This is a genomic window from Pseudomonas turukhanskensis, from assembly GCF_027922365.1.
Classification (GTDB): domain Bacteria; phylum Pseudomonadota; class Gammaproteobacteria; order Pseudomonadales; family Pseudomonadaceae; genus Aquipseudomonas; species Aquipseudomonas turukhanskensis.
In genome coordinates this window covers 473,532-530,199 of sequence record NZ_BSFN01000001.1, presented here as the reverse complement: position 1 = coordinate 530,199, position 56,668 = coordinate 473,532, and the positions used below count along the sequence as shown (strand labels likewise).

General features: G+C 59.9%; 50 protein-coding genes and 1 pseudogene (2 of these 51 only partly in view). 25 read left to right on the top strand and 26 right to left on the bottom strand.

The window, feature by feature from the left end; genetic code table 11:
* Positions 1–61: the end of a ribose-5-phosphate isomerase RpiA gene (gene rpiA, locus PKE98_RS02355; RefSeq protein WP_271193663.1), read on the top strand. Its footprint begins 614 nt before the window's first position; only the last 61 of its 675 coding nucleotides appear in the window; its start codon lies beyond the left edge, outside the window; it ends in the stop codon at positions 59–61.
* 116 nt (positions 62–177) lie between these two features.
* On the opposite strand, the gene PKE98_RS02350 is transcribed toward rpiA, so the two are convergent.
* Positions 178–1,095 (bottom strand): SdiA-regulated domain-containing protein, encoded by a 918-nt coding sequence (locus PKE98_RS02350; RefSeq protein WP_271193662.1) that lies wholly within the window; start codon positions 1,093–1,095, stop codon positions 178–180.
* 139 nt (positions 1,096–1,234) lie between these two features.
* On the opposite strand from PKE98_RS02350, the gene PKE98_RS02345 reads away from it, so the two are divergent.
* From PKE98_RS02345 to PKE98_RS02320, 6 genes are all read left to right on the top strand, one after another.
* Entirely contained in the window at positions 1,235–2,251 is a 1,017-nt protein-coding gene (locus PKE98_RS02345) for an AraC family transcriptional regulator (protein WP_271193661.1), read from the top strand.
* Between the two features lie 263 nt (positions 2,252–2,514).
* Positions 2,515–3,588 (top strand): ABC transporter ATP-binding protein, encoded by a 1,074-nt coding sequence (locus PKE98_RS02340; RefSeq protein WP_271193660.1) that lies wholly within the window; start codon positions 2,515–2,517, stop codon positions 3,586–3,588.
* Entirely contained in the window at positions 3,585–4,499 is a 915-nt protein-coding gene (locus PKE98_RS02335; protein WP_271193659.1) for an ABC transporter permease, read from the top strand. The genes PKE98_RS02340 and PKE98_RS02335 overlap by 4 nt, the downstream gene beginning before the upstream one ends.
* Entirely contained in the window at positions 4,496–5,284 is a 789-nt protein-coding gene (locus tag PKE98_RS02330; RefSeq protein WP_271193658.1) for an ABC transporter permease, read from the top strand. Before PKE98_RS02335 ends, PKE98_RS02330 begins: the two co-directional genes overlap by 4 nt.
* Positions 5,285–5,315: 31 nt before the next feature.
* Positions 5,316–6,362 (top strand): ABC transporter substrate-binding protein, encoded by a 1,047-nt coding sequence (locus PKE98_RS02325; RefSeq protein WP_271193657.1) that lies wholly within the window; start codon positions 5,316–5,318, stop codon positions 6,360–6,362.
* 139 nt (positions 6,363–6,501) lie between these two features.
* A complete protein-coding gene (locus PKE98_RS02320) occupies positions 6,502–7,533 on the top strand; it encodes a histone deacetylase family protein (RefSeq protein ID WP_271193656.1) in 1,032 nt (343 codons plus the stop codon).
* Between the two features lie 140 nt (positions 7,534–7,673).
* Here the strand turns inward: PKE98_RS02320 and PKE98_RS02315 are convergent, their stop codons facing one another.
* The 3 genes from PKE98_RS02315 to PKE98_RS02305 all read right to left on the bottom strand — a co-directional run bounded on the left by PKE98_RS02315 (position 7,674) and on the right by PKE98_RS02305 (position 10,902).
* Positions 7,674–8,600, bottom strand: a complete 927-nt coding sequence (locus PKE98_RS02315; protein WP_271193655.1) for an SdiA-regulated domain-containing protein — start codon at positions 8,598–8,600, stop codon at positions 7,674–7,676.
* Between the two features lie 175 nt (positions 8,601–8,775).
* Entirely contained in the window at positions 8,776–9,441 is a 666-nt protein-coding gene (locus PKE98_RS02310) for a fumarylacetoacetate hydrolase family protein (protein WP_271193654.1), read from the bottom strand.
* Positions 9,442–9,507: 66 nt separating this feature from the next.
* Positions 9,508–10,902: a D-2-hydroxyglutarate dehydrogenase gene (locus PKE98_RS02305; protein ID WP_271193653.1), complete on the bottom strand. Its 1,395-nt coding sequence runs from the start codon at positions 10,900–10,902 to the stop codon at positions 9,508–9,510.
* Between the two features lie 200 nt (positions 10,903–11,102).
* On the opposite strand from PKE98_RS02305, the gene serA reads away from it, so the two are divergent.
* The gene (serA, locus tag PKE98_RS02300) at positions 11,103–12,332 is read left to right on the top strand and encodes a phosphoglycerate dehydrogenase (RefSeq protein ID WP_271193652.1); all 1,230 of its coding nucleotides are present in this window, start codon (positions 11,103–11,105) and stop codon (positions 12,330–12,332) included.
* A 134-nt stretch (positions 12,333–12,466) separates the two neighbouring features.
* Here the strand turns inward: serA and PKE98_RS02295 are convergent, their stop codons facing one another.
* Positions 12,467–12,910 (bottom strand): DUF4399 domain-containing protein, encoded by a 444-nt coding sequence (locus PKE98_RS02295; RefSeq protein ID WP_271193651.1) that lies wholly within the window; start codon positions 12,908–12,910, stop codon positions 12,467–12,469.
* A 101-nt stretch (positions 12,911–13,011) separates the two neighbouring features.
* A complete protein-coding gene (locus tag PKE98_RS02290; protein ID WP_271193650.1) occupies positions 13,012–13,506 on the bottom strand; it encodes a 2-thiouracil desulfurase family protein in 495 nt (164 codons plus the stop codon).
* Between the two features lie 230 nt (positions 13,507–13,736).
* Between PKE98_RS02290 and PKE98_RS02285 the strand changes: the two genes are divergently transcribed.
* Positions 13,737–14,279 carry a DUF6160 family protein gene (locus PKE98_RS02285; RefSeq protein WP_271193649.1) on the top strand — a complete coding sequence of 181 codons (543 nt, stop codon included), beginning with the start codon at positions 13,737–13,739 and terminating at the stop codon, positions 14,277–14,279.
* 90 nt (positions 14,280–14,369) lie between these two features.
* Here the strand turns inward: PKE98_RS02285 and PKE98_RS02280 are convergent, their stop codons facing one another.
* Positions 14,370–14,996, bottom strand: coding sequence for a 2OG-Fe(II) oxygenase (locus PKE98_RS02280; protein WP_271193648.1), 627 nt, complete (start codon positions 14,994–14,996; stop codon positions 14,370–14,372).
* Between the two features lie 87 nt (positions 14,997–15,083).
* Here PKE98_RS02280 and PKE98_RS02275 point away from each other — a divergent pair, with 87 nt between their 5' ends.
* Complete coding sequence (locus tag PKE98_RS02275) at positions 15,084–15,851, top strand: hypothetical protein (RefSeq protein ID WP_271193647.1); 768 nt, start codon at positions 15,084–15,086, stop codon at positions 15,849–15,851.
* A 74-nt stretch (positions 15,852–15,925) separates the two neighbouring features.
* Here the strand turns inward: PKE98_RS02275 and bipL are convergent, their stop codons facing one another.
* On the bottom strand, positions 15,926–16,852 hold the full coding sequence (gene bipL / locus PKE98_RS02270) for a phospholipase BipL (RefSeq protein ID WP_271193646.1): 927 nt from the start codon (positions 16,850–16,852) through the stop codon (positions 15,926–15,928).
* Between the two features lie 120 nt (positions 16,853–16,972).
* Here bipL and PKE98_RS02265 point away from each other — a divergent pair, with 120 nt between their 5' ends.
* Together PKE98_RS02265 and PKE98_RS02260 are read left to right on the top strand one after the other, a co-directional pair.
* Positions 16,973–17,551, top strand: coding sequence for a DUF6436 domain-containing protein (locus PKE98_RS02265; protein ID WP_271193645.1), 579 nt, complete (start codon positions 16,973–16,975; stop codon positions 17,549–17,551).
* 102 nt (positions 17,552–17,653) lie between these two features.
* Positions 17,654–19,153, top strand: a complete 1,500-nt coding sequence (locus tag PKE98_RS02260) for a methyl-accepting chemotaxis protein (protein WP_271193644.1) — start codon at positions 17,654–17,656, stop codon at positions 19,151–19,153.
* On the opposite strand, the gene PKE98_RS02255 is transcribed toward PKE98_RS02260, so the two are convergent.
* Entirely contained in the window at positions 19,138–20,184 is a 1,047-nt protein-coding gene (locus tag PKE98_RS02255; protein WP_271193643.1) for an AraC family transcriptional regulator, read from the bottom strand. The two genes, PKE98_RS02260 and PKE98_RS02255, sit on opposite strands and share 16 nt — an antisense overlap.
* Positions 20,185–20,366: 182 nt before the next feature.
* On the opposite strand from PKE98_RS02255, the gene PKE98_RS02250 reads away from it, so the two are divergent.
* The gene (locus PKE98_RS02250; RefSeq protein WP_271193642.1) at positions 20,367–22,751 is read left to right on the top strand and encodes a penicillin acylase family protein; all 2,385 of its coding nucleotides are present in this window, start codon (positions 20,367–20,369) and stop codon (positions 22,749–22,751) included.
* A gap of 135 nt (positions 22,752–22,886) precedes the next feature.
* On the opposite strand, the gene PKE98_RS02245 is transcribed toward PKE98_RS02250, so the two are convergent.
* A complete protein-coding gene (locus PKE98_RS02245) occupies positions 22,887–23,987 on the bottom strand; it encodes a peptidase C39 family protein (protein ID WP_271193641.1) in 1,101 nt (366 codons plus the stop codon).
* Between the two features lie 92 nt (positions 23,988–24,079).
* Between PKE98_RS02245 and PKE98_RS02240 the strand changes: the two genes are divergently transcribed.
* Together PKE98_RS02240 and PKE98_RS02235 are read left to right on the top strand one after the other, a co-directional pair.
* Positions 24,080–25,666, top strand: a complete 1,587-nt coding sequence (locus tag PKE98_RS02240; protein ID WP_271193640.1) for a RimK family ATP-grasp domain-containing protein — start codon at positions 24,080–24,082, stop codon at positions 25,664–25,666.
* A 24-nt stretch (positions 25,667–25,690) separates the two neighbouring features.
* Positions 25,691–26,632: a magnesium transporter CorA family protein gene (locus PKE98_RS02235; protein ID WP_271193639.1), complete on the top strand. Its 942-nt coding sequence runs from the start codon at positions 25,691–25,693 to the stop codon at positions 26,630–26,632.
* A 253-nt stretch (positions 26,633–26,885) separates the two neighbouring features.
* Here the strand turns inward: PKE98_RS02235 and PKE98_RS02230 are convergent, their stop codons facing one another.
* From PKE98_RS02230 to PKE98_RS02195, 8 genes are all read right to left on the bottom strand, one after another.
* On the bottom strand, positions 26,886–27,785 hold the full coding sequence (locus tag PKE98_RS02230; protein WP_271193638.1) for an ABC transporter permease subunit: 900 nt from the start codon (positions 27,783–27,785) through the stop codon (positions 26,886–26,888).
* Positions 27,782–28,663 (bottom strand): ABC transporter permease subunit, encoded by an 882-nt coding sequence (locus tag PKE98_RS02225; RefSeq protein ID WP_271193637.1) that lies wholly within the window; start codon positions 28,661–28,663, stop codon positions 27,782–27,784. Before PKE98_RS02225 ends, PKE98_RS02230 begins: the two co-directional genes overlap by 4 nt.
* 23 nt (positions 28,664–28,686) lie before the next feature.
* A complete protein-coding gene (gene potA / locus PKE98_RS02220; RefSeq protein WP_271193636.1) occupies positions 28,687–29,829 on the bottom strand; it encodes a polyamine ABC transporter ATP-binding protein in 1,143 nt (380 codons plus the stop codon).
* Between the two features lie 127 nt (positions 29,830–29,956).
* On the bottom strand, positions 29,957–31,006 hold the full coding sequence (locus PKE98_RS02215) for a polyamine ABC transporter substrate-binding protein (RefSeq protein WP_271193939.1): 1,050 nt from the start codon (positions 31,004–31,006) through the stop codon (positions 29,957–29,959).
* A gap of 290 nt (positions 31,007–31,296) precedes the next feature.
* Positions 31,297–32,394: an extracellular solute-binding protein gene (locus tag PKE98_RS02210; RefSeq protein ID WP_271193635.1), complete on the bottom strand. Its 1,098-nt coding sequence runs from the start codon at positions 32,392–32,394 to the stop codon at positions 31,297–31,299.
* Positions 32,395–32,593: 199 nt separating this feature from the next.
* Positions 32,594–33,961, bottom strand: a complete 1,368-nt coding sequence (locus PKE98_RS02205) for an aspartate aminotransferase family protein (protein WP_271193634.1) — start codon at positions 33,959–33,961, stop codon at positions 32,594–32,596.
* Positions 33,962–34,015: 54 nt separating this feature from the next.
* Entirely contained in the window at positions 34,016–35,374 is a 1,359-nt protein-coding gene (locus PKE98_RS02200; RefSeq protein ID WP_271193633.1) for a glutamine synthetase family protein, read from the bottom strand.
* Between the two features lie 43 nt (positions 35,375–35,417).
* Positions 35,418–36,170 (bottom strand): gamma-glutamyl-gamma-aminobutyrate hydrolase family protein, encoded by a 753-nt coding sequence (locus PKE98_RS02195; protein WP_271193632.1) that lies wholly within the window; start codon positions 36,168–36,170, stop codon positions 35,418–35,420.
* Positions 36,171–36,447: 277 nt separating this feature from the next.
* Here PKE98_RS02195 and PKE98_RS02190 point away from each other — a divergent pair, with 277 nt between their 5' ends.
* Both PKE98_RS02190 and PKE98_RS02185 read left to right on the top strand, forming a co-directional pair.
* Positions 36,448–37,824 (top strand): glutamine synthetase family protein, encoded by a 1,377-nt coding sequence (locus PKE98_RS02190; protein WP_271193631.1) that lies wholly within the window; start codon positions 36,448–36,450, stop codon positions 37,822–37,824.
* Positions 37,825–38,073: 249 nt separating this feature from the next.
* A complete protein-coding gene (locus PKE98_RS02185) occupies positions 38,074–39,144 on the top strand; it encodes a polyamine ABC transporter substrate-binding protein (protein ID WP_271193630.1) in 1,071 nt (356 codons plus the stop codon).
* A 135-nt stretch (positions 39,145–39,279) separates the two neighbouring features.
* Here PKE98_RS02185 and PKE98_RS02180 read toward each other — a convergent pair whose 3' ends face one another.
* Together PKE98_RS02180 and PKE98_RS02175 are read right to left on the bottom strand one after the other, a co-directional pair.
* Positions 39,280–40,308 carry a DUF2955 domain-containing protein gene (locus PKE98_RS02180; RefSeq protein WP_271193629.1) on the bottom strand — a complete coding sequence of 343 codons (1,029 nt, stop codon included), beginning with the start codon at positions 40,306–40,308 and terminating at the stop codon, positions 39,280–39,282.
* 9 nt (positions 40,309–40,317) lie between these two features.
* A complete protein-coding gene (locus PKE98_RS02175) occupies positions 40,318–41,379 on the bottom strand; it encodes an HlyD family secretion protein (RefSeq protein WP_271193628.1) in 1,062 nt (353 codons plus the stop codon).
* Positions 41,380–41,539: 160 nt separating this feature from the next.
* On the opposite strand from PKE98_RS02175, the gene PKE98_RS02170 reads away from it, so the two are divergent.
* From PKE98_RS02170 to PKE98_RS02155, 4 genes are all read left to right on the top strand, one after another.
* Positions 41,540–42,478 carry a LysR family transcriptional regulator gene (locus PKE98_RS02170; protein ID WP_271193627.1) on the top strand — a complete coding sequence of 313 codons (939 nt, stop codon included), beginning with the start codon at positions 41,540–41,542 and terminating at the stop codon, positions 42,476–42,478.
* 117 nt (positions 42,479–42,595) lie between these two features.
* A complete protein-coding gene (locus PKE98_RS02165) occupies positions 42,596–42,784 on the top strand; it encodes a hypothetical protein (RefSeq protein WP_271193626.1) in 189 nt (62 codons plus the stop codon).
* A 250-nt stretch (positions 42,785–43,034) separates the two neighbouring features.
* Complete coding sequence (locus tag PKE98_RS02160) at positions 43,035–43,967, top strand: polysaccharide deacetylase family protein (protein ID WP_271193625.1); 933 nt, start codon at positions 43,035–43,037, stop codon at positions 43,965–43,967.
* Positions 43,968–44,309: 342 nt separating this feature from the next.
* Positions 44,310–45,053 carry a hypothetical protein gene (locus PKE98_RS02155; protein ID WP_271193624.1) on the top strand — a complete coding sequence of 248 codons (744 nt, stop codon included), beginning with the start codon at positions 44,310–44,312 and terminating at the stop codon, positions 45,051–45,053.
* Between the two features lie 52 nt (positions 45,054–45,105).
* Here PKE98_RS02155 and PKE98_RS26985 read toward each other — a convergent pair.
* Positions 45,106–45,273 (bottom strand): annotated as a pseudogene (locus PKE98_RS26985) (DUF2165 family protein); the annotation flags it as partial.
* 13 nt (positions 45,274–45,286) lie between these two features.
* Complete coding sequence (locus PKE98_RS02150; protein WP_271193623.1) at positions 45,287–45,469, bottom strand: DUF2165 family protein; 183 nt, start codon at positions 45,467–45,469, stop codon at positions 45,287–45,289.
* Positions 45,470–45,979: 510 nt separating this feature from the next.
* Here PKE98_RS02150 and PKE98_RS02145 point away from each other — a divergent pair.
* Complete coding sequence (locus PKE98_RS02145; RefSeq protein WP_271193622.1) at positions 45,980–49,096, top strand: hypothetical protein; 3,117 nt, start codon at positions 45,980–45,982, stop codon at positions 49,094–49,096.
* 120 nt (positions 49,097–49,216) lie between these two features.
* On the opposite strand, the gene PKE98_RS02140 is transcribed toward PKE98_RS02145, so the two are convergent.
* Positions 49,217–49,741, bottom strand: a complete 525-nt coding sequence (locus PKE98_RS02140; RefSeq protein WP_271193621.1) for an Mpo1 family 2-hydroxy fatty acid dioxygenase — start codon at positions 49,739–49,741, stop codon at positions 49,217–49,219.
* Positions 49,742–49,850: 109 nt separating this feature from the next.
* Here PKE98_RS02140 and PKE98_RS02135 point away from each other — a divergent pair, with 109 nt between their 5' ends.
* On the top strand, positions 49,851–50,537 hold the full coding sequence (locus PKE98_RS02135; RefSeq protein ID WP_271193620.1) for a Crp/Fnr family transcriptional regulator: 687 nt from the start codon (positions 49,851–49,853) through the stop codon (positions 50,535–50,537).
* A gap of 142 nt (positions 50,538–50,679) precedes the next feature.
* On the opposite strand, the gene PKE98_RS02130 is transcribed toward PKE98_RS02135, so the two are convergent.
* Positions 50,680–51,897, bottom strand: coding sequence for a methyl-accepting chemotaxis protein (locus PKE98_RS02130; protein ID WP_373877803.1), 1,218 nt, complete (start codon positions 51,895–51,897; stop codon positions 50,680–50,682).
* Positions 51,898–52,437: 540 nt separating this feature from the next.
* A complete protein-coding gene (locus PKE98_RS02125) occupies positions 52,438–53,454 on the bottom strand; it encodes an AraC family transcriptional regulator (protein WP_271193618.1) in 1,017 nt (338 codons plus the stop codon).
* A gap of 98 nt (positions 53,455–53,552) precedes the next feature.
* Between PKE98_RS02125 and PKE98_RS02120 the strand changes: the two genes are divergently transcribed.
* A complete protein-coding gene (locus PKE98_RS02120; RefSeq protein ID WP_271193617.1) occupies positions 53,553–54,626 on the top strand; it encodes a fatty acid desaturase in 1,074 nt (357 codons plus the stop codon).
* Between the two features lie 67 nt (positions 54,627–54,693).
* On the top strand, positions 54,694–55,431 hold the full coding sequence (locus tag PKE98_RS02115) for an NAD(P)H-dependent oxidoreductase (RefSeq protein WP_271193616.1): 738 nt from the start codon (positions 54,694–54,696) through the stop codon (positions 55,429–55,431).
* 46 nt (positions 55,432–55,477) lie between these two features.
* Here the strand turns inward: PKE98_RS02115 and PKE98_RS02110 are convergent, their stop codons facing one another.
* Positions 55,478–56,668, bottom strand: the 3' portion of a protein-coding gene (locus PKE98_RS02110; protein WP_271193615.1) for an HDOD domain-containing protein. The gene runs 60 nt beyond the window's last position; the window shows 1,191 of its 1,251 coding nt (coding positions 61–1,251); the start codon falls outside the window, past its right edge — the gene reads right to left on this strand; its stop codon occupies positions 55,478–55,480.

The following is a 56,668-nucleotide window of genomic DNA, read 5'->3' as shown; positions in this document are numbered from 1 at the left end:
CGGGGCGGACTTGCTGCTGCTGGGGACCAGTGAAGGGGTCAAGACCCTCAAGCGCAGCTAACACCTCGCCCTATCCGAAATTCTGGGTCCCCGCCTACACGGGGACGACGGGGGGTTAGCCCTATCTCCGTCATCCCCGCGCAGGCGGGGATCCAGGTTGTTGAAATCAGGCCTGACTCACCCTTCCTTCTTGAAGACGTAGAACAGATTCGGCTCACTCACGATATACAGATTGCCTTGGTTATCACTGGCAATCCCCTCCGCTTGCGGCACGGTTTTCTTCAGCCCATGGTTGCCACGCAGCAGTGATAGGGTGCTGATCGGCTTGCCATTCACATCCAGCTCGATCACCAGTCGCGACTCATCCGACAGCGCCAGCAAGTGCCCGGTGGGCACATCGAAATCCAGGCTCGACAGGTCGCGCACAAACAACCCGGCATCGCGCTTGGGGTCGTCCACCACATGCACGGCGAAGGGGCGGTCGAGGTTGGTATGGGGGAAACCGTGCACCTCATAGATGCGCACCGGGTCGCGCTCCTTGGCCACGAACAGGCGCTTGCCTTCGGGGTCGTAGGCCAACCCTTCAAAGCCCTTGTTGCCATTCAAACCAATGCCCAGCGACAGCTGATCGGCCTCCTCGGCGCGCACCGGGGTTGAGCTTTCATCCAGGTGCACCTTGATCAGCCGCTGCTGACGCTCATCGGTAATCACGTACAACCCGGGGCTGATGTACTCGATGGCCTCCGGGTCGCCAAAGCCCAACAGCGGGACACGCCGTAGCACCTTGCCCTCCAGCGACAATTCGATGATATGCGGCCGGTTGTTGGTGACGGTAAACAGGGTGTTGCGGTCGGGGTCGTAGGTCAGCGCCGACACATCGTCATCCAGGCCCTCTATCGGCATGGCCTCCACGCTCACCCGGTAGGCCGGCAGCCACAGCGAGCGCGCCTGCCAGTCCTCACCATGGCGCCATTCTTGCACTTGAAACCAGGCCCGCTCGAACAAGCGGAATTCCTGGCCGGCCACGGCCAGCAGGATCATTGCACCGAGCGCCACGGCTCCTAGCAGGTACTTCAAGGTCAGCAGACGACGCATCGGGGGCGTTCTCGCACAGGTGGCAGGGTAGAAAAGCGGCGCTAGAAATAGCACAGCCAAGCTGAATTGAAACTTAACCGTCCACGCCGGTTGCAGCCAAACGCTGCGGCGTTACAAGAAGAAGCACTTAGGAAGAGATATGAGTCTGTCATTACTTCCCGAAGATCGCGCCAGAACCACCCTTCACACCATCGCGCTAGCCGTCAGCCAACTCAGCATCAGCGGCGTTCCGGAACAACGCTTGCTGATGGACAGCGGCCTCAGCAGCGCGGACCTGCAGACGCCAGAGAAACTGATCAGCCCGGCACAAGAGCTGCGGGTATTTGCCAATGCCATCCACTGCACCCGCGACCCAGCCCTGGGTCTTTCACTGGGTCTACGCATGCATGTATCGGCCTACGGCATTCTCGGATACAGCATGCTGGCCAGCCGGACGTTGCGCGATGCGCTCAACCTGGCCCTGGCACAACAAACGCTGCTGGGTACCTATTTCAAATTGCACCTGGAAGAGGACGGCGACGAAGCCCGTCTGGTGGCACGCGGTTATCGCTACGCGCCGGAGCTGATGGTGTTCAACACCGAGCTGTGCCTGACCTCGCTGCTCACGGTAATTCGCGACCTGTTGGGCGAGGCCGTGCGCCCGCGCCGGGTGCAGCTGTCGTACCGGCCGCCCCTGCATGCCCACGCCTACAACCGCCTGTTTGGTTGCCCGGTGGAGTTTGGCGAATCGATCAGCACCCTGTGTTTCAGCGCCGCACTGCTGGACCGTGAACTGCCGCTGGCCGACCCGGTGAGCTGCCATTACGGCGTGCAGCAATGCCTGAAACTGGCGGCGCAACTGGACAGCGGCCAGGACGTGCTGGAACAGATCCGCCACCACCTGAGCAACAACATGCCGCAAGCCACCAGCCTGGAACGCGTGGCCAGCCACCTGCACCGCAGCGCCCGCACCTTGCGCCGGCACCTCACGCGCATGAACACCAGCTACCAGCGCCTGCTCGATGAAGTGCGCTACGACAAGGCGCGGCAACTGCTGATGCAGACCGACATGCCGATCTACCTGATCGCCGAACAACTGGGCTACAGCGAAACCGCCAGCTTTCGCCATGCGTTTTTGCGCTGGAGCGGGCAGACGCCGAGCGTCTACCGGCGCTAGCGATTGGCCCCACAGGCGATCCCCGCAGCTTCACTCTCCTGCCTGCGAAACGGTGGATATCGCTCGCGCGATATTCGCCCTACGGCGTTTTCTCGGCTATGCCTTACAACGCACGCGCCCCCACCAAGTTGGCCGCATTTATCCCCTTTTGACCGTTTCTATCGTTCTGCCGCCGGGGGCTGGGATGCAGAATCGGGGCATAAGGTTGGCAAACGCTTATCAGCTACTAAAAAGCCAACAATAACAATCGGTTAGAGATATCTATGGGCACTTCCAGCAGCGAAGGTACTTGCAGCGCGATCAGCATCGAACAGCTCAGCATGGAATTCGGCGACCCTGGCCAGGGCGTCAAAGCCCTCGACACGGTCTCGCTGGAAATCCAGTCCAATGAATTCTTCACCCTGCTCGGCCCCTCCGGCTGCGGCAAGACCACTCTGCTGCGGCTGATTGCCGGCTTCGAGCAACCCAGCGCCGGCACTATTCGCCTGTACGGCGAACCGATGCAGGACTTGCCGCCCTTCCGCCGCCCAGTGAACACCGTGTTCCAGAGCTACGCGCTGTTCCCGCATATGACCGTGGCGCAGAACATTGCCTTCGGCCTGGAAATGCGCGGCTTGAGCAAAAGCGAAATCGGCGAAACCGTCACGCGCATGCTCGAGCTGGTCAAGCTGCCGGATGTGGGCGGGCGTCGCGCCGATCAACTGTCCGGCGGCCAGCAACAACGCATCGCCCTGGCCCGCGCGTTGGCCAACCGGCCCAAGGTGTTGCTACTCGACGAGTCGCTGTCGGCGCTGGACCAGAAGCTGCGCAAAGACATGCAGATCGAGCTCAAGCGTTTGCAGAGCGACACCGGCATCACCTTTATTTTCGTCACCCACGATCAGGAAGAAGCCCTGACCATGTCCGACCGCATTGCGGTCATGAGCAAGGGCCGGGTGTTGCAGGTGGGCACGCCGACGGAAATCTATGAGGCGCCGGTCAACCGCACGGTGGCCGACTTTATCGGCGAAACCAACTTTCTTGCCGCTGAGGCGGTGGCAGACGGCGTGCTGCTGAGCGATGGTCAACGCTTGAGCGTGGCAGGCGACCGGCGCGGCGCGGTGACCGTGGCCATTCGCCCGGAACGGGTGAGCCTGGCTGCCGACGGCCAACTGCTCGGCAAGGTGGAGAACGTGGTGTATGTCGGCACCGACACCGTGTACCACCTTAACGTCGCAGGCGAAGGCGGCTTTCGGGTGCGCCAGCAAAACCGCGATGGCGCCTTGAGTGGCTATCGGGTGGGTGATTCGGTGCGGGTGCACGTGCCCAGCGCCGCCATCAAGGTGTTGGTGGAATGACTACGCCACGGCTGATTGCCGAACGCCGCCAACTGGGGCGCCGCCTGCTGCTCAGCGCGCCGGCCATGCTTACCTTGCTGGTATTCATGCTGCTGCCGCTGGGCATCATGTTCGTGGTGTCGATTCTGCAATCGGGCGACTACGGCGGCGTGAAGTGGGGGGAATACTCGTTCGAGGCCTACCGCAATTTTTTCTACGAGCGCGACCTGGACGACACCCTGGTGTTCAACACCGACTACCTGGAAATTTTCCAGCGCTCGTTCTGGCTGTCCATTCTGACCACCGCCGGCTGCCTGCTGATCGGCTTCCCCACGGCGCTGTACCTGGCGCTGCAAACCGAGCGCAAACGCAATCTCCTGCTGTTTCTGGTGACGGTGCCGTTCTGGACCAACCTGCTGGTGCGCGCCTACGCCTGGATGTTGCTGCTGCGCAACGGCGGCCTGGTGGATGAAGGGCTGCAAGGCCTGGGCATTACCGACACGGGCCTGGGCCTGCTGTACACCAACAACGCGGTGATCATCGGCCTGCTCTACACCTACCTGCCGTTTATGGTGCTGCCGATTTACACCAGCCTGGAAAAAATGGACTGGCGCCTGGTGGAGGCCGCGTTCGACCTGGGCGCCAATCGCTTCCACGCACTCAAACGCATCATCGTGCCGCTGGCCATGCCGGGCATCGTCGCCGGCAGCATTCTGGTGTTTATCCCGTCGCTGGGTAACTACATCATTCCCGAGCTTCTGGGCGGCGGTAAGACCCTGATGATCGGCAACCTGATTCAGCTGCAGTTCGGCAGTTCGCACAACTGGCCGCTGGGCGCGGCGCTGTCGTTTGCCCTGCTGAGTTTTGTGCTGCTGGCCATGCTGGTCTACAGCGTGCGCTTCAAACCAGGCAATGCCGGGGGCCACCCATGAATACGCACAATCCCTTGTGGCGCTTCGCCGGCATGCGTCCGGCCGCCTGGTTCTTCTTTATCTTTCTGTACCTGCCCATCGTGGTGCTGGTGGTGCTGAGCTTCAATGGCGGGCAGTCGGCCACGCTGTGGGGCGGCTTCAGCCTCAAGTGGTACAGCGTGGTGGCCAATGATGCCGAGGTGGTGCGAGCGGCGAAGAATTCGTTGATCGTGGCCACGCTGGCCACGCTGATTTCGACGTCGCTGGCGACCTTGGCGGCGCTGGGCATGCGCGGGCGCGCCTTTCGCGGGCAAACCTTGATGAGCGGCGTGCTGGGGCTGCCGCTGCTGGTTCCAGAGATTGTCACGGCGGTGTCGACGCTGATGTTCTTCTCCTTTATCAACCTCAAACTCTCGCTGTTCACCATCCTGATTGCCCACGTGGTGTTCTGCATTCCCTTTGCCTACCTGCCGATTCGCGCGCGCCTGGAAGGCATGAACCCGTACCTGCTGGAAGCGGCGGCCGACCTGTATGCCTCGCCGTGGAAGGCGTTCTGGAAGGTGACCTTTCCGCTGCTCAGCCCCGGAATCATTTCCGGCGCCATGCTGGCGTTCATCATTTCCATGGACGACTTCGTCATCACCTATTTTGTTGCCGGCGCCGGGGCCACCACTTTGCCGGTGTACATCTTCAGTTCGATCCGCATGGGTATCTCGCCGAAGATCAACGCGATCTCGTCGATCATCCTGGTGATCTCCATCGCTTTTGTTGCGCTGTCGTACTACGTCGGTCAGCGCAAGCGCTGACTTCCTAAAAGATCCAGCTAGGAGCTTTGCCATGCACGTTCGCACCACCTCGCTCGCGCTGTCCCTGCTATGCGCCCTGGGCGTTGCCACCTCGGCCCAGGCCGCCGGCACCCTGCACTTTGCCAACTGGTCGGACTACTACCCGCCGGAGCTGCTGAAAAAATTCGAAGCCGACACCGGCATCAAGGCCACCCTGGACGCCTACGACTCCAACGAAACCCTGCTGGCCAAACTCAAAGCCGGCGGCGGCGCGTATGACGTGGTGGTGCCCTCGGACAGCTTTATCGAAATCATGGTCAAGGAAGACCTGCTGCAAAAATTCGACAAGAGCAAGCTGACCAACCTGGCGCACCTCAAAGACACCTTCAAAACCCTGAGCTACGACCCGGGCCACGACTACAGCGTGCCGTACCTGTGGGGCACCACCGGTTTCAGCTACGACAGTGCGCAGGTGCCAGGCGGCAAGCTGGAAGAAAGCTGGAAGCCGTTCTTTGAACCGGCGCCGGAGCTCAAGGGCAAGGTGGTGGCGCTCAATTCGATTGAGGAGTTGTTTGTACCCGCCGCCTACTACCTGGGCGTGGACGAGTGCACTGAAGACCCCAAACAGGCGCAGAAAATTCAGGACCTGCTGCTCAAGCAGAAACCTTCGCTGGCCATGTACAACAGTGACGGCACCATCGAACGCATGGCCGCCGGCGAAGTGGCCATGCACGAACAGTGGAACGGCGCCTTCCACCGCGCGCATGCCCAGCGTGCCAGCCTGACTTACGTGTACCCGAAAGAAGGCATCCGGGTGTTTATCGATAACTTCGTGATTCCCAAGGACGCCACCAACGTCGCCGAGGCCCATGCCTTTATCAACTGGATGATGCAGCCGGAAAACATCGCCGCCGCCTCCAACTTCGCCAAGTACAACAACGCCATCGAAGGCTCCGACAAGTTCATGGACAAGGAGCTGTTCGAAGACCCGGCCATCAACACGCCGGCCGACAAGCTCAGCCTGCTCAAGCCCTTCCAGCTCTGCTCGCCCAAAGCCCTGGCCCTGCGCGCCAAGGTGTGGACCAAGCTGAAGAAATAAATCGTGCGCGGTCCCGTAGGAGCGAGCTTGCTCGCGAAGCGCTTCAATCAAACGCTTCGCCAGCAAGCTGGCTCCCACAAAAAGCCGACCGCTCTACAACAAAAACACTCTTCACAGGCCTGTTCCTGAGGGCACTCCCATGCTGACGATCTATAGCGACGACCATCACCTGCACCACGGCAAGTACGAGCTGATTGGCGGGCAATTCACGCCCTGTTTTGAAATGCCCAGCCGCGCCGACATGGTGCTCGACCGCGCCAAGGCCGTGGGCCTGGGCGATATTCATACGCCGCTGGATTTCGGCCTGGCGCCGATCCGGCGGGTGCACACCGAAGGCTTTCTGCGTTTTCTGCAAAACGCCTGGAGCGACTGGCAGGCCATTGGTCGTAACCACGACATGCTGCCCATCGCCTGGCCCACCCGGCGTTTGCGCCAGGTTGAGCCGACCGCCATCGACGGCCGTCTGGGCTACTACTCCTTCGACGCTGGCGCGCCGATCACCGCGGGCACCTGGCAGGCCATTTGCAGTTCGGCCAACGTTGCCCTTACCGGCCAGGCAGAGCTGGCCAAAGGGGCGCGCGGGGTGTTTTCCCTGTGCCGCCCGCCTGGCCACCATGCCGCCGCCGATTACATGGGCGGCTACTGCTACCTGAACAACGCGGCGATTGCCGTGCAGGCCCTCCTCGACCTGGGCGCCAAGCGCGTGGCGGTGCTGGACGTGGATTACCACCACGGTAACGGCACCCAGGACATCTTCTACGAACGCGCCGATGTACTGTTCACCTCGATCCACGGCGACCCACGTTTCGAATACCCCTACTTTCTCGGTTTTGCCGACGAAAAAGGCGCAGGCGTGGGCGCCGGGTTCAACTTCAACTACCCGCTGGCCGAAGGCAGCGACTGGTCGGTGTGGAGCCTGGCACTGGCCGATGCCTGCCGACAGATCGAGGAATACGCGCCGGATGCACTGGTGGTCTCACTCGGCGTGGACACCTACAAATCCGACCCGATTTCGCAATTCAAACTCGATAGCCCTGACTACCTGCGCATGGGCGAAGCCATCGGCAAGCTGGGACTGCAGACCTTGTTTGTGATGGAGGGTGGTTACGCGGTGGAGGAGATCGGCATCAATGCCGTGAACGTGTTGCAGGGGTTCGATAGCGTGGCGTAGAGCGAGGCTTGCGGACGTTCAAGTCGGTGCGCCGAAATGCCATCCCCGCCTACGCGGGGATGGCGGAGGTTCCTGCGCCAACATCCGTCATTCCCGCGAAGGCGGGAATCCAGAATTTTGTAGGGTTACGCAGATCGCAATCACAACGGATCTGCGTTTTTATCCTTGCGAAACACATAAAACAGATTCGGCTCACTCACCATATAAATGGTGCCGTCCTCGTCGATGGCCACCCCTTCGGCACGCGGAATGCTGTCGTGCAGGCCGTTCATGCCGCCCCACAGACTGATAAAGCTCACCGGTTGCCCGTGCTCGTCCAACTCCAGCAGCAGCTTGGATTGCGCCGACAGCACCAGCGAATGGCCGGTGCGCGGGTCGACGCTCAAAGCCGAGATATTGCGCATATACAGCTCGTTACTGGGCAAGGGTTCCATCTTGCCTTCCAACCCTGAGGTGCCGTCGCTGCTCCAGCTGAACATTGCCGTCGGCGCGCGCTCTTTGCCCAGCAGCAGACGTTGCTGCGCCGGGTCCCAGGCGATGCCTTCAAAGCCTTTGTTGCCGGAGTCGGCGTAGCCCAGGTCGAATTCACGGGTGTCGATGGCGCGCAGCTCCAGTGCGACCGGGCCGAGTTTGAAAATGGACAAGGTGCGGCGACGCTCATCGGTGATCGCCATATTGCCGTTGCTCAGCATCGCCACCCCTTCGGGGTTGGAGAAGCCGATCAGGGCAATGCGCCGCAGCACGTCACCTTCCAGGCTCAGCTCCACCAGCAGCGGTTCCTTGCCGGTAACGGTGAACAGGGTTTTGGTGTCGGGGTTATAGGTGAGGTCCGAGGTTTCATCGTCCTCGAGGTCTTTCAGGGGTTTGGCTTGAATGACCGGGCGATAGCCGGGCAACCAGATACTGGCATCGCGCTCGGTCTGGTCGAAATTGTCTTCATCGGCCCAGTACTTGGCCTGGCCCAACCACTGCTGGGTGTAGGTCAGCACGGCGGCGACAACCAGCACAAAGGCGAACGCAAGCCAGGGCCAGCTGCGGCGCAATGAAAAGAAACGGACGGTACGCATAGGGTTATCTCTGTTACTGCGGCAGCACGCTAGCCGCCAAGCATGAGAATCCGGCTGGATCGTCCTTGAAAAACCGTGAACCCGCGCACTCTGGCGCGGGGGTGCCGAACTGTACAACAGCCGTCCGCGGTTACAACACCTGCATTTGGTTACAGCATTCTGACGAAAAAGTACCTTACAAAACGCGGGTGACAACGCTCGAATGGCCGACCAGTTCGAGCAGCAATTCATCGCCGGGGTTCAATGGGCCAACGCCGGCAGGCGTGCCGGTGAGAATTACGTCACCGGGTTGCAGGCTGAAGTGCCCGGCAATGTGGGCAATGATCGGCAGAATCGGGTTGAGCATGGAGGCGCTGCTGCCGTCCTGGCGCACTTCACCGTTGATGCTCAGACGGATACCGATATCAGTCAGATCGCTTACCGCGTCGCTGCTGACAAAGGGGGCCAGCACGCAGGCGCCGTCGAACGACTTGGCCACTTCCCACGGATAACCCTTTTCCTTGAGCTTGGCTTGCACGTCGCGCAGGGTCAGGTCCAAAGCCGGGGCAAAACCGGAAATGGCGTCGAGCACTTCTTCTTCATTTGGCTTGCGCGACAGTGGCTTACCGATCAACACGGCGATCTCGGCCTCGTAATGCACACCACCGCGGTCGGTAGGAATGCTGAAGCCGCCCTCGGCCTCCACCACACAGCTACCCGGCTTGATAAACAGCAGCGGCTCGGTCGGCACCGGGTTGTTCAGCTCTTTGGCGTGCTCGGCGTAGTTACGGCCGACGCACACCACTTTGCCGATCGGGAAATGGATGGTGGTGCCATCCAGATAACGGTGTTGATAGCTCATGCACGACTCCTGAATTGAGTAGAGGCGGCAGCCGCTTGTGGCGGCTGCGCAACAGCGGGACAGGCGTTACAGGGCGAAAATCTTGCCCGGGTTCATGATGCCGTTCGGGTCGAAGGCCGCCTTGATGGCTTTCATATAGGCGATTTCGGCTTCCGAGCGGCTGTAGGTCAGGTAATCGCGCTTGGTCATGCCCACGCCGTGTTCGGCGGAGATGGAGCCGTTGTACTTCTGCACGATCTCGAACACCCACTTGTTCACCGTGGCGCACTTGGCGAAGAACTCGTCTTTGCTGAGGTTTTCCGGCTTGAGGATGTTCAGGTGCAGGTTGCCGTCGCCGATATGGCCGAACCAGACGATTTCAAAATCCGGGTAGTGCTCGCCCACGATAGCGTCGATATCGTGCAAAAACGCCGGCACATTGGCCACGGTGACCGAGATATCGTTCTTGTACGGCGTCCAGTGCGAGATGGTTTCGGAGATGTATTCGCGCAGCTTCCACAGGTTTTGCAGCTGCTGCTCGCTCTGGCTCATCACGCCATCGAGCACCCAGCCCTGCTCCACGCATTGCTCGAAGGTGGCCAGGGCTGCCTCGGCGACTTCTTCGGTGGTGGCTTCGAATTCCAGCAGGGCATAAAACGGGCATTCAGTTTCGAACGGTGCCGGTACATCGCCACGGCCCATGATTTTCGCCAGGGCTTTGTCGGAGAAAAATTCGAACGCGGTGAGGTCGAGCTTGTTCTGGAAGGCGTGCAGCACCGGCATGATCGAATCGAAGTCGGCCGCGCCGAGCACCATGGCGGTCAGGTTTTGCGGCGCACGGTCCAGGCGCATGGTGGCTTCGACCACAAAGCCCAGGGTGCCCTCGGCGCCGATAAACAGTTGGCGCAGGTCGTAGCCAGTGGCGTTCTTGATCAGGTCTTTGTTCAGCTCCAGTAGGTCGCCCTTGCCGGTGACGACTTTCAGGCCAGCTACCCAGTTGCGGGTCATGCCGTAGCGAATCACCTTGATACCGCCGGCATTGGTGCCGATATTGCCGCCAATCTGGCTGGAGCCGGCCGAGGCGAAGTCCACCGGGTAGTACAAGCCTTTTTCTTCGGCGAACAATTGCAATTGCTTGGTGACCACGCCCGGCTGGCAAACGGCGGTGCGGTCGAATTCGTTAAAGCTCAGCACCTGGTTCATATAGTCGAAGGCCACGACCACTTCGCCATTGGCGGCGACAGCGGCAGCAGAAAGACCGGTACGCCCACCCGACGGCACCAGCGCCACCTTCTGTTCATTGGCCCAGCGAACGATGGCCTGAACCTGCTCGATAGTCTTGGGAAACACGATGGCCAGCGGTGCCGGAGCGAAGTGTTTGGTCCAGTCTTTACCGTAGGCATTGAGCGAATCGGCATCAGTCAGGACTTTGCCAGGCTCGACCAGGGCTTTGAGTTGTTCAATCAGGGCAACGTCGGTCATCTACGGAACTCTCGCAATATTCATGGTCGCCCTGAGAACGTTTCAGGTCGTAACCGAGCAAGGAAAAAGGAAGACATGCTAGCATACGCCCCCCGCGAATCGTGCTCTGTGCTCGGTTTGCGGCAGCGGCGCGAAGCCGATACGGGCGCCCGCCACGCTGGCTTTCCCTGACTTTTCTACCGGGACAAACAGGTACTCAGATGAGCAAGACCTCTCTCGACAAGAGCAAGATCAAGTTCCTTCTTCTCGAAGGTGTGCACCAGAACGCTGTCGACACGCTGAAAGCGGCCGGCTACAGCAACATCGAGTACCTCAAAGGCGCCCTGTCGGACTCGGAGCTCAAAGAAAAGATTGCCGATGTGCATTTTCTCGGCATTCGTTCGCGTACCCAGGTTACCGACGAAGTCTTCGACCGTGCCAAGAAGCTGATCGCCGTCGGTTGCTTCTGCATCGGCACCAACCAGGTTGACCTCAACGCTGCCCGTGAACGCGGTATCGCCGTATTCAACGCGCCGTACTCCAATACCCGTTCGGTAGCCGAACTGGTACTGGCCCAGGCCATCCTGCTGCTGCGCGGCATTCCTGAGAAAAACGCCTCCTGCCACCGTGGTGGCTGGATCAAGTCGGCTGCCAACTCGTTCGAAATTCGCGGCAAGAAGCTGGGCATCGTCGGCTACGGTTCCATCGGCACCCAGCTCTCCGTGCTGGCCGAGGCCTTGGGCATGCAGGTGTTCTTCTACGACACCGTGACCAAGCTGCCGCTGGGCAACGCCACTCAAGTGGCCAAGTTGCACGACCTGCTGGGCATGGCCGACATCGTTTCCCTGCACGTGCCAGAGCTGCCGTCCACCCAGTGGATGATCGGCGAGAAAGAAATTCGCGCGATGAAAAAGGGCGGCATCCTGATCAACGCCGCACGCGGCACCGTGGTTGAGCTGGACCACCTGGCCAACGCCATCAAGGACGAGCACCTGATTGGTGCCGCCATCGACGTGTTCCCGGTAGAGCCCAAGTCCAACGACGAAGAGTTCGAAAGCCCGCTGCGTGGCCTGGACCGTGTGATTCTCACCCCGCACATCGGTGGTTCCACGGCCGAAGCCCAGGCCAACATTGGTCTGGAAGTGGCCGAGAAGCTGGTCAAGTACAGCGACAACGGCACCTCCGTGTCGTCGGTCAACTTCCCCGAAGTGGCCCTGCCGGCGCACCCGGGCAAGCACCGCTTGCTGCACATCCACGAGAACGTCCCGGGCGTGATGAGCGAAATCAACAAGGTGTTCGCCGACAACGGCATCAACATCTCCGGTCAATTCCTGCAAACCAACGACAAGGTTGGCTATGTGGTGATCGACGTTGATGCGGAGTACTCGGACCTCGCGCTCGAGAAGCTGCAACACGTCACCGGCACCATCCGCAGCCGCGTATTGTTCTAAGCGACTGCAGATGTGAAAAGGGAGGCCTCGGCCTCCCTTTTTTATTGCCCTTGATCTTGTAGGGTGTGCTACGCGCACCAAGCGCTCTCCCTGCAAGCGCTAATGGTGCGCAGAGCACACCCTACGAAACCGCGTCACTTCACGGTGATATTGATCACCGGCGAAACGACTGGCAGTGGCGCCAGCACGCCGTTCTTGTCGGTTTGCACCAGCTGCAAGCGGTGCGGCCCGCTGGGCAGGACAAATTTCTCTTTCTGGTCGGATGTCAGCAACCGCACCTGATCACTGCGCAGCACTGGCATATTGGCCGACACCGGCGGGGCATCGATCAGCAGGTGAATCTGGTTATCGGGCGCGGCGGTCACCGGCGGCGACATGCCCGGTGTAACGGTTACGGTGCGCACGCCGAATTTGATGGCGAACGGCCGGTCCACGGTGGCGCCGTCCATAGGCTCCATAAAATACAGCTGCGCCGTCTGCGTGACTTCAATCGGCACGGCAGGCTCGGGGGTAGCGGCGTGGGCAGTGGCGCCAACGCCAAGTGCCATGGCGATCAGCACTGCAAACTGGGTTTTCATGCGTGAGCCCTCCAGGGTCCTTATAAGAAACCGCCCGTTGTCCGAGCTGCTCATTTAGTGACCATCAGAGTGTAGGAGGGTTCAGGCTTCTCGCCCGCGCGTTAACTCGGTAAATCCAGAGCCTGTAAGGCTTCAAGCGCAGCGGCCAGTTGGTTTTCGTTGAAAACCTGCACGCCGGCTCGGTGCAGCAACGCGGCGGTCACGCCTTCGCCATTCACTTTCTGACCGGAAAAACTGCCGTCGTAGGTTTCCCGATTGCCGCACGAGGGGCTGCGGGCTTTAAGCACCGCAACACGGATGCCGTGGCGCTGCACCAGCGCCAACGCCTGCCGGGCGCCCTCGAGAAATTGCGTGCTGACATCTTCACCCGCCTCGGTCAGCACCCGCGCCTGGCCATCGAGAACCTGCACGCCCTGGCCGCCGGGAATTTCCGCTGCCGGGCGCGGCGTAGGCAGGCCGCCTGCCACTTCCGGACACACCGCCACCACCCGGCCTTCTGACTGCCAGAGCGTCAATTGATCGAAGGGGCCATGAGCGCCGCCGTCATAGCGCACCCGATGCCCCAGCAGGCAACGACTCACCAGAATCTTTTCCATCTTTACCCTCCTCACCCAGCACCAGCAGCCTACCCCAGGTCACTGCCGGTAACACCGCACACTTGCGCGCCTATCGAAGGTAAGGCTTGGCCAGCATTAACCCGTAAAACCGCTTTGTCTTGCGCTCTGTGGGCCGATCCTTCGACGGGAAGCGCTTCGCTTGACTGGCTCCAGCCCAGCGGCCCGGCCAGACTGCCGGCACCCGCAAAGCCCGCAACGGAAGCGCCGCCATGATAAGAACAATAACCTCTGCCGCTCTTGCCCTATTGGTCAGCACGCCGTGCCTGGCCGACCTGCAAGCCCTGGACAACCCGGCGCTCAGCGAAGTGGCCGGTCAGGCCGGCATCAGTATTCGCCTGGACCTGCAAGCACGCATCAACCAGATTCGTTTCACCGACACCGGCGGGAGTGTTTCGCTGCGCAACCTGAAAATCGACAACGGCTGCGTCAACCCTGGCGATTGCCCAAACGGCGCCGGCGGCAGCTTTGCCTTGGGGCCGGCGCAACTGGGCCTGGTGCTGCCGATTTTCGGCGTTAACCAGCCAACGCTCATGGTGGATGTGGTGACCGGCACCGACGGCCAGCAGCGCCTGCAATTCACCCTGCCGGACCTCACCACCATCAACGAACAGCTGATCGCCAGCGGCCTGCCTGCGCAGCGTATCCGCTTGCGCGTGGCCAGTGACATGTACGTCGGCGAAAGCCGCATGGGCAGCCTGGAGCTGCGCGATATCACCGACCTGCATGGCACAGTGAAGGTGTGGGGGCATTAAGCCGGAACGGCTTGCTGTTGTAGGAGCGAGCTTGCTCGCGAAGCTGTTGACCTGAAAAGCTTCGCCAGCAAGCTGGCTCCTACAATCTGCTCAGGCCTGCCTGCGTCGGAACCAGCCGGTCAGCGACAACCGCTCCCGCGTCGCCGGCAATACCTCGTGGGGCAGCTCGCCCGACATGAAGATCACCAACCGCCCGCCCACAGGTGCGACGTCATGCGCCTTATCCTCGGGGTAAATCCGCAGCGCCCCACCCTGCTCGGGCAACCAGCCTTCATTGAGGTACAACACCGCTGACACCGTGCGGCGGTCGTCATCGCGGAAACGGTCGACATGGCGCTGGTAGAAGGCACCCGGTGGGTACAGCGCAAAGTGGCTTTCGTAGTCGTCCAGGCCCAGATAGAGCGCCTGATTAAGCCCCTGGCGCAGTTGGTCCATCATCGCCAGATAGGCATCGGTGGCGGCGCTTTCACCGGCTTCCAACCACTGAATGCTGTCGCCGCGTACACCTTCGCGCACCTGCGCGGAGGCACCCCGGCCGACCGCCGCCGGCGCCAGGCGGCCGTCGGCTGCACGTTGTTGGCACTCTGCGGCCAGATCGCGGGTCAGACCCTGTGCAATAAACAGATCGTGCTGCGACCAGCCCCTGGTGGCGAGGTCGTCGACGATCGTCGTCAGCACCGTGTGGTCGAGCAGTAGCGTTGCGGATGTATTGGGCATGCCGGCGATTCTACCAGCGCCGCTCACGCGCCTCGACAAGCCCAGGCGATGCCGCTGAAAATAGCGGCCTGCCCGACAGGAGTCTTTATGCGCGCCCTTCTCGCCCTTGTGTTGTTGTTCTGCTCGTTGCCCAGCCAGGCCGACGAGCACAGCCAGCTGTACGAAACGGCCGGCTGGCCGCAGCAACGCGCGCATTTCAATGCTGCCCTGCAAGCCGCCCAGCAGCGCTACCGCAGCAGCCTGCCGGATGCCGTGTACCAGGCGCTGGTGACCAACAGCAACCAGCGTTTTGCTCCACAAGGCATGGACCAGCGCGGCGCCACCACCCTGCGGGAAAAACTGCCTGATCCGGCACCGGCCCTGGCCTTCTTTCAGTCACCGCTAGGGCGCAAGATCGTCCAGGCCGAAGTCAACGCCACGCGCCCTGAAGAACTGGCCAAGCATGCCAATGGCATTCCGCGCATACAGGCTGAAAGCACCCGTGCCCTGCTGATTCGCCACCTGGCACAAGCGCTGCCCGCCAAGGAGGCCGGCGCAGAGGTCAGCCTGGCCCTGGCGGGCGTTGCGGCGGACAGCCTGAGCCAGATGATTCCCGGCCTGCTCGGCGGCGGCCAGGCCCAGGGCATGCTCGATAGCCAGCGGCAACGGTTGATGCAGCAGATTGGCGCGGATGTGGATAACACCCTGCTGTATGTCTACAGCGGGCTCTCTGATCCGGAGCTGGATGAGTTTGTGATGTTCGCCGAGTCGGCCGATGGCAAGGCGTATTACCAGGCCGCGCTGGCGGCCATGCGCGCGGCGTTGGCGGTGGGGCAGCCGGCGCCGGCGAATCCCACCAGTAATCCCGGCATCTAGCCTTCACGAAGGTCACAAGCTCGAGCCTTCAGCCTCGATTCCTGGAAACGCAGCTGTCCTTGAAGAGCGTTGCGTTATTCGAACTGCTCGGTCAAAAACGCAAAGTACCGCTCACGAATCTCGCTGCTCTCATTGGCAAGATGATGCCGCCCGCCTTCCAGCATCAACACTTTCACGCCGCCGAACTTGGCGCGCAGCACCTCAAGGTTGTGCCGCCAGTCTACGGTCATATCCGCATCCCCCTGCACAATCACCACGCTGCGCGCATTACGCGCTGCCCGCTCAATCCGCGGCACCCAACGCGATAACGCACCGACCCAAGCGGTAGGCAAACTCAGCGGTTGCAGGGGTTCTGTCTGAATAAAGGCCAGAAACTCGGCGTCGTTGGAGTTGGGGCTAAAGCGTCGGGGGATCTGGGTGACGAAGTGTTTGAGCACCCGATAGCTGAGCTTGGACCAGCCCCAGGCGCGCGGCCGCACCAACGGCGCCAGCAAGAGCACTTTGCCAATCTCGGGCCGCGGCGGGTTGCTCAGCAGAAAATCGATGATGATGGCCCCACCGGTGCTCTGCCCGCAGAGGTGCCACGGTTGCGGCAAATCGAGGCTCGCTGCTTCGCTCAGCAAGCGCTGAAACACCGCCTGATACTCACTGAATTCGCCAATGCTGGCACGCGTACCGCTGGACAGCCCGTGCCCCGGCAGGTCGCACGCCAGCACCGCAAAGCCCATGCTCAACGCCCAGGCGATCACATTGCCGTACAGGCCCATATGGTCGTAATAGCCGTGTTGCAGCACCAGCGTGGCCTTGGGGCTGGGGGGCAACCACAACTGGGTCACCACCTCGTAGCCGCCGACTTCCATGCGCCCGAGCTGGCTGGTGGCACCGGGGAAATTCAGCCGATACAGCTGCCGGTAGGCCTGCGCCTCTGGCGGCTCAGCCTGCGCTGCGGCCAAGGGTCGCAACTGGGAACGCAGGGAATCGGGCTGAAAGGGTTCTGACATAGGGAATTCGCTACTGCTCAAGGGTAAGACGCGAGCTGCATAGTCACGCCACAAATGCTGCCGATATTCTAGTGCGGGGTCGTCCGTGGCAAGCTATGCGCCCGCCATCGATTAATAGCCATGCGCCTGCCTCCTCGCAAAACCATTCTCGCCACCCTGCTTGCCGTTGTCTGGCTGGGCGCCATGGTGAGCGCCTTCTGGTGGTACGAAGCGCGTTTTATCCGGCCGTTCGCGGAAACCACCACGCTGTTTTCCGGCGACCCGCTGCAACTTCCCGCCAGCCTTGCCGGCCCAGGGCCGATTCGTGTGGTGCATTTCTGGGACCCGGCTTGCCCGTGCAATGTCGGCAACCAGCAACACCTGGCCGAACTGCTGACCCGCTTCGGTCCCCAAGGCGTTGCCTTCTACGCCGTGCAAAAGCCCGGCAGCAAGGGCCAGTTGCCGGACACCCTCCGTGCTCTGCAACCGCTTAGCGCCTTCCCCGGCGCCGAGCATTTGCCCGCCAGCCCGGCGGTGGGCATCTGGGATAAAAACGGCAACCTCGCCTACTTCGGCCCTTACAGCGAAGGCGCCACCTGCACCTCGAGCAACAGCTTTATCGAGCCGATTCTCGAAGCGCTGGCCCAGGGCCGCGCCGTAAGCGCCACCCATACGCTGGCGGTCGGGTGCTTTTGTCAGTGGGCAGCGCCTGCGCCCTGACAGGTTCGCAAAGCTGTACGACACTCAGTAGACAAAATGCTTCCTGCCTGCCGCCTGCGTTCATACGCCTTGATGGCGCTGGGCCTTGCCTGAGGTCTGCCTGTGACTACCCCGCTGTTTACGCTCGATGCTCATTACCGCAAAGCCGACCGCATCATGCTCGCCGTGTTGTGGCTGATGTTTTTCTGGGCCCTGGGCCTTGCCGGCTGGCATGGCTCCTGGGGCCAGGCGCTGGTGGTGGGCGGCCTCACGGTGGCGGTGATGACGACCATGCACCTGCTGATACCGGGCCGCCGCCTGCTGCGCTGCTGCATGGGCGCGGCGTTTATGGTGATGTCGGCGCTGCATGTGAACGTGAGCAACGGCCTGCTGGAAATGCACTTCGGCATCTTCGTGCTGCTCGCCTTTCTGGTGTACTACCGCGACTGGCTGCCGATTGTAGTAGCCGCCGCCGTGATTGCCGTGCACCACCTGGCCTTCTTTGCCATGCAAAGCCAGGGCATCGATGTGGCGGTGATCCCGCAGGGCACCTGGCCACGGATTTTCCTCCACGCGTTTTACGTGGTGCTGGAAAGCGCCATCCTTATCTACCTGGCCCAGCAAACCTATGTGGACGCCCAGGAAAACCTCGCCCTGATGACCACCGCCGCGCACCTGACTCAACGCGACGATGGCATTGATCTGCGCTACCGCAGCCCGGCTTCCGGCGACACCGCCGTGCGCTTCAATCACTTTCTCGAATTGCTCGACGAACTGGTCAGCGCCGTGATCGTCGACACCCAGGGCCTCACCGAGATGGGCCAGCAACTGGGCCAGGCCACCGGCAAGCTGCGCGACGGGGCGCAGCGTCAGGAGGCAGAGGTCAACTACATGAGCCAGGCCATGCAGCAGATGAGCAGGGCCATCGATGAAGTGGCCGCACATGCCGACCAGGCCGCCCATTCCGCCGAGACGGCCAACCAGCAGGCCAGCGCCGGCAACCGCTCGGTTATCCAGGTGCGCGAAGAAATCGAAAAATTGGCCGAACATATCGTCGGCACCGACCGCGAGGTGCAATCACTGGCCAGCCAGTCCGAGCAGATCGGCCGGGTGCTGGAGGTGATCCGCAGCATTGCCGAGCAAACCAACCTGCTGGCACTCAATGCCGCCATTGAAGCGGCGCGGGCCGGTGATCAGGGGCGGGGCTTTGCCGTGGTGGCCGATGAAGTGCGCAACCTGGCGCAGAAAACCGCGCTGTCCACCGCCGAAATCCAGGACATCATCGCCCGCCTGCAACACAGCAGTCGCCAGGCCGCTACCGCCATGCACGAAAGCCAGACCAGCGTGCAGCGCTGCGTCACGGACAGCCAGAGCGCCGCCGACCTGCTCAGCGCGGTCGCACAGGACATCGGCGCCATCACGCGCCTTAATCAGTCCATCGCCAGCGCCACCCACCTGCAGGTGGAAGTCAGCAACGAGGTGAGCGAGCACCTGAGCAGCGTGCAGCAGGTGGCCCAGCAGAATGTCGGCGATGCCGCCGCGCTGGACAGTAACGGTCAGCGCCTGCGGCAACTGGCCGAGCGGCTCAATCGCCTAAGCCAGCGCTTTCAGGTCAGCGCCTGAACCCGCTGCGCCAATGCCTGCGCCTTGAGCTGATAAGCCTGCGGCGTCATGCCCTGCCAACGGCGAAAAGCGCGGTAAAACGGCGACAACTCGGCAAACCCGCACGCCCGCGCCACCTCGCGAATCGGCTGGCCGGCCTCCAGTAACTGGCTGGCGTGCAGGCGTCGCACCTCCTCATGCAATACGCGAAAACTGCTGCTCTGTGCCGCCAGAGCACGTTGCAGAGCGCCGGCGTTCATATGCAGCGCGTCAGCGCAGCCCACCAGCGTGCAGGTGGCCTGGCCCAGGTGGCCTTGCAGCCAATAGCGCACGCGGTTAAGCAGCTGATCTTCGCCCAGCTCCTGCAACTCCAGCTCGGCTTGCTGGCTAAGCAAGGTAAACAGCCTTGGGTGGGCGCTGCGCGAAGGGCGGTTGAGCAGGCTGCTGGAAAACACCAACGCGTCATGGGCCTGGGCGAAGCGTGGCGTCAGGCCGAACAGGCGTTTGTGCTCACTCAGGCGGCGTGGCGCGGGGTGACGAAAATCCACCCCCTGCACCTGAAACTCCTGGTCGGTGACGCTACCGAGCATGTTGATCAGCAGCAGCGCCAGGCACTCGATCTGCTGGCGCAGCGAACCAAAACCCCGGTAGTTGAGGTCCAGCACCAGCCGCACGCTGTCGCCTTGCTCGTCCAGGTAAGCGGCAAAGCCACCGGAAAGAATGTGCTGATAGCGCACAAAGCACTGCAGCGCTTCGCGAAGGTCGCGGCTGGCCAGCAGCAGGTAACTCACCACATCCAGCGGCCGGGGCTTCATCACTTCGGCCAGGTGCAGGCCGATATCGCAATCGCCCGTCAGGTCTTGCAGCGCTTCCCAGAATAGCGGCGCGTTGTCGTGTTCTTCGCGGCCAGAAATCGTCGGCGGCAACAGCGGTACGCCCTGGTAGGCGCGACGGTAGGTGTCCGTGGGGTCCCAACCCAGGCTCAGCAAGCCTTCATAGAGCAGGCGGCGCATGGTGGGCGAATGGGTGAGCACGGCACTGGCGGTAGACATGGGGGCGGCTTGGCAGAAAAGGGGATTGACCGGAGACTTTCACCATTGCGACCGCTGGTCAATGCCGGCGACTGACGCCGATGCGCAAAATGCGGTTCGCGCGCCCCAGCCGTAGCGCTGCGGCATAGCAATACTGCTGCGCCATAACAACAGTGCCGCGCCATAACAATAAGGACACATCGATGAAACGCACCTTGACCGCCCTTGCCGTGGTGGTAGCCGCCGTTGCCGCAGGCGCCACCTGGTATATCCACAGCAAACAGCCGATGCGCGATGGCCAGGTACAACTGGCCCACCTGGACGGCGCCGTCAGTGTGCGTTACGACGAACGCGGCGTGCCGCATATCAAGGCGCAGAACGAGGCAGACATGTACCGCGCACTGGGGTATGTGCAGGCCCAGGACCGCCTGTTCCAGATGGAAATGCTGCGCCGTCTGGCCCGCGGCGAACTGGCCGAAGTGCTGGGCGCCAAACTGGTGGACACCGACCGCCTGTTCCGCACCCTGCGCATCCGCGAACACGCCGATGAGTACGTGCCCAAACTCGATCATCAGTCGCCGGCCTACAAGGCGCTGGAGGCCTATCTGGATGGCGTCAACCAGTTCCAGGACAGCCATCCAAAACCCGTCGAATTCGACCTCCTGGGCATCAAGCCGCGCCCCTTTACCGCCGAAGACACCCTGAGCGTCGCCGGCTATATGGCCTACAGCTTCGCCGCCGCGTTCCGCACCGAGCCGGTGATGACCTATGTGCGTGACGAGCTGGGCGCCGACTACCTGAAGATTTTTGACCTGAACTGGAAGCCGCAAGGCGCCATCGGCCAGGCCGCCCTGGCCAGCAACGACTGGAAAGACCTCAGCGCCATCGCCCGCATCAGCCACGACGCGCTGGTGGAGGCCGGCCTGCCGCAGTTCGAAGGCAGCAACGCCTGGACCATTTCCGGCAGCCGCACCGAGGGCGGCAAACCGCTGCTGGCCGGCGACCCGCATATCCGCTTCGCCGTGCCGGCGGTGTGGTACGAGGCGCAATTGTCGGCGCCGGGCTTCGAGTTGTATGGCCATCATCAGGCGCTCAACCCATTCGCCTCCCTCGGCCACAACATGGACTTTGGCTGGAGCCTGACCATGTTCCAGAACGACGACATCGATCTGGTCGCCGAAAAGGTCAACCCGGATAACCCTGAGCAGGTCTGGTCCAATGGCCAGTGGGTGACGCTGCAAACCCGCGAAGAAGAGATCAAGGTCAAAGACGCGGCATCAGTGAAACTGACTCTGCGCCAGTCGCCCCACGGCCCGATCATCAACGACGCCCTGGGCGCTGCGGCCGGCAAAACCCCGATTGCCATGTGGTGGGCCTTTCTGGAAACCGAGAACCCGATTCTGCAAGGGTTCTACGAGCTGAACCGCGCCAACACTATCGAAAAAATGCGCAGCGCCGGGGCCAAGATCCAAAGCCCAGGGCTAAACTTGGTGTGGGCCAATGCCAAAGGCGATATCGGCTGGTGGGCCGCGGCGCAGCTGCCGATTCGCCCTGAAGGTGTGAACCCGACCTTTATCCTCGACGGCAGCACCCACGACGCCGACAAGAACGGCTTCTACCCCTTTAGCGCCAACCCGCAGGAAGAAAACCCGGCACGCGGCTATATCGTGTCGGCCAACTTCCAGCCGGTATCGCCTACCGGCATGGAAGTGCCGGGCTATTACAACCTGGCCGACCGGGGGGCGCGCATCAACTCGCACCTGGCCGACAACAGCGTGAAGTGGAACCTGGAAAACAGCCAGGCGTTGCAACTCGACACCGCCACCGACTACAGCAAGCGCGTGCTCAAGCCGCTGATTCCCGTGCTGCGCACCGTGGTAACCGACCCACAGGAGCTGGCCCTGCTGGAACAGTTGAGCACCTGGAAAGGCGACTATTCGCTGGACTCGGTAAGCGCCTCGATCTTCAACCAGCTCATCTACCAACTGGCCGACAGCGCCATGCGCGACGAGCTGGGTGACGCCTTTTTCAACAACCTGATCGCCACCCGCTCCTTCGACGTCGCGCTGCCGCTGCTGGCCGCCGACGGCGACTCGCCGTGGTGGGACAACCGCAATACGCCAGCCAAGGAAACCCGCGCCGATACGGTCAAAGCCGCCTGGCAGGCCAGTATCGCGCACTTGAAAGCCACGGCCGGCGACGACCCGAAAACCTGGAAATGGGGCACGCTGCACACCCTGACCCACGGCCACCCGCTCGGTTCGCAGAAGCCGTTGGACAAGATTTTCAACGTCGGCCCATTCGCCGCGCCAGGTAGCCATGAAGTGCCGAACAACCTCAGTGCACCTGTTGGCCCGGCACCCTGGGGCGTGATCTACGGCCCGTCCACTCGCCGCCTGATCGACTTCGCCGACCCGGCCCACAGCCTGGGTATCAACCCGGTTGGCCAGAGTGGTGTGCCGTTTGACGCGCACTACTCCGACCAGGCGCAAACCTATGTAACGGGCGGGTATGTGCCCCAGCATTTTGAGGAGTCGGAAGTGGCAGCCAATACCAAAGGCACGCTGAAGTTGGTACCGGTTAAGTAAGGTTGCCTGAGTAAAAAAGCCCCGCCGATGCGGGGCTTTTTTACGGGCACCAAAAGGCTCAAGCGCATCGCAACCGACAAGGCGCCCGCTAGCCACAAACCCACCCCAGGTTAGCGCCGCGCAGCGAGGCCGCGCCTACGCCGCACGCCGATAAATAATTACCGAGGCTCGCAGCTTGCTCGCGCCAAAACAGCACATGCGCTGAAAGTCGGCGTGGCTCACGGGCATATGTTGGCAGTCCAGGGCCGAGCGGTGCTGGCTGTGATCGATATCGGGGTCGTGCAGGTACACAAAATCCTCGTCGCAGTCGGTGACAATCACCCAGTGCGGCGCTTTGGAATGGGTCAGGCGATAGCTGCTGATCAGCACCACAGGCTGACCGCCATCGCTCAATACCTTGGCCAGGTTGAACGGGTGGGCGCGCACCTGCTCGATATCGCTGTGGCGCAGTTGCTCGCAGAACTCATCGTGCACCAGGCGCATCAACGCCTTCTTGTGCTCACTGCGAACGCCGTTAAGGAAAAGCGGGCCCTCCACGCTTACCTGCAAGCACACGTGAAACCCCCGCCGCCACGCCGCCAGCGCCAATCCCTGCGGGCTGCACCCACCATGCCCGGCGGTCATGAATACGGTAGTCGCTTCGCGCCACAGCTGGATTTCCTCACGGCGTTCGACTTTACGCTGCGGTTGCAGGGCGGCCATCGCCATTAACAGGCAGGCCGGGCCACAGGTAAAGTCAGTGGTTTGCTGGTAATACGGCACCTGACGGGCGCCGGTGGCGCGATGCTGGGCAATACGTTTTTCCAGGCGCAGCGCATTGCCATGGTCTTGGTAATAATCATTGAGCACCGCAAACTGCCTATAGCCGCTGCGCTCGTACAGGGCGATGGCAGCGCGGTTGTCGGTGCGTACCTCCAGGCGCACATAGGCGCAGTCGTGCGCCAGCGCTTGCTTTTCGGCGCTTGCCAGCAACAAGGCGCCGACCCCGTGGCCGCGCGCGGACGGCGCGATGGCCAAGGAGTAAAGCCGCGCCAGTGAGGTGCCGCGGTGAAACAACAACAAGGCATAGCCGCGCAGAGTGCCGCCGGCTTCGGCCACCAGCAGGCACGCGTGGGCGCGGCTGAGCATCCACTGAAAACTGCGGGCTGACAGTCGATCGTGGCTAAAGCATTGGCTCTCCAACTCGATCAATCCAGCCAGGTCGCCCGGATTGGCAAAGCGAAATACGTATTCCATATAACCGCCGTAAAAGTTGCGTAACGAAAGGAGACTTTTCTAAAACATCGTGCTTAATAGAAAAGGACTTGTTCTCCAACGGACCCACTCTCATGTCAGCGGTACAAGGTAACTTGCCAACCACGGCCACTCCTTCAACAGCCACGTCTTACTCTAAGCCCAGTTATTTAACGGATACAACTCGAAGTTCCAGTCAGTTCATTATTATTGTTGAACGCAAGGAAGACTGGGCCTCCTATTTGCCCTATGAAGATGTAATGACCGCGCAGGAATACCTGGAACACTCTTGCGAAGTGGAAGGTGGTAAACGGGTGCAAGTTATTAACCTGTGCCGCAGTTATAAATACCTGGGCCATGGTTACTACTGTTCGCTGTTGGCCGAAGCCCGTGGCCATCGCGTGCTGCCTTCGGTGCGCACCATCAGCGAACTTACCCGCAAAGCCCTGTATGGGCTGGCCTTGGATGATCTGGACAAGACCCTGGAAAAGGCGCTCGCCAACCACCCCTATGGCCATACCGAAGGCTTCACCCTGAGCCTGTACTTCGGCAAGACCGAGCTGGAGCCGTTACAGGATCTGGCGCGGCAGATATTCGATGTATTCCCCTGCCCGATTCTGCTGGTGGAGTTTCGCAACGCCAACGGCTGGCATATCGACGGCATCAAGGCAGGCGCCTTGCCCAAGCTGCGCGACGACCAGGAGCACCAGTTCGCCAACTCCCTGGACGCGTTCAGCCGCAAGGTGTGGCGGATGCCCCGTTCGCGGCGCCTGGCGCGCTATGACATGGCCATTCTGCATGACCCGGCCGAAAGCCTGCCGCCGTCCAATGCCAAGGCACTGGAAAGCTTTATCCGCGTGGGCAAGGGGCTGGGTATCGATGTGGAGCTGATCGAAAAGAAAGACTACTCGCGCCTGGCCGAGTACGACGCCCTGCTGATTCGTGAAACCACCAGCCTGGACAACCATACCTACCGCTTTGCCAAAAAGGCCGAAAGCGAGGGCCTGGTGGTGATGGATGATCCCGCGTCGATCCTGCGCTGCACCAACAAGGTCTATCTCACCGACCTGCTCAAAAGCCACCACTTGGGAATGCCGGCCACCGAGATTCTATACAAGGACCGCCCCCAGGAGCTTGAGCAGGTGGCCGAGCGCCTGGGCTTTCCACTGGTGCTGAAGATTCCCGACGGCTGTTTTTCCAGGGGCGTGATCAAGGTTCAAGACCAGCAGGCATTGCTGGAGGCCACCGCTCAGTTGTTCGAACACTCGGTGCTGCTGCTGGCCCAGGAGTTTTTCTACACCGAGTACGACTGGCGCATTGGCGTTCTCAACCGCAAGCCGATTTATGCCTGTCAGTACTTTATGTCCAAGGGCCACTGGCAGATCTACAACCACAAGGCCAAGGGCCAGGATATCAATGGCGAATGCCGGACCCTGGCGGTGCACGAAGCGCCAAGGGCCGTGGTGGACCTGGCCGTACGCACCGCCAACCTGATCGGCGACGGCCTGTACGGCGTGGACCTCAAGCAGGCCGGTGACAAGGTGGTGGTCATCGAGGTGAACGACAACCCCAACCTCGACGCCGGCATCGAAGACGCTTACCTGCAGGACGACCTGTATGGCCTGGTGCTCGAAGAATTTATTCGCCGCCTGGAACTCAAGCGCCGTGGCCAAGCCTGGTAACCCGGTGATCAGGGAGGGTTGTACGTGATCAAGAGTTTTCGCCTTGCCCACAGGGCGCTGGTACCGGTGACCCACCTTAACGCCGAGGTATTGCTGTTCAGCAACCCGGATATCGCCGAGCGCGATCTGCTGCTGTGCGATTACAAGCTCGACGAACACGCACTGGCCTCGGCCCTGGACCCGGATGAGGTGTCACGGATCGAGTTCCACCCCGATTATTTGTTTCTGGTGTGGAAGAGCCCGGAAAACTACTGCGGCGGCGAGCGATTTTCCTTCGAAGTGGCCTCATTCGGCCTGCTGTTCTGCACCCAGCGCTTGTTGGTGATTGCCGCCGACGAACAGCCGTTGCTGGGGGTGGGTACACGCCAACCCCTGGACACACCGCTGGATGTATTGCTGGACGTGCTGTTCAACAATATTCACCACTATCTTGGCCACCTGAAAGTTATCAAGCTGGTTGCCCGCGAATTACAAAGCAAGTTCAACGCGTCGATGGAAAACAAGCATTTGGCGCAAATGTTCAATCTCAGCGAAAGCCTGATTTATTACATCAATGCCATTCACAGTAACGGCGCGGTATTAACCCGCCTGCGCAATCATGCCGAACAACAACACTTTGGCAGTGCGGCCCTTGCGCGTATTGATGACCTGATTATTGAAAACAACCAATGTTTAAAACAGGCAGAAATTTATTCAACGGTGTTTTCCGGTTTGATAGATGCGCGCGGCAACTTGATGAACAACAGCATGAACACGTTGTTGCGCAAGTTAACCCTGATCAATGTGGTGTTTCTGCCATTGAACCTGATTGCCAGCATTGGCGGCATGTCGGAGTTCAGCATGATGACCAGCAGCCTGCCCTGGTGGTGCTCCTATCCCCTGTTCCTGTTGGCCATGGCCGGCATCGGCACGCTGGTGGTTCTGGCCCTTAAACGCATGACGCCGCAGACGCTCACGGCGCACTGAATTTCCGTACACAGAGGGGTAGTGGCATGAGTTCCAGCGACATAGGCCTGCTAATGGTGGGCGTTATTGTGGTGTTCGGCTTGGTGAATTTTTATCTGGATTACCGGAAAAAACCATGAAGGCCGCGGCGATCGCATTAGCGCAACTTTGCAGCCCGTGGGAGGGCGCTTCGCGAGCAAGCTCGCTCCTACAAGAGGAGGTGGTTGATGGGCAAAAAAAACGCCCCGAAGGGCGTTTTCCATTTACCGCGTCATTACGCCGGAGCGTGCTGTTGCGATGGATCACGACGACTATCAGGACCTGCCAGGTTGGCCGCCCCGGTGGTCTCGTCCATGGCCTGCTGAATCGCCTTGAGGCGACGCTTCTCGGCCTTGCGGCTGAAGAACCAGACCAGGAAGGTGAAGATCGACACCACCAGCAGAATCAGGCTGGCCACGGCGTTGATCTCGGGTTTCACGCCCAGGCGCACGGCGGAGAACACTTCCATCGGCAAGGTGGTGGAACCCGGGCCCGACACGAAGCTGGCCAGCACCAGGTCGTCCAGCGACAGGGCGAAGGACATCATGCCGCCGGCTGCCAGCGATGGCGCGATCATCGGGATGGTGATCAGCATGAACACTTTCCAAGGCTTGGCGCCCAGGTCCATGGCCGCTTCTTCGATGGACATGTCCAGCTCACGCAAGCGCGCCGACACCACCACCGCCACGTATGAGGCGCAGAACGTGGTGTGGGCGATCCAGATGGTCAAGATGCCACGCTCTTGCGGCCAGCCGATCATCTGCGCCATGGCCACGAACAGCAGCAACAGCGACAGACCGGTGATCACTTCCGGCATTACCAGCGGCGCAGTCACCAGACCACCAAACAAGGTGCGACCCTTGAAGCGGGTGATACGGGTGAGTACGAACGCTGCCAGGGTGCCGAGAATCACCGCAGAAATCGCGGTGTAGAAGGCGATTTCCAGCGAGCGGCCGACCGAGTTCATCAGTTGGGTGTTGTCCAGCAAGCCCACATACCACTTCACCGACCAACCACCCCAGACCGTTACCAGCTTGGAGGCGTTGAACGAGTAGATGACCAGAATCACCATCGGCATGTAGATAAACAGCAGACCCAGCACCAGCATTACGTTTGAGAAACTGAAGCGCTTCATGCTTTGCCCTCCAGTTCTTTGGCTTGGCTACGGTTGAACAGAATGATGGGCACAATCAGGATCGCCAACATCACTACCGCCAGGGCAGATGCCACCGGCCAATCGCGGTTGTTGAAGAACTCTTGCCACAACACCTTGCCGATCATCAGGGTTTCCGGGCCGCCCAACAGTTCCGGAATCACGAACTCGCCCACTACCGGAATGAACACCAGCATGCAGCCGGCGATGATGCCGTTCTTGGCCAGCGGTACGGTGATTTTCCAGAAGTTGTTGAAGTTGGTCGAACCCAGGTCCGAGCCCGCTTCCAGCAACGACAGGTCGTGCTTCACCAGGTTGGCGAACAGCGGCAGCACCATAAACGGCAGGTACGAGTAAACAACGCCGATGTACACCGCCAGGTTGGTGTTGAGGATCTGCAGCGGCTCGCTGATGACCCCGATGTGCAGCAGGAACGCGTTAAGCAAGCCGTTGTTGCTGAGGATGCCCATCCACGCATACACGCGAATCAGGATGGCGGTCCAGGTCGGCATCATGATCAGCAGCAGCAGAACGGTCTGGGTGTCCTTGTTGGCGCGGGCGATGCCGTAGGCCATGGGGAAACCGATAACCAGGCACAGCACGGTGCTGATAAAGGCCATCTTCAGCGAGCCGAGGTAGGCCGAGATATACAGCTCGTCCTCGCTGAGCATCACGTAGTTGCCCAGGTTGAGGATCACCTGCAGCTTCTGCTCCACAAAGGAGTAGATCTCGGTGTACGGCGGAATGGCCACGTCGGCTTCGGCGAAGCTGATCTTCAACACGATGAAGAACGGCAGCATGAAGAACAGGAAGAGCCACAGGAACGGCACGCCGATCACGGCGTGTCTGCCTGTTGGCATCAGCGCTTTTAGTTTTCGACTTTTCATGAGCGCAACGCGACCCCGCTATCGTCTTCCCACCACACGTACACTTCGTCGCCCCAGGTTGGGCGCGCGCCGCGACGTTCAGCGTTGGCAACGAACGACTGCACGATCTTGCCGCTTGGCAGTTGCACGTAGAACACCGAGTGACCACCCAGGTAGGCGATGTCATGCACCTTGCCGCGCGACCAGTTGTATTCGCAGGTCGGCATTTCGGTGGTAACCAGCAGTTTTTCCGGGCGAATGGCGTAGGTGATCTGCTTGTCCTGCACCGAGGTGGTCACGCCGTGGCCTACGTAGATGGCACGTTCCAGATCCGGGCTGGCGATCAGGGCGTGGCCTTCCATGTCTTCAACCACACGGCCGTCGAACAGGTTCACGTTACCGATGAACTCGCAGACCATGCGGCTGGTAGGGGTTTCGTAGATGTCGATCGGGCTGCCGATCTGCGCGATCCACCCCAGGTGCATGATGGCGATGCGCTCGGCCATGGTCATGGCCTCTTCCTGGTCGTGGGTCACCATGACGCAGGTCACGCCAACGCGTTCGATGATTTCCACCAGCTCGAGCTGCATTTGCGAACGCAGCTTTTTGTCCAGGGCGCCCATGGGCTCATCGAGCAGCAGCAGTTTCGGGCTCTTGGCCAGCGAACGGGCCAGGGCCACACGCTGACGCTGACCACCGGAAAGCTGGTGCGGCTTGCGCTTGGCGTACTGGCTCATCTGTACCAGCTTGAGCATTTCGGCCACGCGCTCGTCGATTTCAGTCTTGGACATGCGGTCCTGCTTCAGGCCGAAGGCGATGTTCTGCGCCACGGTCATGTGCGGGAACAGCGCATAGGACTGGAACATCATGTTGATCGGCCGCTCGTAGGGCGGCATATCGGTGATGTCTTGGCCGTCGAGGAAAATCCGTCCCTCGGTTGGGCGTTCGAAGCCTGCCAGCATCCGCAGCAAGGTGGATTTACCCGACCCGGAGCCGCCGAGCAGGGCGAAAATTTCGCCTTTGTTGATTGTCAGGGACACATCGTCCACTGCAATCGTCTCGTCGAACTTCTTGGTCACCCGATCGATTTTGACCAAAACCTCTTTAGGTTTCTGGTCGCCCTCGAGGGCTTTCTTGTAGGCGCCGGAGGCAACTGCCATTACAAAACTCCCAACTTTATTTTGAGGGCCGGGCCACTGCGGTCCGGCCTTTTTTCATCGTCACCTGACAAGATCAGGTGATTACTGGGTTTACTCGCGCAAGGCGCGCTGTTCTTTCAATCAATCGTTACTTGCCGGACTTGATCTTGGTCCAGGAACGGGTCTCGACGCGTTGCAGCTTGGGTGGCAACGGCACGGACACGTAGAGGCGGTCGATGACCTCTTGCGGTGGGTAAACCGCAGGGTCGTTACGCAGCTCCTGATCCATCACCGCATCAGCTTTGCTGTTGGGGTTGGCGTAACCGACGTACTCGCTGATCGGCGAGATCACCTTGGGGTCCAGCAGGTAATTGATAAAGGCGTGGGCTTCTTTGGCGTTCGGTGCGTCGGCCGGAATGGCGAGCATGTCGAACCACAGGTTGCCGCCCTCTTTGGGAATGGAGTAGGCAATCTCGATGCCCTTGCCCGCTTCCTTGGCACGCGCCGCGGCCTGGAACACGTCGCCGGAGAAACCTGCCGCGACGCAAATATCGCCGTTGGCCAGGTCCGAGATGTATTTCGAAGAGTGGAAATAGGTGACGTAAGGGCGAACGGCCAGGAGTTTGGCTTCGGCCTTTTTGTAGTCTTCAGGGTTGGTGCTGTTTGGGTCCAGGCCCATGTAGTTCAGCACGGCCGGGAACATTTCATCCGGCGAGTCGAGGAAAGCGACGCCGCACTGGGTCAGCTTCTTGATGTTCTCGGGTTCGAACAGCATGGCCCAGGAATCGATATGGTCGACGCCCAATACCTTTTTGATTTTCGCCACGTTGTAGCCGATGCCATTGGTACCCCACAGGTACGGCACCGCGTACAAATTGCCCGGATCGCTCTTTTCCAGTTGCTTGAGCAACTTGGGATCCAGGTTACTGAAATTGGGCAGTTGGCTGCGGTCGAGTTTCTGGAACACGCCGGCCTTGATCTGCTTGGACAAGAAGTTGTTCGAGGGCACTACAACGTCGTAGCCGGTGCGGCCAGCGAGCATCTTGCCTTCGAGGGTTTCGTTGGAGTCGAAGACGTCGTAGACCGGTTTGATCCCGGTGGCTTTCTGGAAGTCCGCCAGGGTGGTTTCGCCGATGTAGTCGGTCCAGTTGTAGACATGCACTGTCTGTTCGGCCTGAGCCAGGGCGCTGAAGCCCATCAAGGCAACGGCACTTATCAGGGTTTTGCGGAAGGGAATTCGCACATGTCCATCCTCATTTTTGTTAGATCACTATGGCCAACAACCGTGGCCAGTTGGTTACCGCTTGGGTGCTCTGCGCTGTTTCAAACAGAGGCCAAATATCAATTGCAGGGCGCAAAAAACTGCAAACGCCAACTGCTTAGAGCCCGGCACTTCAACTACTGAGCAATACATCTACTTGAAACCGCGAGCCCATCAGGCCCCGGACGGGCCTCCGGCAGATTGCTCCACCGGAGGTGTCTTGCTGATTACTTGCCGGACTTGATCTTGGTCCAGGAGCGAGTCATCAAACGCTGAACCTTGGCCGGAAGGTCAGGGAACGCGTACAGCTTTTTCATTACATCGTCGCTTGGGTAAATGCCCGGGTCTTTACGGATGGCTTCGCTCACCAGCGGAGTGGCAGCGGAGTTGCCGTTCGGGTAGGAAACCTCGTCACTGATTTCAGCAATGATTTCCGGCTTGAGCAGGAAGTCGACGAACTTCAGAGCGCCTTCCGGGTTCTCGGCGTCTTTCGGAATGGCCACGGTGTCGAAGAAAGCGCCAGCGCCTTCTTTCGGAATGTTGTAGCCAACATTCACCTTGTTCTTGGCTTCTTCAGCGCGCGATTTAGCCTGGTAGATATCACCCGAGTAACCGACGGCTACGCAGATGTTGCCGTTGGCCAGGTCCGAGATGTACTTGGACGAGTGGAAGTAGGTGGTCGAAGGGCGCACTTTGAGGAACAGCGCTTCGGCGGCAGCCAGCTCTTTGGGGTCTTGGCTATCTGGCTTGTAACCCAGGTAGTGCAGAGCAGCCGGGAGCATTTCGGTTGGCGAATCGAGGAAGCTCACGCCGCACTCTTTGAGCTTGGCCATGTTCTCTGGCTTGAACACCAGGTCCCACGAATCAACCGGCGCGTTGTCGCCCAGGATGGCTTTGACCTTGTCGACGTTGTAGCCGATACCGATGGTGCCCCACAGGTAAGGAATGGCGAACTTGTTGCCCGGGTCGCTGATTTCCAGGGTCTTCATCAGCTCGGGGTTGAGGTTCTTGTAGTTCGGCAGCTTGGCGCGATCGAGCGGCTGGTAAACGCCGGCTTTGATCTGCTTGGCCAAGAAGGAGTTGGACGGAACCACGATGTCGTAACCCGATTTGCCGGCCAGCAATTTGGCTTCGAGCACTTCGTTGCTGTCGTACACGTCGTAGACGACTTTAATGCCGGTCTCTTTTGTGAACTTTTCAACGGTGTCCGGGGCGATGTAATCGGACCAGTTGTACACGTGCAGCACTTTGTCATCGGCCTGGACCGCGCCGACCATCACTCCCAACAAGGACAACGCGAGAAAGGACTTGCCGAATGTTTTCATGCGTACAGCTCCTGTTTTATTTAGTTATCCGAACAGTGGCGTTTGCTTTCGGGTCATTGCATCCAACCCCTTGGCGGCCACCCTTCGGTGAGCCTGGCCAACGCACCGTGCAGTCTGGCAAGGACCAGCGCGGGTTTACAACTTTTCAGCGCGCTCTGACTCAAGTTTTTCCCGTGTCAGAGCGCTTGCCCACTACGACTTAACCGAGTACTGCACTGGCGGTAAGGTCCAGACACTTGCGTGCCTTTTCCACCAGCTCATCGATTTCTTCTTTGCTGATAACCAGCGGTGGCGCAATGATCATGGTGTCGCCGACGGCGCGCATGATCAGACCGTTGTTGAAGCAGTGGCCGCGGCAGATCATGCCCACGCCCTTACCCTCGAACCGCTCGCGGGTCTTTTTGTTCTTCACCAACTCGATCGCGCCCAGCATGCCAAGACCGCGCACTTCACCCACCAGAGGGTGATCTGCCAGCTCACGCAAACGCTTTTGCAAATACGGTGCCGTTTCTGCACGGACCTTCTCGAGAATTTTTTCCTCGCGAATAATCCGCAGGTTTTCCAGCGCCACAGCCGCCGCCACCGGATGCCCGGAATAGGTGAAGCCGTGGTTGAAATCGCCGCCTTCATTGATGACGTCTGCCACCTTGTCACTGACGATCAGGCCGCCCATGGGGATGTACCCAGAGGTCAGGCCCTTGGCGATAGTCATCAGGTCCGGGGTATTGCCGTAGTAGTCGCTACCGAACCACTCACCGGTGCGGCCAAAGCCACAGATCACTTCGTCAGCAGCGAACAGAATGTCGTACTTGGCCAGAATTTCACGCACGCGCGGCCAGTAGGTTTCTGGCGGAACGATCACGCCCCCGGCACCCTGAATCGGCTCGGCAATAAAGGCCGCAACCTTGTCTTCACCGACTTCGAGAATTTTCTTTTCCAACTGATCGGCCGCCCAGATGCCGAATTCGGCCGGGCTCATGTCACCGCCCTCACCGAACCAGTACGGCTGCGGAATATGCACGATGTCCGGCAAGGTACCGGCTTGCTCGTGCATGCCTTGCATCCCACCCAGCGCCGCGCCGGCCACGGTAGAACCGTGATAGCCGTTGATACGGCCGATGATTACTTTCTTCTCAGGCTTACCTTTCACCTGCCAGTAATGACGGACCATACGCAGCATGGTGTCGTTACCTTCGGAACCCGAACCGGTAAAGAACACGTGGTTCATGTGCGGTGGCGCCAGCTCGGCGATGGTTTTCGCCAGCTCCAGCACCGGCGGATGCGCGGTCATAAAGAAGGTGTTGTAGAACGGCAACTCTTTCATCTGCTTGGCGGCGGCGTCAGCCAGCTCGTCTCGGCCGTAGCCGATGGCCACGCACCAGAGACCGGCCATGGCGTCGAGAATCTTGTTGCCTTCGCTATCCCACAGGTACACGCCATCGGCACGGGTAATGATGCGCGGGCCGACTTCTTTCAGCTGTTTATAGTCACTGAAGGGTGCCAGGTGATGGTTGTTGCTCAGCGCTTGCCACTGGCGAGTCTGTGGATTTTTCATCGGGCTGGTCATTGCAAACCTCAATTCAAACAAGCCCGGCGTGTGCCGGGCCTGGTGAGTCTCTGATTAAACCGAGAGCAGCAGGAACTCACGTTCCCACGAGCTGATTACCCGCTTGAAGTTCTCGTGCTCGGCACGCTTCACGGCGATGTAACCGCTGACGAACTTGTTGCCCAGGTACTTCTCCACAGTCTTGGAGTTTTCCATGCGCTCCAGAGCGTCTTCGATGGTCAGCGGCAGACGCAGGTTGCGGCGCTCGTAACCGCGGCCTTTTACCTGTGCGCTCGGGTTCACCTGCTCAACCATGCCGATGTACCCGCACAGCAGGCTGGCGGCGATGGCGATGTAGGGGTTGGCGTCGGCGCCCGGCAGGCGGTTTTCCACCCGGCGGTTTTGCGGCGAAGCGTCTGGAACACGCAGGCCTACGGTGCGGTTTTCTTCGCCCCACTCCACGTTTACCGGCGCCGAGGTGTCGGGCAGGAAGCGGCGGAACGAGTTGACGTTCGGTGCGAACAGCGGCAACAGCTCAGGGATGTATTTCTGCAGACCGCCGATGTGGTGCAGGAACAGCTGGCTCATGGTGCCGTCTTCGTTGGAGAAGATGCTCTTGCCGGTGGCGGTGTCGATAATGCTCTGGTGCAGGTGCATCGCGCTGCCAGGCTCACCGGTCATGGGCTTGGCCATAAAGGTGGCGGCCACATTATGTTTGAGCGCGGCTTCACGCATGGTGCGCTTGAAGATGATGATCTGGTCGGCCAGGTGCAGCGCGTCGCCGTGACGGAAGTTGATTTCCATCTGCGCGGTGCCGTCTTCGTGGATCAGGGTGTCCAGATCCAGTTCTTGCAGTTCGCACCAGTCGTACACGTCTTCAAACAGCGGATCGAATTCGTTGGCGGCGTCGATGGAGAACGACTGGCGGCCAGTCTCGGCGCGACCGGAGCGACCGATCGGGGCTTGCAACGGGTAATCCGGGTCGTCGCTGCGCTTGGTCAGGTAGAACTCCATCTCCGGCGCGACGATAGGCTGCCAGCCCTTCTCGGCGTAGAGCTTGAGCACCTTTTTAAGGATGTTGCGCGGCGACAGCTCGATCGGATTGCCTTGCTTGTCGTAGGTGTCGTGGATCACCTGGGCTGTAGGCTCGATCGCCCACGGTACGAGGAACACGGCATTTTCGTCCGGGCGGCAGATCATATCGATGTCAGCCGGGTCGAGCAGGTCGTAATAAATGTCGTCTTCCACGTAGTCACCGGTGACGGTCTGCAGCAGCACGCTCTCAGGGAGGCGCATGCCCTTCTCATCGATGAACTTGTTGGTTGGTGCAATCTTGCCGCGGGAAATACCGCTCAGATCACTAATAAAGCACTCAACTTCGGTGATCTTGCGCTCTTTCAGCCAACTAGTGAGTTGGTCGAGTTTGGGACTCATAAAGACCTCAGGGGGGATTGAAAACCTAGCTCTATAGCTAAGCTCAGCGTTGGCTCGCCCGCTTGCGACAGGCATCTCCAAATGCCTGGAAGATGGCGAGGTATTCGGGGTTGGAGCGTACTTGCCATTCCGGGTGCCATTGCACCCCGAGGGCAAAACTCGAAGCACCCTCGACCGAGATCGACTCGATCAGTCCGTCAGGTGCCAGAGCCTCTACACGCAGGCCCGGCGCCAGACGTTCAACGCCCTGGCCATGAATGGAATTGACGCGAATCTCGCTCGGCAAGCCGAGGCCGGCGAGAACGCCACCCGGCTGCACGTGCAGCGGATGACTGGGTGCATATTGGACTTCCACGGGCTCGTTTTCCGGCTCGCGGTGGTCCATGAAGGTGCCGGTTTCGTGAACCTTTTGGTGCAGGCTGCCGCCAAACGCCACGTTCAGCTCCTGAAACCCGCGGCAGATGCCAAATACGGGCACGCCACGCTCTACTGCCGCACGAATCAGGGGCAGGGTGGTGGCATCGCGGTCAGGGTCATGCAACGTGCCGGGCGCACTGGCCGGGCCGTTATATAAGTGGGGTTCGACGTTGGAGGGCGAGCCGGTTAACAGCAGGCCGTCTAGACTGTCGAGCAGGACATCGAAGTCGAGCACATCGCCCAGCGAAGGAATGATCAATGGCAGGCCACCTGCGCCGACGGCCACTGCCCGAACGTACTTGTCACCCGCTATATGGTAGGGATGGAGGCCGACCTGCTTGGTGCAGGCGGTAACGCCGATTAACGGCAGGCGCGACATGGGACACCCGTTTTATTGCTGTTATGGGTTTGAACCGGAGCTTAGCCTTGTTCATTTTTTTACACAATAGCGATGTAAAAAATCTAACACGGTCCGCTGAGCGCCGCGCCAGACAAGGGCGCCAAGGGGGTTAAGATGCCCTGAAACGCCCTAAAAATGGCCACTGCGCCCCGTTTCAGGGCAAAATGTGGCACTATTGACAGGTTGAGGCGATTAAGATTGACTCACACCCCATCAGTCTAATGATTGATATTTTTAACAATAAAGGTGTTGCATCATGTCGGTACCCCCGCGTGCCGTTCAGCTTAACGAAGCGAACGCGTTCCTTAAGGAACATCCTGAGGTCCTGTTCGTCGACCTTCTTATTGCAGATATGAATGGTGTGGTGCGCGGCAAGCGCATCGAGCGTGCGAGCCTTCACAAGGTTTACGAACGCGGCATCAACCTCCCGGCTTCTTTATTCGCACTCGATATCAACGGCTCGACAGTGGAAAGCACTGGCCTGGGTCTGGATATCGGCGATGCCGACCGTATCTGCTACCCCATTCCCAACACCCTGTGCAATGAGCCTTGGCAGAAGCGTCCGACCGCGCAACTGCTGATGACCATGCACGAGCTGGAAGGCGAGCCGTTCTTCGCTGACCCGCGTGAAGTGTTGCGGCAGGTGGTCGCGAAGTTCGACGAACTGGGCCTTACCATTTGCGCCGCGTTTGAACTTGAGTTTTATCTGATTGACCAGGCAAACGTGAACGGCCGGCCTCAACCGCCGCTGTCGCCGCTGTCGGGCAAACGTCCGATCTCTACCCAGGTATATCTGATTGATGACCTGGACGAGTACGCCGAATGCCTGCAAGACATCCTCGAAGGCGCCAAAGAGCAGGGCATTCCTGCTGACGCCATCGTCAAGGAAAGTGCTCCGGCGCAATTCGAAGTCAACCTCCACCATGTGGCCGATCCGATCAAGGCGTGCGACTACGCCCTGCTGCTCAAGCGTCTGGTGAAAAACATCGCCTACGACCATGAGATGGACACCACCTTCATGGCCAAGCCGTACCCGAACCAAGCGGGCAACGGTCTGCATGTGCATATTTCGATTCTGGACAAAGACGGCAACAACATCTTTGCCACCGATGAACCGGAACAGAACGATGCCCTGCGCCACGCCATTGGCGGTGTATTGGAAACCATGCCGGCCTCGATGGCGTTCCTCTGCCCTAACGTCAACTCCTACCGTCGTTTCGGTGCACAGTTCTACGTGCCGAACTCGCCGAGCTGGGGCATTGATAACCGTACCGTTGCGCTGCGCGTACCGAACGACACCCGCGATGCCGTGCGCATCGAGCACCGTGTCGCCGGCGCCGACGCCAACCCGTACCTGCTGCTCTCGGCCGTACTGGCTGGCGTGCACCATGGCCTGACCAACAAGATCGAGCCAAGCGCACCGGTAGAAGGCAACTCCTACGAGCAGAACGAGCAGAGCCTGCCCAACAACCTGCGTGATGCGCTGCGCGAGTTGGACGACAGCGAAATCATGGCCCGTTATATCGACCCGAAATACATCGACGTCTTCGTCGCCTGTAAAGAGAGTGAACTCGCCGAGTTCGAAAACTCCATTTCGGACCTCGAGTACAACTGGTACTTGCACACCGTGTAAGTACCCATTCGACGCCGGCGCAAGCCGGCGTCGTTTTATCTGCTGCTTCACCCCAGAATTTTTTGCCTACACCGCAGCCCTGTGACCAAGCGCTGCGTTGTTGTTTGTGTGCCATGGCCAGCCCAGACGTGCATCGAGACCACCAGACATGTCGCGGCTCGCTCAGTTGTAAAGGATTTGAGCGATAACTCCATTCGCCGCAGCCATTGCTGCGGCTCATGCTGTGAACCGACACCTAAGGAAGTCGTCATGCCCCGCCTGTTAGCTGCGCTGCTGTTTGCTGGCTCATCCCTTCTCGTTGCGTCCACCACGGCCCAGGCCGAAGAGCTGGTGGTCTACAACTGGAACGACTACATCGCACCCCAGGTGCTGGCCGACTTCGAAAAAGAAACCGGCATCCACGTCGACTACCACACCTACAGCACCGCCGAAGACCTGGAAAAAGCCCTGGCCAGCGGCGAGTCCATTGATGTGGCCGTGCCGTCCCATGACACCCTGCCAGCGCTGATCAAAGCCGGGCGCCTGCAGCCGTTGGACATGACCCGCCTGCCCAACCGCACGCACCTGGACAAACAGCTGCTCAGCAAGCTCAACGCCGTAGACCCGCAGAACCGCTACGCCATCCCGTATCTGTGGGGCGCGGTGGGCCTGGCCATCAACGTGCCGCAGGCCGAGAAAGCCTTCGGCGGGCCGTTGCCCAACAGCTGGAGCCTGCTGTTCGACCCGGCGCAAAGCGCGAAGCTGGCCACCTGCGGTATCAGCGTGCTGGATGCGCCGGATGAAGTGATGTCAGTGGCCATGAACTACATGGGCCGCAGCCTGGCCCACAGCCCGCCGACCCAGATCAAACAGGGCGGCAGCATGCTCGATGCCGTGCGCCACAACGTGCGCTACGTGGACAGCGAGCGCTATATCGACGACCTGAAGACGGGCAAGTTGTGCATGTCGCTGGCCTGGGTGGGCGACGCCTTGGGCGCCAGCGCCGCCGGGCAGAACGTGCACTTTGTGGTGCCCGATGAAGGCTCGGTGCTGTTTATCGACAACCTGGTGATCCCCAGCAGCGCCCGCCGTGCCGACCTGGCCCACCGCTTTATCGACTACCTGATGCAGCCCAAAGTGGCGGCGCAGATCACCACCGAAACCCTGTACCCGAGCGGCAACGCCGACGCCCGCGAATTCCTCGACCCGGCCCTGCGCGACCAGCCTGGCCTGTACCCCGACCGCGCCACCAAGCGACGCCTGGCGGCCCTGGAAGTGCTGCCGGAAAAAACTGCGGCGGTAAAAGATCAGGTGTGGGGCAAGTTTCGCGACGGGAGTTGATAGGGTAGATCAATCTCCCCCCTCACCACCGTCATCCCAGCGCAGGCTGGGATCCAGAGTTCCGGAATAGACGGTGTTCGTCACACCATTCTGGATTCCAGCCTGCGCTGGGATGACCGGTGTTTGTACCCTGACTCACCGCTCATGACTCATATGCCGAATCGAGGCAAAGCGGTTGAAAAAGCGGTGCAAGGCAAACACCGCGAGCAAGGTGATAAACACCGACGCGCACACCGAGCTCAACCGATACGCCAGGCTGAACATCATGTCCTGGCTCGGCGTCAGGTACTGGCCAAAGACGATGGCAATAGTCGTCAACGCGCCAAAGCCCACCCCTTGCGCCCCTTCCCGGGTGTGGATGCGCGCGCAGTAAAACGTGGCGATCCAATACAGCAGCGTCACCAGCGGCAGCACGTCGTAGTGGTCGAACAGCACCAACTGCAGCACCAACCCCACCGCGCAGCCCAGCAACGTACCCAACGCACGAATACGCCCGGCGAAGCGGATGCCGGTCCAGTGCATGGGGAACAGCACCAGAATCGAGGCGATTTGCGCCGACAGCGAATCGCGTAAATCGAAGGTCTGGAACAGCATGAACGACAGCGTGGCGATGCACGCTCCCAACAGCGCTTCATGCCGTTGGCTGGGCAGGTCCTTTGCCGCCGGCGCCCGAGCCGGGCGCGGTTCGGCGTCGGGGAACAAAAAGAACATCAGCCAGGCGATCAACACCGTCTGCACGGCGGCCACCATGTTGCTGGTCACCAGGTCGTAGAGGTGGGTGTCGGGGTAGCTGGCAAAGTGCAGCAGCATCGATAAAAACACGCAGCCCAGCGCGCCGAACATAAACAGCGGCCCCTGCGCCATCAGCCGAAAGCGCCAGAAGAAGGAGGCGAACACCAGTGGCACGATCAACAACGGTCGATCGCCAAACAGGCCGTAAATCAGCAGCACTTCCAGGCACGCTAGAAACGCCTGGGCCAGAAACTGTCGAATTACATGGGCGTTGATCACCGGTGTCAGGCCCAGCAGCAACATCGGGTACACGGCGAAAAACGAGCCGTTGTCCCAGTCCATCAATTTGCAGATAAACAGCCCCAGCGTACCGCCCGTGGCAATACGCAGGCATTGGCGCAGGCCGTTGTCGGTGAGGGCGGGCAGGCTCATGGCGATGGCCTAGTAGATGTAATGCAACAGGCTGATCAGGCGGATCTGCACCCGGCCGAAAAACGCCGCCAACGGCGCTTCATGCGGGTACAGCTGCACCGTGGCCTTAGCGCCGCTGGGCAAGGCTTGCGGCAATGGCGCATCGAGCGCCACATGCAGGCGCTGGCGCTGAGCATCCCGCACCCAGCGGTCGGAGGTGGCCGGGGCGGCGAGGTCGCCATTGGCTTCCAATTGGCCTTCCTTTACCCCGGCGTCGATGGCGCTGACAGTGGCAGCAAATACCTGGCCCGGCAGGCCGTCAAACACCACCGAGGCAGGGTCTTGCAGGCTTACGTAGCGCAGGGCTTTTTCGCGGAAGTCGGCGCTGATATCCGCCTCGTCGGCGACCAACGCCGCCACCGCACCGCCGGCTGCCACATAGGCGCCTGTGGATAACTGCAGATTGCTTAGGGTGCCACTACGCTCGGCGCGCACTTCGCTATAGGCCAGTTGCAGCTTGGCCTGCTCCAGGGCGTTGCGGGCCGAACGCAACGCCAAATTCTCACTGCCTGCTTCGCCGCGCTCCACCAACAGCTCGCGGATACGGGCATTGGCAGCGCTGACCTTGGCGACTGCCGCGGCGGTTTGCGACGTGGTTTGCTCATACAGTTGACGGGACACGTGCTGGGTCGCCAACAGCTTGCCCAGCCGCTCGCCTTCACGTTGCAACTCGCTGGCGGTGGCCTGGGCAGCCTGGTGATCGGCTCGGGCAGCCGCCAAAGAGGCGTCCAGCTGACGGTTGTTTTGCTCGGCCTTCTCCTGCGCCAGTTCGGCGGCGTGCACGGCCAGGCGGAACGGCTCGGGGTCGAGGCGGAACAACAATTGGCCGGCCTGCACATGGGCGTTGTTGGCCACGGCAATCTCCAGCACCTGGCCACTGACGCGCGGCGCAATGCGCAGCACCGGCCGCGTTAGCTGCGCCTGCGGGGTAATGGGCATCCACAGGTCGGCCGCCAGAAAGTAACCAAACAACAGCACGAAGGCCGCAATGGCGACCCGCACGCGGCGAGCAAAGCGCTGCTCCGCAGTCATGCGCACCTCGAAAAATACTGGGGTTGAACAACAAAGAACCGGCAACGGCGAAGCCGAGCGGTGACAGCTCATGGCAGGCAGTATATTTTGCCGCCAGAGCCAGATAATCAGCGGGTTTGGTGAAGCAGCATTACGCCGGGCGCAATAGTTGGGAGATGCAATGGACACCTTACAAAGCATGCGCGTGTTCGCCCGGGTCATCGACGCCGGCAGCTTTACGGCGGCCGCGCAGGCGCTGGGCCTGTCCACGGCGCAGGTATCGCGGCTGGTGTCGGAGCTTGAGCAACAGCTGCAGGCCCGCCTGCTGCACCGCACCACCCGGCGCCTGGCGCTGACCGAAACCGGCGAGCGTTACCTGCAGCGCTGCCGGCAAATTCTCAGCGAAGTGGACGAAGCGGCGGCCGAAGCCCGCGGCGCCCATCTGATCCCCATCGGGCGGCTGCGGGTGCACACCATGACCGGCCTGGGCCTGCAACACCTCACTCAACTGGTGGCCAAATACACCGAGCGTTATCCACAGGTGGTGGTCGACCTGACCCTGTCGCAGCGCAACCCCGACCCCATCGAAGACGGCCACGACGTCATCATCGCCTTTGCCCGCGAACTGCCGGACTCCCAACTGGTGGCGCAAAACCTCGGCCCCATGTTCAGCGTGCTCTGCGCCGCACCGAGCTATCTGGAAAAACACGGCACACCACGGGGGCCGGCGGATTTGCGCCAGCACCGTTACCTGCGCCTGCTGGACCCGCTGTATGTGGATAACTGGTTGCTGGACGATGCCAACGGCAGCTACGAAGTACTGCCCACCGAAGCCTTTCAGGTAAACATCGCCGAATCGCTGGCCAAGGCCGCGCAGGCCGGCATGGGGTTTTGCCTACTGCCTTCGTTCGTGGCCTGCCCCTCCTTGCTCGACGGCAGCCTGGTGCGTCTGTTGCCGCAGTACCGGCTGCGTGAACGCAACATCTATGCGCTGTACCCCTCGAGACGTTTTCTCGATGCCAAAATCAAAACCTGGGTCGAATTTCTCAAGGCCGAGCTGCCGCCGCTGTTCGCCCAAGATGAAGCCATTTTGGACAATCCCGCACACTGGGCGCCTTGAGCCGCGACTGTTGCATTCCAGGTAACAGCTCATCTCCAAAATGGCGATTTTTCTGTGTTTTCTTCCTCTTTACACTGGCCGTCGTTTCCATTGATGAGCCCGTATGAGGATCACACCATGCAACGCACCTTGATTTTTACTGCCCTGTTCGCCGCCAGTTCGCTGTTTTTCGCCCAAGCCAGTCAGGCTGAAGAGTCGCCTGCCTTTGTTGCGCGCAACGCGGCAATCGCCCAACAGCAGCAACAGGCGCAGGCCGAAGCAGTGGCTGCACAGAAGGCCGCCGAGCAGAACGCGCAAGACAGCTGATTTTCTCCCACGCGCGCCTGCTTCTGCGCGTGGTGCAGTTCTCCTGACGTTGATGGCGGTAGCTCCTCAGTCAACGTTACTTCCCGACCGCTCCGCCTCTGGTTGAGCGGTTTTTTTTGCGTGCGAGAAAGCGCCTACGGCGTCGCCGGCCACCTTCAACTCACTATTGAAGGTCATAGTCCTGCCCGGTGGTTTTTCCACCCCAAGCCCGCTGCGAAGATCACTCCACTTCAACTCTGGAGCGACGCCTATGACTCGCAAGCCTTTTTACCGCAGACTTCTTGCCACCACCCTACTGCTGCCAGCAATGGCGATGGCTGAACCCTCCACCTGGCCCGACGGGTCCCAATTGGTCATCTCCTTTTCCATGCAGGTGGAGGCCGGCGGTCAACCAGAGGGCGCCGAAAGTCCGTTCTCTGCGAGCCCGGTGGACAAGGGCTTTCCAGACTTGCCGGCAACCTCGTGGTTTGCCTACGGCTACAAGGAAGGCGTGCAGCGCATGCTCAAGTTGTGGGATGAAAACCAGATAAAAGTGACCTCACACATCGTGGGCGAAGTTGCGCAAAAGCATCCCGAGATGGTCAAGGCCATTGCCGAGGGTGGTCACGAGATAGCTGCCCATGGCATGCGTTGGGCCAGTTCATACAACCTACCGTACGACGAGGAAAAAGCCTTTATCGGCGACGGCGTGGATGCAGTGGAGAAAGTAACCGGCCAACGCGCCGTGGGCTTCAACGCCAACTGGATGCGCCGCAGTCCCAACACCTTAAAGGTGTTGCAAGACCTGAACTTCACTTACCACATAGACGATCTCAGCCGCGACGAGCCTTTTGTCACCCTGGTGCGCGGCAAGAAGTTCGCCGTGGTGCCGTATACGCTTCGTAACAACGACATCGTACTGATTGAGGGCCGGCACTTTTCCGCCGACCAATTCTACGAACAGCTCACACTTGAGTTCGATCGCCTCTACGCCGAGGGGGCGACTCGTCGGCGAATGATGTCCGTCAGCCTGCATGACCGCATCGGCGGTACGCCGGCGGTGGTTGCCGCTGTAGACCGTTTTATCCACTACGCAAAAGGGCATCCACGGGTGGCCTTCATGCGCAAAGATCAGATTGCCCAGATTGTGCTGACTGAAAAAGATCCGCTGATCGACACCAGCGAAGCTCAGTGGAATGACTGATACCTGAGCAAACGCCACGATGCACAGGCAATGGACCTTGTTGCCATACCGACACCATGCCTGAAAACCAGGCCTCTGCAGGCCGCGCGAAACTGACTTCGCTCAGTTTCGCGCGGCTTGTCTGCATTCGAGCTTTTACCCCTCTAAATCCACGCCAGCCAAGGCATGCGACGGTGTTACGGCACTTTAAGTGTCATAGCTGCCAGGAAAACGACCACCCGGTCACAGACGCCTGAATAAATCACTCTTTGGGACTAATTTCCTAAACGTTCCAGTGCAGTACGCTACGCGCGGGGAACTACAGTCCGCACTGCTCACAAAAATAATAAGGAGCATCCCGGTATGCGTTTTACGTCCATGCTTCAACTTTCGCTCGGCTGTCTTTTAGCCGCGCTGGCAAGTTTCTCGGCAGCGGCCGTTCAGGCCCAGACACCACAGGAACAAATGCAGGTGCAGGCCTGCCGCGCAGTGGGCAGCCTGTTGCTGTACCGCGGCGAAGGCTTCCAGGCCAGCTATGCCGAACGGGTCGACAGCGACCTCGCGGCCTTGGCGGCGGCCGTGCAAAGCAGCCCACAGGTTAGCGACCAACTGCGGGCCGCCCAGCAGAACCTTGTTACCCAGATAAAGCGCGGTGTTTCCTTCGGCCCCAACGAGGAGGATGTGCCATGGGGTTACCAGAAGGAATTAAGCAAAGCGCTACGCGACTTCCTGATCAGCGCCCATAGCCTGGGCAAGGCCGCGCCGGAGGACGAGCTACCGGTGAAAGTCGAATACCTGTCAGTGCAGTACCTGTTCCGCTCTTACGTCGGCAGCCTGGAACTGGCGCGCGAACACGCCGACCAGTACATCGGCCAGGACGAACGTTTGCTGGTACCGGAAATCGATCAGCAAATGAATACGCTCGCCGAGCAGGACGCGGCCGTGAAGAAGAAACTGGATACCCGCTGGGGTTATCTGCGGGTGGCGCTGGCCGATATGAACAGCGGCGTCACGGCGATGACCAGCCTGTCGGGCCGGCCATTCGCGCCGACCATCGTCGACCGCCATGCGCGGGCGATGAGTGATCAGTTGATGAGCGCAAACTGAGATCCCGCTCTGCTTGCTCGCAACGGCGGATATCAGCGAGCGGATATCCGCCCTAAGCCAGCCATTCATCCTTCTGACTCAGAAGTATCAGCACCAGCCGCACGCAACCAACAAACTGGAGCGCTGCCTGTTGGCCGTTCCAGGTAGGCGAGCGCCACATCTGAAACCACTCGCCGCCCACCACCACAAAACCGAAAAACCGCAGCGAAACGACGTGGCCAAACTGGCAATGGTTAGCTGCTTGGCTTGGTTAAAGTAACTGCAGGCTCGTGACGCCGCCGCCACAACCAACCGGCGCCCGCCATACACAACGCGCCCACGGCGAGTTCCACACTAATGATCAGGCTATAGGCCGCGTAATTCAGAGACGGATGGGAAATCGCGCGGTGATTTAAAACGCTGTCGACGGTATCCATCGACTACACGTGCTGAGCGAACGCGAAGTTAGTTCCGAATTCCATCAGATTATCGAAGCCGACCAGTAGCAGAAAATACCGGTCATGGCGACGAATACCCTCTTGAAGGTACGTACCAACATGCTCAGGTCCTTGAGCGAAAAAAAGAGACTAGCGTCTGTCTCACTCTTTAGCTGAACCATCTGGTAAAGCCATAAATCCAAACGCTATATCCTTCCCGCTAACTGCAAACACAAATAGTTGGTAGGGGAACCGGTTGATTAATGCGGCGAAAAGTGAACTTAAACCAAACATAGTAGTTTTTTCCGCTCAATGAACGGCAAGCGCGAGATTTATTACACAGCGACAGCGCTAGTGCGTCACGCACATGTTTCCAACATATATATAGGAGTTTTCGACCTAATCTTGAGGACAAGACCTCTGGAATTAACAAGTGAACACCTCCCTAATTTGTCTGCACTCTGCGATTTTTTCCGTATGCGCCGACATCTAGTGGGAAGGAATTTAGAGATGAAAACGTCAAATCGTGTAAAACACAAAAATGGAACTAATGGTTGGTTTGGACTATGTGCCCTCTCGCTTCTCCCGTTTTCTTCCGGAGATTTATTAGCGTCGGTTAATTGTCCTGAGGGACAGTACGACAACGGTTCGGGGGGTTGTTCGGTCAGTGATGGCTATAGTCCGACCGACCAAGGCTCTATCGCTCAACAACATTTGAATACGTACGCAGCCAACAAAACGATCTTTGCCACTTACCAACAGGAGTGGGAAGACTGGAACAAAAAAAATCTGCAACTCATTGAACAGTTGAACAAACCGCTAGCCTATCAATACCAGCTGTTAGCTGCTCGATTGGCAAAATGGCATAAGGAAGACACGCCAAGCTTTGTCGAGTACTTCAAACAGGTGAAAACAACCATCCCATTGGACATTGCTACCGACCTCCCGAATGACCTGACCAGTGAAACCGATCGCGACTTCATGGTGGGGTTTGTACTAGATGCATTTGTTCAAAAAGTTGACGACTTTTTGGTTAGTCAATACAACGCAAACCTGCAACATATCGCACGTTTATATTTTCAAATGAACCCCACGATAATGAAGTCGATCCACATCAACTACTGGACCAAGGCCTATGCGCCCAGCACCTCCGGAAAATGGGGCTTTACCAATTCTTATAGCGACACAATGAGGCTTCGGGACGCCCAGTCTGTGTACTCATTTATTCGTCCTGCTGACAGCAGCGATTACGACTTCAGTCAAGTCGAGGAAGACTTTACTGACACGTGGAACAACGCCAATACCTCACCATCGGTAAACACGTCAAAAACAACAAGATATTACAAATTTGTTCCGCAACCACTACCCAAAACCTTTTTAAACGATCTGGCGAAAGGTATTGATCAAACACTCATTAAACGCGTCAACAGAGAAACCCTGGCTGATACTCAATCCAAGGTTGTGGGTTTCAAGTTCAACAGGTTGATGCGTTCGTACCTATCCGCCAGCCAAAACCCAAAAGAATTGACGACCAAGTTAGTCAACCAGATCTTCGCCTATCCGCAACCTAACACCATCACTCAGATAAGCCGTGTTATTAACCAAGCCAAAAAATCCTGTTTGGCGCCTGCAGAATCTCGTGTACTGGAAGGCAAGATAGATCTGCAACACACCGTAAAAACAAGAGACTGCGGCTCAGGAGGCCGCTCACTAGATTGGTTTGTTATTAAAAATGAAGACAAAACCATCCAACTGAAGAACGCCTTTTCCGGCCAATGCCTGACGGCGCCGCGGCAGGCTAATGACGGCATCCTCAGCATGGTCTGCGGAGGACGCGTCAACACCTTCACGCCAGCATTTCAGAATTGGCAGTGGACGGGCGACAATCGACTACGCCGATCAGGCATTGATCACCTGTACAGCCTAACCATGATGGGGCCTAACGACTATTCCAACGCCTGGGGTGAAGGTAGAGAGCTTGACACCTACCCCTACGATTATTTGAAAGGAAAAGAGGCCTCAAGGGGAAAATGGTCAATCAGTATCGGTGGCATGCGGAGTGAAATGATCGAACCGCAAAACTATAAAACAGCACAACAACTTGCGCAGAACTTCTTCGCATTAATGTACGGCTTTACCGAAGAATTGCCATTGTTGGATAGAATAAAAACCGTTAATAAAGGCACCTCACTACCTACTGAAGACCGGCACAGTAGCCGTCTGGAAGACGCATACACCTCGCAGGAAAAAGCCACGCAGTTTTTTAACCAGATTTACAGCAATAGCAGCCTATACAACCAACTCCCCACCCGCATGCAGAGTTTTATTACGGCCTTGCGCTCGGGCACATCGTTGTTGGAAGCCTACAGCCAACACGCACCTGATATCTATGATGAAGTCAGAAAACTATCTCAAATAAAAACAGCCTTCTGGGATAACCCAAGCAATAAAAAAGGCTCAGTGCAAGTCTATGAAAACCCTTACAACAACAGCGTAGATGTATTTATATCCAAATTCGACGGTAATCCTGCCGGCACCGCACGTTGGCTGCCCATCAACAAAACGTCGAACGATAACTGGACATACGTAACCAGTCTGGGCAGCAAGGCTCAGGTGGCAAAAATAGTAGAGCGAATTAGCAACCACTTTCCGGAGTGGGGGGCTGCCGCTAACTATGGCGATATTTTCCGCTATAACAACCCTGTCTCTAAGAAGCTGGAATTCTTTCAAGCTAACTTCAAGGGAATGGCTAACAACAGCGCAGTCTATTTCCCAACCAATCAAACGTCCAATGACAAGTGGCGCTATCTTGGCCAACAGGGAAGTGCTGCCGTCTTGGTTGCGGCTCTAACCAACGATATCAACACTGCTTACTACTCCTATCTGTATAACCTGATAAAAATTAATGTTGGCACGAAACACACAATTTCCAATATTGAGCGACAGGTGTTCCCGCTAAACGACAATGGCGAAGATGGGCTCGACTTTAACAACTGGACACAGTCCGGGTCCGGACCGTCTTACGACATCGCCGGCCAACCCGCTCTGGGGCAGCACTTCTATGTAGCCAGCCCCACCCTATCCGGTATATCGCTATACAACTCGGGCAACGTCGGTGCCATCGGCGCTCTTTCTAACGCGTTAATCAATATGAAGTTCGAAATTCTGCAGTCCAATCAGGCCGAGCTGCTTCTGCAAAGAATGTTGATGCGCACACGTTTCGAGGAAATGTTTAGGTCGAATTATAACGATATTCTTGAGGGCTATGGTCTCAACTCGGCCAACGCACCGCCCGACCAACTGGACGATTGGGATCTTGCGCCAAGAGATATTTTTCGCGATTGGTCACTAGGGGACATGGACCCGCCGGAAAACTTCCAGGAATTCGCGCAAGATTTCAGGGCGTTGTTCAAACCTGGGCAGGAAGGCCAAGACGAACTCTATCGGTTCCTGGATGAGTTACAGGAAGAAGCGCCTTTGGAACTTGAAAATCCAGGGCTTATGACGTTAACCAACAGCTCATTAAGTACGGCATTCAACGCACTTACCGTCACTGAAACCAACATTGCGTTGAGCACAGTGACGGTAAATAGCTTGACGTCCAGCTTTGTGGGTCTGAGTTATTAGTACTCAGTAAAAGGTGCACTCAAATCGCGCGAAGTGAAAACCCGATCAAGGCTAAGCCAATAAAAAACGCCCCTTATCGAAAGATACGGGGCCTTTTTTCGCCTTATCGGTAACTGGAGCTCAGACCAGCGCGTTCTTACCGCGAATGTGCGTCGGGCCTGCGCGTTCTTCGATGGCCTCGCGCAGGTCATCTCGTACACCGACCAGGAACAGCAACTCGGCCACCACAAACAGCGGGCCGACGATCAGACCGGAGAGGTCATCGACAAACGCCGGCTTACGGCCTTCGTAGTAATGGCCGATAAACTGAATGATCCAGCCCACCACAAACAAGCCAACCCCACCGCTGAGCCAAACCAGGGTGCTCTGCGCCGCCAGGTTCGCGCCGCCCCACAGACTCAAGCCAAGCAACGCGCTCATGAGCAGCCCAAGGCGCAGTTCCAGGCGCAGGTAAAACACCGCCGAGGCCAACGCGCACAACGTGGCAGGCGAGAGCCACAGGCCTAGCGCGCTGAAACCGGGCCGCGAGAGCAACGCGGTAACGGCAAAGGCAATCATCGGCACGCCAATGAAGTGGGTGAAAATATTGCGCCGGTCACGGTGGTACGTGGCGTACTGAGCAAGGTGGTCTGTCAGGGTTTTCATCTTATGTCCTCGGAGGTTGCCTCTATTCGGGCTGGATGAATCATGCAGGTTGGGTAAGCTGCAACTCTGTCAGGTAGCTGACAAACCTTCCAGCGTCCCGGAAACAGCCATGGATCACTCTTTGCCGTACTTACTTTTGCTGCGCACCGGCCAGTGGTTCAGCCACCTGCCGCCGGCGTTGCAAGACGAGCTGTTGCGCAGTGCCGCGTTGCGCCGTCTGCAAGGCGGGGAGCGGCTGTTCAATCGTGGCGACCAACCGTGCGGCCTCTACGCCGTGGTGGAAGGGGCGATGCGCGTTGGTGCGGTAAGCGTGAACGGCAAAGAGGCGCTGCTGACCTTGGTAGAGCCGCCCTACTGGTTCGGCGAAATTTCCCTGTTCGATGGCCAGCCGCGTACCCACGATGCCTTTGCCGAAGGCCCGACCGTGCTGCTGCATGTGCCGCAACCGGCGCTCACCGCGTTGTTGCAGCGCGAGCCGGCGTATTGGCGCGACTTTGCCCTGCTAATGAGCCAGAAGCTGCGTTTGGCGTTTATCGCCCTGGAGCAGATCAGCCTGCTGCCCGCCGCACCGCGCCTGGCGCAACGGCTGCTGATGATTGCCGATAACTATGGCGAGGGCGACCCGCGTCGGGTGCTGCACCTGGCTCAGGAGCAGTTGGCGCTGATGCTGGCCATTTCCCGGCAGACCACCAACCAGATCCTCAACGACCTGCAAGCCCAGGGTATCGTGCACCTGACCTATGGGGAGATCGAGATTGTGGATTTGCAGCGGTTGCGCGAAGTGGCCCGGCACTGAGGTAGCGTTTGTGCGCAAATCGCCTGGTGCGCGAAGCACAGCCTACGAGAGCGGATTGGTGTCTCGCGAAGCTGCACCTGCTATCGAGGTAACGTAGGGTGTGCTCCGCGCACCAGCGGTCTCGCCTGAATCGCCGGCGCCGTCACACCTGCGGCCGATACCCCAACCGCAACCCACCCCAATGCCTGCCCTGCACCGTAATCGGCACCGACAGGTCATGCATCAACTCACCCGTATCGCGGCTGTAGGTCTGCAACAGCAGCGCCTGCTGGTGGCTGCCGCAACGGATGCCGGTGGGGTCGTTGAACAGGCGTTTGCTGCGGCTCTTCACGGTGTCCACCGCGCGGTCGCCCGTTTGCCCATGGCTGAAGGCGCGGTTGTGGGTGGGCACGTACCCTTCCGGGGTGCTGGCGATGGCAAACACCAGGCCTTCGTGACGCGCTAGAAGCGGTTCCTGAATCGTCGGTAAAACCTGATCGGCATATGCATCGAAACGGGTGCGGTATTTGGCCGGGTAGCTGTTGGCGATGGGTTGATACTGACGGTCGAACAGGTCGCCGACGCTTACGCGTCCGGCCTGAATATCCGCCTCGAACTGCGCGCCAATAGCCGCTGCCCCTTCACGGGCCAGGTCGTAGATACGCTGGTGGTAGTCATCCAGCCCCACTTCGGCCAACTGCTCGCTGACGCTTTCGGCCTGCCCCACCAGACGCTGCGCTGCCTGCGCCAATTCGCGGGTTTGCGCTTCGCTGCCGTGTACATCGCTGCGCAGTTGTTCCAGAGCCACAAACAGCGATGACAGTTGCTGATGGTTGCTCTCGGTGCCGCGGGTGATAAAGGCCACCTGGCTTTCCACGTCGCTGGCCAGTTCCGTGATGCCGAGCAAATGGCCGCCGCTGGCTTCGACCTGCGCGGCCGCCTGGTCCAGTTCGCTCGCCTGCTGCTGAATATGGCTGACCACCGCGCTGCTCTGCTCGCGGATATCGGTGACGATCTGCGCCACTTCTTCGGTGGCCTCGGCGGTGCGGCCGGCAAGCTTGCGCACTTCGTCCGCCACCACGGCAAAGCCACGGCCCTGATCGCCGGCACGGGCGGCTTCGATGGCCGCATTGAGGGCCAGCAGATTGGTCTGGCTGGCGATGGACTGAATCACCTGGGTGACTTGCTGAATCTGTTCGGTGCGGCTGCTCAGGCCATCCATCAGCTCGCGGCTGTCGGCGGCCTGCACACTCAACTGCTGCATGCGCTCGATGGCCTGCTGCAGGGCCTGCTGACCTTCGTCGCTGCGCTCGCGCACGGCATGGGCGGCGTTGAGGGTTTGTTCGGCGCGCTGGGCGCTGGCTTCTTCGGTGGTGGTCATGGCCTGGGCGCCAACGCTGACCTGCTCGACGGCTTGCAGTTGCGACTGCAGCTTGTCCGCCATGCGCTGCACCCCAAAGGCCACTTGCGCGGCGGCCAAGGCGTTATGGCACGTGCTGCGCGAGAGGTTCTGGCTGAGTTCGTTGAAGGCCGGTGGCTGCTGGCTGGCGCTGGGCGGCTCATCCGGCAGCTTCCAGGGGCCCAGCCATGGCCACAGCGCCAAGAGCAGGTAAGCCGGAATGCTGAGGTACAGCGGCAATTGCATCTGCTGATACACCACCATCAGCACGCTCAGGCCAACGGCATGCAGCAGGCAGGCCCAGGGGCGACGGGAGTAGGCAGGACGCATGGGCAAACCTCTTGTTCTTATGGCGCTTGGCGTGGGTACACACAATGCGCTGTAGGAGAGGCTTTAGCCTCGATGGCCGTTTCCAGCAAATCGAGGCTGAAGCCTCTCCTACAACGGTAATGGCAACGGCAACGGTCGCGTATTCGAGCATGTCATCGGCCGCGCTGCCAGTACGCTTTAGTCCTAACCGTCTTATCCCTTGGCCAGCACACTGTCGCGGTATTGGCTCGGCGCCATGCCGGTCCAGCGCTTGAACGCGCGGCTAAAGCTGCTGCTGTCGGCAAAGCCCAGCAGGTAGGCGATCTCGCTGATGGAACAGTGCAGGTCGCGCATATGTTGCAGGGCCAGGTTCTGGCGGGTTTCGCTGAGCAGGTTTTCGTAGCTGCAGCCTTCATCGGCGAGGTGGCGCTGCAGGCTACGCAGGCTCAGGTGCAAGCTGCTGGCAATGCGTTCGGCCGAGGGTTCGCCATTGGGCAGCTGACTTTCCAGGCAGGTGCACACGCGGCGCCGCCAGGTAATCGGGTGCAGTTGTTCGAGGGTGCGTTTGAGCACGGTTTCGTTGTGCTCAGCCAGTTCCTGGTTGCCGTCTTCCAGGGTGCTGTCGAAGGCCTCGCGGGGAAACTGCAGCAGGTCCTGCGCGGCGCCGAAATGCACCGGAGCCCGCAAGGCGTCGTGCCAGGGGCTGGGGTCGGCGGGTGCTGGGCGACGCAAAAACACGGCCAGCGGCGCGAAGTCACGGCCCAGACGATTGCGGCAGGTGCGCACGTAGATGGCGATAAACGCATCCACTGCCTCCGGCGCCGGCGCCGGGCTGCCAACCGGCACGTTCAGGTAGAACTCGTAGCGGTCGGGCAGGGTTTTCAGTTCCAGGCTCAGGGCATCGCTGACCACCTGGTGATAACGCACGATGCGCTCGAACACCTCGCGCAAGCTGCTGCTGGCCACCAGTGCATAGCCCAGCGCATGAAAGCTGGTGGGGCTGACGTATTGGGAGGTTTTCAGCCCCAGCGCCGGGTCGCCGCTGGCCTCTACCGCCAGGCGCCACAAACGGGTGGTGGCCGATAGCGGGTAACGGGCATTGGGGTGTTCCATCAGCGCCGGGTCCAGGCCCGCTTCCAGGCACAGCCTGGCGCTGTCCAGCCCCAGGGCGTCCAGCTGCTTGCGCAGCGCGCGGGTCCAGCTGGCGAGGGAAGTGGGTTCAGCAGTCATGCAGATTGGCGCATCCGGTCAACAGGTTGGCGTTCGAGGTCAGGCCGGCGCGCATCCGGCCCGGCACAGTAGCCTCACGTTAAATAGAGGATGTAAGCATGTCCCACTCTCCTGCAAGCCCCGTGAGCCAGAATGCACAACAGCGTGCTGCACATATTCGCGAAGTGGTGATGGCCCACGGCGTCGAACTGCGCCAGCGTTACCCCATCCTCAACCACCAGGACGCCCTCGGCGCCGGCATTCTCGCCTTCGCCCTGCTCGGCATGATCGGCAGCGCCGCGTTGTACATCGAAGGCTACATGGCGTGGTGGGCGTGCCTGCTGCTCAATGCATTCTTCGCCTCGCTGACCCACGAGCTGGAGCATGACCTGATCCACTCGATGTACTTCCGCAAAAAACGCGTGCCGCACAACCTGATGATGGCCCTGGTATGGCTGGCCCGCCCCAGCACCATCAACCCCTGGGTGCGTCGTCACCTGCACCTCAATCACCACAAGGTGTCCGGCACCGAAACCGATATGGAAGAGCGCGCCATCACCAACGGTGAGCCCTGGGGCATCGCCCGCCTGCTGATGGTGGGCGACAACATGATGTCCTCCTTCATCCGCTTTCTGCGCGCCAAGACCTGGAGCCACAAGTGGATGATCGTCACCCGCACCCTCAAGGTTTACTCGCCGCTGGGCCTGATGAACTGGGGCACCTGGTATGTGTTCCTGGGTTTCCATTTCAGCACCTTCGTCGCCACCCTGCTGGGCTCGCCCATTGAATGGTCGGCCACCACCCTGGACGTGATGCACGTGGTGAATATTGCCGTGGTGGTGCTGGTCGGCCCCAACGTGCTGCGCACCTTCTGCCTGCACTTTGTTAGCTCCAACATGCACTACTACGGCGACATTGAGCCGGGCAACGTGATCCAGCAATGCCAGGTGCTCAACCCGGTGTGGCTGTGGCCGCTGCAAGCGTTCTGCTTCAACTTCGGCAGCAGCCATGCAATCCACCACTTTGTGGTGAAAGAGCCCTTTTACATTCGCCAGCTGACCGTGCCCTTTGCCCACAAGGTGATGCGTGAGGCCGGCGTACGCTTCAATGACTTTGGCACCTTTGCCCGCGCCAACCGTTGGACCCGCACTGAAGAGAAGAAGGCGGCCACCCAGCAGACCCAGACTGCCTGATCGATTTTAGCCCTGACCTTCAGCGGCGCTTCGGCGCCGCTTTTTTCGTCTTAGCCAAGGCCAACCCATGAACGTTTTTATCATCCACGCGCACCCCGAGCCGCATTCGTTCTGCACCGCCATGAAAGACCTGGCTGTGACCACCTTCGAGGCGGCCGGGCATACCGTGCAGGTGTCCGACCTGTACGCCATGAACTGGAACCCGGTAGCCAGCGCCGCCGACTTCGGCGCGCGTAGCAACCCGGACTACCTGGTGTATGCCCTGGAACAACGCCACGCCCATGGCCAAGGCGCGCTGGCAGCCGATATCAGCGCCGAGCTGGAAAAACTGCTGGCGGCCGATCTGGTGATCTTCAACTTCCCGATTTTCTGGTGCTCGGTACCGGCCATTCTCAAAGGCTGGATCGACCGCGTACTGGTGTCCGGCGTGTGCTACGGCGGCCTGCGGTTCTACGACAAAGGCGGCCTGGCCGGCAAGAAAGCCATGCTCAGCTTCACCCTCGGCGCGCAGCCCCATATGTTTGCCGATGAGGCGGCCATCCACGGTGAATTGAACCTGATGCTGCGCCACTTGCAGCGCGGCACGCTGGCCTACGCCGGGCTTAGGGTGCTGCCACCGTTTGCGGCCTACCACGTGCCCTATATCGACCATGACGCCCGCACCGCGATGCTCGCCGACTACCGCGAGCACCTAGTAAATATCGAGAATGTTCAGCCGTTGCGCTTCCCGAAAATGGCGGAGTTTGATCGGCAGTTGAACCCGTTGGGTCAACCAGACAAAGCCGGAGGGCAAATATCCGTCTGAGCATTTGGGGGGTGATAACGGCGGATATCCCTGCGGGATATTCGCCCTACGACGTTTGCGTCTCCCCAACCGGCTCAGGCGCAGCCACCACCCGCGCCGGCATCATGCTTTGCAGCTTGCGCTCGTTCACGTTCAATTGCTGCGCCGCCTTGCTCGCGGCAAGGTCTTTAAGCGGCTGCTCATCCGGCCAGCGCGCCATTTGCGCCGCCAGGTTCATCACCAGTGATTCACGCCCGTACACGCCGGTCAGCAGGTAAGTGGCGGCGATCAACTCGCGCAGCTCCAGCGGCAACCGCCAGCGCGCGCGCAACGCCGACCCAAAACCAGCACCGAATTTGCGCAAGGCTTTGACAATGGCCTCGTCCTCCAGCGTGCCGCTGGCCAGCAACCAATTCTGCAAGCAACGCAGCAGCGCCAGGTCGCCGATGCTATGCAGCAGACCGGCGCAGTAGCAGCGTTCGGCGTCGATGCCCTGTTCCTCTGCCAGTTGCCGCGCGTAGTCGGCCGTGCGCTGGGACAAGCCCCAGAAATGCGCAGCCTGTTCGGCCAGGCGCGGGTCTTCCAGGCTGGTGCTGCGTTGCAGCGCCATGCCCATCACCAGGTTGATGCTATGAGCCACGCCCAATCGCGGCAGCGCCTGGCCCAGGGTCTGGCAAGGCCGGCCCATGTGCTGGGCCGCGCTGTTGGCCGCCGCAATCAGGCGGGCGTTAATCTGCGGGTCGCGGATAAAGCGCTGCTCCAACACATCCAGGTCCAGCTCGTTCGGGTCGAGGGCCAGGCTCAAGGCGTCTTTGACCTCATCCAGCAGCGGTGCGCCATCCGACAGATTGCGCCGCCCTTCCAGAAAGGCGTCCAGACTTTGTTCCGGCGCCAGGCTCGGCAGCTCGCAGAACACCTCCTGGCCCGGCGCCAGCAACAGGTCGCGCAGGCGCTGTTGCAGTTTGTCCATGTTGAAGGGGTGTACCAGGTACATGGTGGGCGCCAATGGCAGCACTTCGCGCACGCTGGCGCTGTCGGTGCGGTCGGTCATCAGAATGAAGGGCAGCGGCGGTTTGCGCTGCAGGCGGCGAATCTCACCGAGAAAATCCAGGCCATTGAGGCCCGGCAATGCCCACTCAGCAATCACCAGGTCCGGCAGGCGTTTGCGGCAGGCCTCCAGCGCGCTGCTACCATCGGCGAACTGCAGCAGCTGGGCATCACAGCGCACGTTTCCCAGCAGCTGCCCCAATAGCGCCCG

Excerpts from the sequence above, each read along its gene's own strand:
- PKE98_RS02125 (WP_271193618.1), bottom strand. The coding sequence starts at position 53,454 with ATGACTGCTGAACCCACTTCCCTCGCCAGCTGGACCCGCGCGCTGCGC.
- PKE98_RS02255 (WP_271193643.1), bottom strand. The coding sequence starts at position 20,184 with ATGTCTACCGCCAGTGCCGTGCTCACCCATTCGCCCACCATGCGCCGC.
- PKE98_RS02155 (WP_271193624.1), top strand. The coding sequence starts at position 44,310 with ATGCGTTTTACGTCCATGCTTCAACTTTCGCTCGGCTGTCTTTTAGCC.
- PKE98_RS02285 (WP_271193649.1), top strand. The coding sequence starts at position 13,737 with ATGATAAGAACAATAACCTCTGCCGCTCTTGCCCTATTGGTCAGCACG.
- PKE98_RS02215 (WP_271193939.1), bottom strand. The coding sequence starts at position 31,006 with ATGGGCTTCAGCGCCCTGGCTCAGGCCGAACAGACAGTGCATGTCTAC.
- PKE98_RS02210 (WP_271193635.1), bottom strand. The coding sequence starts at position 32,394 with ATGAAAACATTCGGCAAGTCCTTTCTCGCGTTGTCCTTGTTGGGAGTG.
- PKE98_RS02140 (WP_271193621.1), bottom strand. The coding sequence starts at position 49,741 with ATGAAAACCCTGACAGACCACCTTGCTCAGTACGCCACGTACCACCGT.
- PKE98_RS02170 (WP_271193627.1), top strand. The coding sequence starts at position 41,540 with ATGGACACCTTACAAAGCATGCGCGTGTTCGCCCGGGTCATCGACGCC.
- PKE98_RS02245 (WP_271193641.1), bottom strand. The coding sequence starts at position 23,987 with ATGGAATACGTATTTCGCTTTGCCAATCCGGGCGACCTGGCTGGATTG.
- PKE98_RS02190 (WP_271193631.1), top strand. The coding sequence starts at position 36,448 with ATGTCGGTACCCCCGCGTGCCGTTCAGCTTAACGAAGCGAACGCGTTC.
- PKE98_RS02305 (WP_271193653.1), bottom strand. The coding sequence starts at position 10,902 with ATGACCGACGTTGCCCTGATTGAACAACTCAAAGCCCTGGTCGAGCCT.
- PKE98_RS02115 (WP_271193616.1), top strand. The coding sequence starts at position 54,694 with ATGAACGTTTTTATCATCCACGCGCACCCCGAGCCGCATTCGTTCTGC.
- PKE98_RS02200 (WP_271193633.1), bottom strand. The coding sequence starts at position 35,374 with ATGAGTCCCAAACTCGACCAACTCACTAGTTGGCTGAAAGAGCGCAAG.
- PKE98_RS02280 (WP_271193648.1), bottom strand. The coding sequence starts at position 14,996 with ATGCCCAATACATCCGCAACGCTACTGCTCGACCACACGGTGCTGACG.
- PKE98_RS02295 (WP_271193651.1), bottom strand. The coding sequence starts at position 12,910 with ATGAAAACCCAGTTTGCAGTGCTGATCGCCATGGCACTTGGCGTTGGC.
- PKE98_RS02290 (WP_271193650.1), bottom strand. The coding sequence starts at position 13,506 with ATGGAAAAGATTCTGGTGAGTCGTTGCCTGCTGGGGCATCGGGTGCGC.
- PKE98_RS02340 (WP_271193660.1), top strand. The coding sequence starts at position 2,515 with ATGGGCACTTCCAGCAGCGAAGGTACTTGCAGCGCGATCAGCATCGAA.
- serA (WP_271193652.1), top strand. The coding sequence starts at position 11,103 with ATGAGCAAGACCTCTCTCGACAAGAGCAAGATCAAGTTCCTTCTTCTC.
- PKE98_RS02320 (WP_271193656.1), top strand. The coding sequence starts at position 6,502 with ATGCTGACGATCTATAGCGACGACCATCACCTGCACCACGGCAAGTAC.
- PKE98_RS02135 (WP_271193620.1), top strand. The coding sequence starts at position 49,851 with ATGGATCACTCTTTGCCGTACTTACTTTTGCTGCGCACCGGCCAGTGG.
- PKE98_RS02130 (WP_373877803.1), bottom strand. The coding sequence starts at position 51,897 with ATGACCACCACCGAAGAAGCCAGCGCCCAGCGCGCCGAACAAACCCTC.
- PKE98_RS02185 (WP_271193630.1), top strand. The coding sequence starts at position 38,074 with ATGCCCCGCCTGTTAGCTGCGCTGCTGTTTGCTGGCTCATCCCTTCTC.
- PKE98_RS02150 (WP_271193623.1), bottom strand. The coding sequence starts at position 45,469 with ATGGATACCGTCGACAGCGTTTTAAATCACCGCGCGATTTCCCATCCG.
- PKE98_RS02165 (WP_271193626.1), top strand. The coding sequence starts at position 42,596 with ATGCAACGCACCTTGATTTTTACTGCCCTGTTCGCCGCCAGTTCGCTG.
- PKE98_RS02335 (WP_271193659.1), top strand. The coding sequence starts at position 3,585 with ATGACTACGCCACGGCTGATTGCCGAACGCCGCCAACTGGGGCGCCGC.
- PKE98_RS02160 (WP_271193625.1), top strand. The coding sequence starts at position 43,035 with ATGACTCGCAAGCCTTTTTACCGCAGACTTCTTGCCACCACCCTACTG.
- PKE98_RS02180 (WP_271193629.1), bottom strand. The coding sequence starts at position 40,308 with ATGAGCCTGCCCGCCCTCACCGACAACGGCCTGCGCCAATGCCTGCGT.
- PKE98_RS02250 (WP_271193642.1), top strand. The coding sequence starts at position 20,367 with ATGAAACGCACCTTGACCGCCCTTGCCGTGGTGGTAGCCGCCGTTGCC.
- PKE98_RS02145 (WP_271193622.1), top strand. The coding sequence starts at position 45,980 with ATGAAAACGTCAAATCGTGTAAAACACAAAAATGGAACTAATGGTTGG.
- PKE98_RS02310 (WP_271193654.1), bottom strand. The coding sequence starts at position 9,441 with ATGAGCTATCAACACCGTTATCTGGATGGCACCACCATCCATTTCCCG.
- PKE98_RS02315 (WP_271193655.1), bottom strand. The coding sequence starts at position 8,600 with ATGCGTACCGTCCGTTTCTTTTCATTGCGCCGCAGCTGGCCCTGGCTT.
- PKE98_RS02350 (WP_271193662.1), bottom strand. The coding sequence starts at position 1,095 with ATGCGTCGTCTGCTGACCTTGAAGTACCTGCTAGGAGCCGTGGCGCTC.
- potA (WP_271193636.1), bottom strand. The coding sequence starts at position 29,829 with ATGGCAGTTGCCTCCGGCGCCTACAAGAAAGCCCTCGAGGGCGACCAG.
- PKE98_RS02325 (WP_271193657.1), top strand. The coding sequence starts at position 5,316 with ATGCACGTTCGCACCACCTCGCTCGCGCTGTCCCTGCTATGCGCCCTG.
- PKE98_RS02175 (WP_271193628.1), bottom strand. The coding sequence starts at position 41,379 with ATGACTGCGGAGCAGCGCTTTGCTCGCCGCGTGCGGGTCGCCATTGCG.
- PKE98_RS02205 (WP_271193634.1), bottom strand. The coding sequence starts at position 33,961 with ATGACCAGCCCGATGAAAAATCCACAGACTCGCCAGTGGCAAGCGCTG.
- PKE98_RS02225 (WP_271193637.1), bottom strand. The coding sequence starts at position 28,663 with ATGCCAACAGGCAGACACGCCGTGATCGGCGTGCCGTTCCTGTGGCTC.
- bipL (WP_271193646.1), bottom strand. The coding sequence starts at position 16,852 with ATGTCAGAACCCTTTCAGCCCGATTCCCTGCGTTCCCAGTTGCGACCC.
- PKE98_RS02230 (WP_271193638.1), bottom strand. The coding sequence starts at position 27,785 with ATGAAGCGCTTCAGTTTCTCAAACGTAATGCTGGTGCTGGGTCTGCTG.
- PKE98_RS02120 (WP_271193617.1), top strand. The coding sequence starts at position 53,553 with ATGTCCCACTCTCCTGCAAGCCCCGTGAGCCAGAATGCACAACAGCGT.
- PKE98_RS02275 (WP_271193647.1), top strand. The coding sequence starts at position 15,084 with ATGCGCGCCCTTCTCGCCCTTGTGTTGTTGTTCTGCTCGTTGCCCAGC.
- PKE98_RS02195 (WP_271193632.1), bottom strand. The coding sequence starts at position 36,170 with ATGTCGCGCCTGCCGTTAATCGGCGTTACCGCCTGCACCAAGCAGGTC.
- PKE98_RS02345 (WP_271193661.1), top strand. The coding sequence starts at position 1,235 with ATGAGTCTGTCATTACTTCCCGAAGATCGCGCCAGAACCACCCTTCAC.
- PKE98_RS02265 (WP_271193645.1), top strand. The coding sequence starts at position 16,973 with ATGCGCCTGCCTCCTCGCAAAACCATTCTCGCCACCCTGCTTGCCGTT.
- PKE98_RS02330 (WP_271193658.1), top strand. The coding sequence starts at position 4,496 with ATGAATACGCACAATCCCTTGTGGCGCTTCGCCGGCATGCGTCCGGCC.
- PKE98_RS02240 (WP_271193640.1), top strand. The coding sequence starts at position 24,080 with ATGTCAGCGGTACAAGGTAACTTGCCAACCACGGCCACTCCTTCAACA.